Source organism: Providencia sp. PROV129 (assembly GCF_028482245.1).
In the GTDB taxonomy this organism is placed as follows: Bacteria; Pseudomonadota; Gammaproteobacteria; order Enterobacterales; family Enterobacteriaceae; genus Providencia; species Providencia vermicola.
Window position 1 is genome coordinate 1 of sequence record NZ_JAMPQD010000010.1, and the last position, 57671, is coordinate 57671.

Consider the following 57671-nt stretch of genomic DNA (forward strand, 5'->3'; position numbering starts at 1 on the left):
GTAGTAGAAGAATCTTGAAAAGTATCGACTTTGTGATTATCAACATCATCATGGATATGAGCTATATTTTTATTATCATATAGATTTTCATGTAAAATATTTTTTAATCCTTCATACCTCCCTGTTAAATCAATATCTTCATGAGCATTATCATAATTATTAAAATAATCATTGAAATGTTCTCTTGGATTGTTTCCCCTTACAGTTATTGTACCTAGGTGTGTCACATCATCCATAAACCAACTTCTTTATTAGTTATAAAAAACAGAACAAAGAAATTAGAATTTAATATTTTTATAGTCAACTAACCGTTATTATTAATAAATATTCGTTAGTTAAAATTAAAAACATATTATTTATAAAATGATTAATATTGATTTTAATAAATAATTGAATAAGAACATGTGACTGACTGTTTATATTCACAAAAACAAAAAAAGCCAACGTGTTTCCACATTGGCTTCTATACGCTTTGGTGATAAACAGCATACTAGAGATACTGTTTATCTATGCGATTAAAGAAAATTATTTTTTCTTTTTCGCTTTTGCGTTTGGTAAATCAGTAATGCTACCTTCGTAAATCTCTGCAGCCATACCAATTGATTCGTACAGTGTTGGGTGAGCATGGATAGTTAATGCTAAATCTTCAGCATCACAGCCCATTTCAATTGCTAGGCCGATTTCGCCCAGTAATTCACCACCGTTCACACCGACAACCGCACCACCGATAACACGGTTAGATTGCTTGTCGAAAATCAGCTTAGTCATACCTTCTGAGCAGTCAGATGCAATTGCACGACCTGACGCAGCCCATGGGAAAGTCGCAACTTCGTAGCTGATATTTTGTTCTTTCGCTTCTTTTTCAGTTAAACCAACCCATGCAACTTCTGGCTCAGTATAAGCGATTGATGGGATCACTTTCGGGTCAAAGTAATGTTTCAGACCAGAGATAACCTCTGCTGCAACGTGACCTTCGTGAACACCTTTGTGAGCCAACATTGGTTGACCAACGATATCACCGATAGCGAAAATGTGTGGAACGTTAGTGCGCATTTGTTTATCCACGTGGATAAAGCCGCGATCATCAACTTCAACGCCAGCTTTGCCTGCATCTAAATTTTTACCGTTAGGAACACGGCCGATAGCCACTAACACAGCATCATAACGTTGTGGTTCTGCGGAAGCTTTTTTACCTTCCATAGAAACGTAAATACCGTCTTCTTTCGCTTCAACTGCGGTAACTTTCGTTTCTAACAGCAGGTTGAATTTTTTGCTGATTTGTTTGGTGAATACTTTAACCACATCTTTGTCAGCCGCAGGGATGACTTGGTCAAACATTTCAACCACATCGATTTGAGAACCCAGTGCATGGTACACAGTTCCCATTTCTAAACCGATGATGCCACCGCCCATAACCAGAAGACGCTCTGGAACTTCTTTCAGTTCTAACGCATCGGTTGAATCCCAAATACGTGGGTCTTCATGAGGAATGAATGGTAATTGAATTGGACGTGAGCCCGCTGCAATGATTGCGTTATCGAAATTGATAGTCGTACTACCGTTTTCGCCTTCAACAACCAGCGTATTTGCACCCGTAAATTTACCCAGACCGTTAACGACGGTCACTTTACGACCTTTCGCCATCCCAGCTAGACCACCCGTCAGCTGATTAATGACTTTTTCTTTCCATAAGCGAACTTTAGAGATATCAGTTTTTGGCTCACCAAATACGATACCGTGCTCTGCTAATGCTTTCGCTTCTTCGATCACTTTTGCAACATGCAATAAAGCTTTTGAAGGGATACAACCCACGTTTAAACAAACACCACCAAGGGTTGAATAACGTTCAACTAAAACAGTTTCTAAACCTAAGTCAGCGCAACGGAAAGCCGCAGAATAACCTGCAGGGCCTGCACCAAGCACAACGACTTGGGCTTTAATTTCAGTACTCATCATGACCTCTTTTTGTTTTGTCCAGCGGTACTGCTGAATAAACGATCTTCCACTGGAAAAGTACACACCGAGAGCAGTTTACAGAATTGTTAACACCCTGAAAAGGCTCATTTCGTGATGTAACTCCCAACCTTTCGTAGCAGCAGCAAAAAATTCTGCCTCAGCCTAAATAAAACAGACCGGCCTATCAGCCGGTCTTATTATTTACATCACTAAACGGCGAATATCGCTCATTAATTGCCCTACTAGGGTGATGAAGCGTGCTCCATCAGCCCCATCGATGACACGGTGGTCAAAGGACAGTGACATAGGCAGGATCAGGCGAGGAACAAACTCGCTACCGTTCCAAACAGGTTTCATTGAAGAACGTGACAGCCCCATAATAGCCACTTCTGGTGCGTTCACGATTGGTGCAAAACCAGTTGTACCGATACCACCAAGGCTAGAGATGGTGAAACATCCGCCTTGCATATCAGCCGCAGTCAGTTTACCTGCACGCGCTTTCTTAGAAACTTCCATCAGTTCACGAGATAACTCTAAAATGCCTTTTTTGTTAACGTCTTTAAAGACAGGAACAACTAAGCCATTTGGTGTATCAACCGCGATACCGATATTGATATATTTTTTCAAGAACAGACGCTGTGCATCTTCAGAAATCGAGCTGTTAAAGCGCGGCATTTCTTCCAGAGCGCGGGCAACCGCTTTCATGACAAAAACTAATGGCGTGATTTTCACGTCCAGTTTTTTCTTCTCTGCTTCTTTATTCTGTTGCTTACGGAATTCTTCAACTTCAGTGGTATCCACTTCTTCCATCAGCGTAACATGTGGGATCATCACCCAGTTACGGCTCAGGTTTGCACCAGAGATTTTTTGGATACGACCCAGTTCGACTTCTTCAACTTCACCAAACTTGCTGTAATCTACTTTCGGCCATGGCAGCATACCTGGTAAACCACCACCTGCTGCAGCTGGAGACTCAGCACGTTTGACTGCATCTTTCACGTAAGCTTGAACGTCTTCACGCAGGATACGGCCTTTACGACCAGTGCCTTTTACTTTCGCTAAGTTAACACCGAACTCACGCGCTAAGCGGCGAATAACTGGTGTTGCGTGGATGTATGCGTCGTTCTCAACAAATTCATTTTTGCTATCAGCTGCTTTTGCAGCTGGAGCTGGAGCTGCTGCAGGTGCTGGTGCCGCTGCTTGAGCAACTGGTGCCGCAGCTGGCGCCGCACCGGCAACTTCAAAAGTCATGATCAGCGAGCCAGTTTTCACTTTGTCGCCTGTCGCAATCTTGATTTCTTTAACAGTACCAGCAAATGGTGCAGGAACTTCCATTGATGCTTTATCGCCTTCAACCGTAATGATTGATTGCTCAGCAGAAACGGTGTCGCCCACTTTAACCATTACTTCGGTAACTTCAACTTCATCACCGCCGATATCTGGCACGTTAACGTCTTTAATTGCAGAGGCTGCTGGAGCCGCTGGTGCTGCTTGTGCAACTGGAGCAGCGGCTGGCGCTGCGCCTGCGACTTCAAAGACCATGATCAGCGAACCAGTTTTCACTTTATCGCCTGTCGCAATCTTGATTTCTTTAACAGTTCCAGCAAATGGCGCTGGGACTTCCATTGACGCTTTATCGCCTTCAACAGTAATTAAAGATTGTTCTGCGGTCACGGTGTCACCCACTTTAACCATGATTTCAGTGACTTCGACTTCATCGCCACCGATATCTGGTACAGCAACGTCTTTTGACGCTGCTGCGCTTGGTGCTGCCGCAGGGGCTGCTGGCGCTTGTGCGGGAGCTGGTGCTGCTGCCCCCGCTTCTGCTTCAAAGACCATGATTAGCGAGCCAGTTTTTACTTTGTCGCCTGTCGCAATTTTAATTTCTTTTACCACACCCGCTTGTGGTGATGGGACTTCCATAGAAGCTTTATCACCTTCAACGGTAATGAGCGATTGCTCTGCTTCTACTTTGTCACCAACTTTAACCATCACTTCGGTGACTTCAACTTCATCAGCACCGATATCTGGCACTTGGATTTCAATAGACATTGATATTTACCTCTTATGCCAAACGTGGGTTAACTTTTTCTGGGTTAATGTTGTATTTTTTAATCGCTTCTTCAACGACTTTAACATCAACCTCACCACGTTTAGCTAATTCACCTAACGCTGCTACGATGACATAGCTGGTATCCACTTCGAAGTGGTGACGCAGGTTTTCACGACTGTCAGAACGACCAAAACCATCAGTACCCAGTACGCGGTAATCACTTGCAGGTACATAAGTACGAACTTGTTCAGCAAACAGTTTCATGTAGTCAGTTGATGCAACTGCTGGTGCGTCATTCATTACTTGTGCAATGTATGGAACGCGTGGTGTTGCAGATGGGTGCAGCATGTTCCAACGCTCACAATCTTGACCATCACGTGCCAATTCAGTGAATGAAGTTACACTGTAAACATCAGAACCAATGCCATACTCTACAGACAGAATATCTGCCGCTTCACGAACGTGGCGCATCATTGAACCTGAACCTAACAACTGCACTTTACCTTTGTTACCTTCAACAGAAGCCAGTTTGTAGATACCTTTACGGATACCTTCCTCTGCACCTTCTGGCATTGCAGGCATGTGGTAGTTTTCGTTCAGAGTCGTGATGTAGTAGTACACGTTCTCTTGTTTCTCACCGTACATGCGCTCTAAACCGTTTTGCATAATCACTGCAACTTCATAAGCGAATGCAGGGTCATAAGAAATACAGTTAGGAATAGTCAGTGATTGAATATGGCTGTGACCATCTTCGTGTTGTAAGCCTTCACCATTCAGCGTTGTACGACCTGAAGTACCACCAATCAGGAAGCCACGTGCTTGTTGGTCACCCGCTGCCCACATTAAGTCACCAATACGTTGGAAACCAAACATTGAGTAGTAGATATAGAATGGGATCATCGGCAAGTTGTTAGTACTGTAAGATGTTGCAGCCGCTAACCAAGAAGAACCTGCGCCCAACTCATTGATACCTTCTTGCAGGATTTGACCTTTCGAGTCTTCTTTATAGTAGGCAACCTGTTCTCTGTCTTGCGGTGTATATTGCTGACCTTTCGGGCTATAAATACCGATTTGACGGAACAGACCTTCCATACCAAATGTACGCGCTTCGTCAGCGATAATTGGCACTAAACGCTCTTTAATAGAGTTGTTTTTCAACATCACGTTCAATGCACGAACGAAAGCAATTGTGGTCGAAATTTCTTTTGATTGTTCTTCTAATAATTGGCTGAAATCTGCCAGTGCAGGGATTTCCAGTTTCTCATCAAAAGTTGAACGACGAGCAGGCAAATAACCACCCAGCGCTTGGCGACGCTCGTGCAGGTATTTGTACTCTTCGGAATCTTTTTCGAAAGTAATGTATGGCAGTTTTTCGATTTGCTCATCAGCCACTGGCACATTGAATTGATCACGGAAGTGGCGAACACCGTCCATGTTCATTTTCTTCACTTGGTGCGCAATGTTTTTACCTTCAGCTGTTTCGCCCATACCATAACCTTTAATGGTTTGCGCTAAAATAACAGTTGGTTTGCCTTTGGTTTCTTTTGCTTTCGCAAATGCAGCATAGACTTTCTTCGGATCGTGACCACCACGGTTCAATGCCCAAATTTCATCATCAGTCATATCTTTAACTAATGCTGCAGTTTCTGGGTAACGATTGAAGAAGTGTTCACGAACGTACGCGCCGTCGCGTGATTTAAAGGTCTGGTAGTCACCATCTAAAGTTTCGTTCATTAACTGAACAAGTTTGCCGCTCGTATCTTTACGCAGCAGCTCGTCCCAACGGTCACCCCACATAACTTTGATAACTTGCCAGCCAGCACCGTTAAAGATACCTTCTAATTCGTTAACAATTTTTCCGTTACCTGTTACTGGGCCATCTAGACGTTGCAGGTTACAGTTGATAACGAAAACTAAGTTATCTAGTTTATCGCGTGTTGCGATAGTAATCGCACCTTTAGATTCTGGCTCATCCATCTCACCATCACCTAAGAATGCATATACGCGCTGCGCAGATGTATCTTTCAGGCCACGGTTATCAAGGTATTTCAGGAACTTAGCTTGATAGATAGCATTGATTGGGCCCAGCCCCATTGATACTGTCGGGAATTGCCAGAAGTCAGGCATCAATTTAGGGTGCGGATATGAAGATAGGCCATTACCACCAATTTCTTGACGGAAGTTGTTCATTTGCTCTTCAGTTAAACGCCCTTCTAAGAAAGCACGTGCATAGATACCTGGAGAGATGTGACCTTGGAAGAATACTAAGTCTCCGCCATCATTATTGTTATGAGCACGGAAGAAGTGGTTGAAGCAGACTTCATACAAGGTTGCTGATGACTGGAAAGAAGCCATGTGGCCGCCCAGTTCTAAGTCTTTTTTAGACGCACGCAGAACAGTCATTACTGCGTTCCAGCGAATTGCAGAGCGAATACGGCGCTCTAAGTCCATGTTACCAGGGTATGCAGGCTCATCTTCAACAGCAATTGTGTTGATGTAATCAGAACGACCAGATGCACCAGCAGCAATACTTACGCCGCCTTTACGCGCTTCGCTTAATACCTGTTCGATAATAAACTGAGCACGATCAACACCTTCTTCACGGATGACCGATTCAATCGCCTGTAGCCAGTCGCGAGTTTCAATCGGATCCACGTCATTTTTTAACATATCTGACATGGTGTATTCCTTATCTGTTATCTATTTTATATGGTTATGTGGAGCCTATCTTCCCGCTATTTTCCCAATATTGCTAAAACAGCGGGAAGATAGGCCCTGATGTAGTTGCCGCTTTAACTCTCTTTTAGAGCATTCACAATAATATAGACGCAGCAGTCAGGATCTATATTACTAAGTTAAATCAGGGTGTTGCTGTAACCGCCGTAAAGAACGTTCTCTACGAGTTTGCTCTCGGCTAATATCCAATAGCAAATCTTCAATAAAAGACAGGTGACGGTGAGATGCTTCGCGCGCTTTTTCAGGTTCTCTTGCCATTATTGCAGCAAAAATTTGTGCTCTATGGGAGCTAACCGCGTTATACATCTCTTTACGGGTATACAAAAATTCAAAGTTTTGACGGATATTCTGTTCTAACATTGGGATCATGCAGCGCAATAAATGCAATAGAACCACGTTGTGAGCCGCTTCTGTCACAATGAGTTGGTATTGGAGTACCGCATCTGACTCGGCATCTAACTCGCCGCTTTTTTGCGCTGTTTCGATAAGTTCATAACTTTGACGAATACGGTCAAGATCTTCTTCAGTACCACGGAGTGCAGCATAATAGGCCGCAATACCTTCAAGGGCATGACGAGTTTCAAGAAGATCAAATTGAGATTCGGGATTACCTTCGAGTAACTGAGCTAAAGGATCACTAAAGCTTTGCCACATTTTCTTTTGTACGAAGGTGCCGCCGCCTTGACGACGAGATAGAAGCCCTTTCGCTTCTAATGTTTGAATTGCTTCACGCACTGATGGCCTAGATACGTCAAACTGTTTTGCGAGTTCACGTTCAGGGGGCAGCTTTTCGCCAGGGCGCAATGTCCCTTCGAAAATAAGATGTTCAAGCCGTTGCTCTATTACATCTGATAACTTTGGTTGGCGAATTTTACCGTAAGTCATAATCTGCCATATTCATAAGTGAGTAATTATTGATTACGTATTACCCAGTGTTAATTGGTAATACCAATTTGTTTATGGGCTAATAAAGTAACAAAGTATTCACTATCTGTCCATAAAGACCTTGCGCTAAATCATAAAATCCTGCAAATATTAACAATTTATTTTAAAATTTAGCATGTTTTGATAACTAAACAACCAATGTCGTGAGAGTATTTTTAACATAAAAAACATCATTTACCGATTAAAAATACAAACTGAATCGTAAAAGCAATCACTTTAATGAATAAAAATTCATTAAAAGCAAATTAAAAATCAAATAAAACCTTAGCTGCTCTATTATACTTAAACGTCTCACTTTTTTTGTTTCAAAAATGTTAAAATCACAACTGAACTTACACTTATCTTAAATTCTAACCGCATCTTCAACTCAAATTGGCCCGCTTTCTATAGAATAATATTGATGCTTTTAAAAATAATATGCCAATACTTCCACTTTATGAATGCTGATATAAATCACTTAATGAGAAATAAAAGAACTGTATGATGAAATTGAGCAATACAGTTCTTATATCAAACTTTGATAGCGTAATGATGCTCTAGGAATGGTTCTCAACAAAACGCATTGATAAGTCCATCGCTTGAATATGTTTAGTCAAAGCACCCACTGAAATAAAATCAATGCCAGTTTCTGCAAATTCTTTTATTGTTTTTAGTGTCACATTACCTGAGACTTCAAGCGCAGCCTTCCCTGCAGTTAGCACTACAGCCTCTTTCATCATTGTCGGTGTAAAGTTATCTAACATAATGATGTCTGCGCCTGCTTTTAGCGCTAGAAGTAACTCATCTAGGCTTTCCACTTCAATTTCAATAGGTACTTCAGGGTGTGCTTGTCTGGCAAGTTCAACCGCCATATCCACCGAACCTGCTGAAATAATATGATTTTCTTTAATTAAATAGGCATCTGACAATCCCAAACGATGGTTAAATCCCCCTCCCATAAGAACAGCATACTTCAATGCAGTTCTTAGGCCAGGAATCGTTTTGCGAGTATCAAGTAGCTTGGCACGAGTTCCTGCAATCTCTTTTACATATATCGCAGTTACTGTCGAAACCGAAGAGAGTGTTTGGATAAAATTCAGCGCAGTCCGCTCCCCTGTTAATAAAACTTGAGATGGTCCCTGCATTTCACATAACACTTGATTTGATGTGACGGTATCACCGTCTTTCACTTTCCAATCAATTTTAACTAGCCCGCCTAATTGAAGAAAGACTTCTTCTAACCATTGTTTACCGCAAAAGATACCGTTTTCCCGTGTAATAATACGGGCGGTTGCAATCGCGCTTTCACTAAGTAGCTGCCCTGTGATATCTCTTTTATAGTCAACAACCTGTCCAAGGTCTTCTTTTAATGCAACTGTCACCATAAAAGGGATATCAACTGCTAATCGCTCTAATAGAATGCCGCGTCTTTGCTGTTCATCATAACGCCGTATAGCCATTTCTTTCTCCAAAATATGCTCTCGTCTTATTGTATCTATGCTAATCTTTCCATCCAAAGATAACGAGCCCTGACAAAAAGAAAATAGAATACTATGGATAACGAGATGAAAATACATGATGGTTGGTTAAATAATGTGACTCATATCCCCTCACCGCATCATGATCAACGCCCTGATGGTGTTACTCCCTCTTTGCTCGTTATCCATAATATTAGCCTTCCTCCAGGTCAATTTGGTGGGCCTTATATTAATCAATTATTCACGGGGGTTTTGAATCCTCAAGAACATCCTTTTTTTGAGGAAATAAAACACCTTCGCGTTTCTGCTCATTGCTTAATTCGCCGTGATGGCTCAATTATTCAATATGTTCCTTTTCATTTACGTGCTTGGCATGCAGGGCAATCAAGCTACCAAGGAAAAGAAAAATGCAATGATTTTTCAATTGGCATTGAGCTAGAAGGCCCTGATTTTGAGCCGTTTACTGAATCACAGTACCAATCTCTCGCGACTTTAACCCAACAACTTATTACTCAATATCCATTGATTGCCCATAATATTACGGGTCATAGTGATATCGCCCCTTTACGTAAAACCGATCCTGGCCCATTTTTTGATTGGCAATATTATAGAAGCTTACTTTAAAATTAGTTTAATCATATATAGCAATGAAAATTAATTATTTTTTAATTGCTATATATTTATTATTCTTAATACATCCATTTTCCTTTAATTAAAGAAATTAAAAAAGGCCAATATTAAAATTAAATTATATTTTGCGAAGCCGATCGATAAAAAATGTAATAAACCATCAATTCATTTATTTATCTACAAAGCGTTTCGCAACATCATTTACAATGAATAAAATATAGGGAAAAATAGCTTTATGATAAAACCTCACTTAACAACAGAGGTTTTATCATGCGCCAACAAGGATTTTCACTTATCGAAATAATGGTTGTTATTGCAATAATATCTATACTTGGTGTTATTGCTATTCCTGGTTATCAAAGCTATATGCAAAAGGCTGCAATGACCGATGTCCTGCAAACCATTTTACCTTACAAAAATAGTATTGAAATATGCCACTTCAATTTCGGTAGTCTATCTCAATGTAATAGTGGCAACGATAATATTCCAAATAATATTTCAGGGAAACACATCAAAACCATTGATGTAAAATCAGGTATTGTGAAACTGAGTGGAGATAAAACATTATCAGATCTTAATATTACACTAACACCTGTTGTCACAGGTAATAACTCGCCATTTAAATGGAATGTTGCTTGCGAAATAAAAGACAATACAAATTTAAAATCTTTATGTGAAAAAACGTTTAGTTTTTAATTAGGGGTAATTATGAATATAACGAAAGATAACCAGTTTATATTTAAAGAACTAAAAAAACTATGTGATAAGCATTATATTATTATCGTGGATTATAACCATAAAAGATTATCTATAGCCACGGTTAAAAAACCTGATGATAATCTTATGGCAACTCTAAAGTTTATTGCTAGCGTTCCTGTTTGCTATGATATTTGGCCTAAAGAAAAGGTTGATCATTACTTCAATAGTGTAATACATCAAATCAAAGAGGAGGATATCCCTTACCAACCTAAAGAAGCAGAGACATTAAATATTACATCCCCTGCGGTTGATTTTGTTGAGAATTTACTTAAAACCGCAGTTCATAAACGCTCATCAGATATTCATCTTGAGCCATCCAAACAGGGGTTAAAGATTAGGATTCGTGTTGATGGGAAACTTTACTTTCTTCCTTCAGCACCCTACGAAATTAACAATGAAATCATTGCTCGGCTAAAAATACTTTCCAAAATGAATATTGCGGAAAAAAGACGTCCACAAGATGGACAAATGAATTGGTATTTTGATGGGCAAAATTACAGCATACGCCTTTCTAGTATTCCCACCTTATATGGTGAGAAACTCGTATTAAGAATTCTTAATACTCAATTAAAATATTCATTAGAGCACATAGGGATGTGCTCTTCCCTTCTTGACTCATTAAAAAGATACTTAAATCAGCCTCAGGGTCTAATCTTAGTGACAGGCCCTACAGGCAGTGGCAAAACAGTGACTTTATATAGTGCCCTGGAATTTTTAAATCAATCTTCTCGGAATATTTCAACAATAGAAGACCCAATTGAAATTCCTTTGCAAGGAATTAATCAAATACAGGTTCATGAAAAATCCGAACTTAGCTTTGCTTTTATTCTTAGAGCACTATTACGCCAAGATCCCGATATTATTATGATTGGTGAAATAAGGGATGAAGAAACCGCCCAAATTGCTACTCGTGCAGCGCAAACTGGCCATTTAGTTTTATCTACATTGCATACTAATTGTACTGTAAGCGCTATAGAACGTATGATCCAGCTTGGCGTAGAAAAAAAACAATTAATGTCTTGCTTAAAAATGGTGATAGCTCAAAGATTAGTACGTAAATTATGTCCTAAATGTAAAATACCTACACCATCAAAAACTCAGCTAAATAGAGTGTTAACGATTAATGAATGGAGGTCTAAGGGATGTGAGCACTGTTTTTCTGGCTTTATGGGAAGAACAGCTGTTTATGAGTACATTGACCAGCAAATAATTCAAGATTTACAGGAGCAACAAGGTCGTAATATTGTAAATTTTGAACGTCTTTTTCAAGCAGGTATCAAGCTCATTGAATCAGGGGAAACAACGTTACAAGAAATTTACGCCATTGTTGGCAACGAGGGGGCTTGAAATGTTCATTTATTCATATATTGCACTCAATGCTCACAACCAAATAATTGAAGATACCTTGTTAGCTAAAAGTAAAAAAAAAGCTTTTCTTATTATTACTGAAAATAACCTTATTCCATTGAAAATCAAAATTAAAGCGATTTTTAATTTAAATCACGCCTGTATTAACTATCGAATACATTTCTTTCATCAACTAGGTGCCTTAACATCATCTGGGATAACACTAATACAAAGCTTAAAAATACTTTCAGAAAATTGCCAGCTTCCTTTTTGGCGTCACTTTATTAAAAATTTGATCCTACATATCGAAAAAGGGGAGCTTTTTTCCGATTTTTTAAAGAATCATCCACAAATTTTTAGCAGTACAATTATTAGCCTTATCATTGTTGCAGAAAAGACAGGTAAATATGATGAAAATTTTAATACGATTAGCTTTATGTTAGAGCATAATGAAAAAATCTCTGCATTGTTCAAAAAAGCAATACGTTATCCGCTCACTCTCTGTCTATTTTCAGGTATGTTACTATGTATTATGTTTTTGTATGTCATTCCTCAATTTAAAGAAATTTACGATAGCTTTCAACAGGAGCTACCTCTATTAACACAAGCTATGCTTTACGTATCCGACTTTATAAAAGAACAATTCACATATTTTTTATCAGTTATTTTCGTTCTTCTAATATTTACACTAAAAATAAATAAGCATCAGCACTTACAACATTTTTTTTCACAACTGCCAGTATTCAAAAGTTTAATCTCCTATCATTATCTAAGCTTGTATTTTCTAACAGTATCATCCACATATAAAATCGGCCTTCCACTAATTGATTGTTTAAAATGTACAATACAAACAATCAATAATAAGCAATACAAAAAAGATTGTGAAAATCTTCTCTCCGCTGTTCTTAAAGGTGGGACACTTTCAAATGCAATGAAAGAGACTGTTTTATTCCCAAGTTTAGCAGTTCAATTAATCGCCGTTGCTGAAGAATCAGGTAAACTCTATTATTTTACAAGATACCTATTTAAGTTCTACTCCGAACAATACATGCTCCATATAGAGAGAAAAGTGAAAAACTTGGAACCTGTCCTTCTTGTATTTATTTCACTCTTAATTGGCATCATTATGCTAGCAATGTATCTTCCAATATTTAATCTAGGGAATGTTGTCACTGGATGATAGTTTTTTAATAATATCTATCTCATATTATTAAGATACTCTAACCATATAGAATCATGTTATATAAGTATTTTTAACTATATTCATTCAAGTTAATTTGAGTGAAGACAAACGGATAATTTCAGTGTAATCTATTTTTATTTTCTATAAGTGATCGAAAAATTTATGCCTTATATCGTTGCTTTAACAGGGGGAATTGGGAGTGGTAAGACGACCATTGCAAACAACTTTGCTAAATTTGGTGTCCCCATCGTCGATGCTGATGTAATAGCTCGCCAAGTTGTAGAGCCGAATACCCCTGCTTTTGACGCTATCAGGTCACACTTTGGTAAAGAGATTATTTCTTTAGATGGCACGCTAAATCGAGGCCTTTTAAGAGACATTATTTTCTCAAACACTAATGAAAAAAAATGGCTAAATACACTTCTTCACCCCTTAATTCAGCAAGAGACGCAAAAACAGCTCTACCAAGACAATTATCCTTATGTTTTATGGGTTGTTCCTTTATTAATCGAAAACAACATTTCTCATTTAGCAGATAGGGTATTAGTCGTTGATGTTACCCCTGAAGAACAAATTCAACGTACAATAAAAAGAGACAATATAAGTCTCGAGCAGGTCAAAAATATATTAAATGCACAAGTTAGCCGTGAAAAACGATTATCTTATGCTGATGACGTTATTACAAACCATACTAAAGACACCAGCATTCAAGACAAGGTAGCAAATCTTCACAATAAATATTTAACACTAGCAAAAATAAAACCATAGGAATTAAAATGGGCGAACTAGCAACTACAAATTTAATCACTTATGAATATCCAATGAATGAAAAGATCCGTTCTTGGTTGCGCCTTGAAACTCTTTTATCTCAAATTTATGAGCTCAGCAATATCACCTCCTACTCTTCTGGTATCGCATTTTTTCGTTCAGTCTCAGAACTTATTGAAATTCTAGATAGAGGCGAAGTCCGTTCAGATCTTATTAAAGAGCTTGAAAAACAACGCACTCGCTTATCAAATTGGGCTAGCGACCCTAATGCGGACAATCAACTAATTAGTTCATTACTCACTGATTTATCAGATAAAATATCTCACTTAATGTCTGCACCTCGCTTTGGTCACCATTTGCGAACAGATAAAATTATTAGCATGGTTCGCCAAAGACTAAGCATTCCCGGTGGCTGCTGTAGTTTTGATTTACCTACATTACAATTATGGTTAAATATTCCGAAAAATGAACGTGATAAAGCCATCAGTGGCTGGCTTCAAAGTCTCGATCCTTTAAATGATGCTTTAAAAACAGTTCTGTCATTAATTCGCCAATCAGGAACGTTTGAAACTAAAGAGTCATTTAATGGCTTTTATCAAGATAGTGTCGAAGGTAAAGAGCTACTGCGCATAAAATTGCCCGCAGAAAACTTTATTTACCCACAAATTTCAGGTCACAAAACACGCTTTGCTTTACGTTTCCTGCATATCGATAGCGAGAATGGTATACTTCCAGATGTAATTAGTTTTGAGTTATCCTGTTGCTAGCTAGAGATATATATTTATGAGCGAAATCATTGAAGTAAACTGCCCAACATGCAAAAAGATAGTTGTTTGGAATGAAAATAGCCCTTTCCGGCCATTTTGCAGTAAGCGTTGTCAACTTATTGACCTTGGTGAGTGGGCTAGTGAGGAAAAAAGAATTGCGAGTCAAGGGGATATCTCTGACAGCGATGACTGGAGTGAACAGCCAGATAAATAAGACGTTAAGTCGCGACACAGTAAATTAAGTGGAAAATATATCATTGTGTATTTTCCACTTAATATCAATATCAGTTATTAAGCTGATTCACTTCTCTGCGTTAATAAATCGACAATAATACGGTTTGCCGGTGGGAACTCATCAGCAATAAGGTCATGTTGACAAACCCAACGCGAATCTTGCCCTTCTTTACCGTACGGTTCATTTTCCCACGCAGTAACGATAAAAAAATAAAGCGTAATGAAACGGTCATCAAACTCATGATCAACGCGATGAAATAACTCGCTCTTAGTCACTACAATTCCGACTTCTTCTTCAAGCTCACGAATTAATGCCGCTTCAGGTGATTCATTAATCTCAAGTTTTCCACCTGGAAATTCCCAAAAGCCAGCCATATGCGTGCCTTCAGGCCGTTTAGTAATAAAAATTTGTTGCTGGGAATTACGAATAATTCCAGCCGCGATATGCAAATGTTTTTTTTCCATAATTTTTTCGTCAAAAAGGCGGGTTACCCCGCCTTTTTTATATTAATGAGTTAATAATAAATTAATTTAAGCGACCGTGACATTGCTTATATTTTTTACCTGAGCCGCAAGGACAAGGATCATTACGACCAATTTTGTGACCTTGAGTTGCTATTTTAGCCTCGGTTTCAGTCATTAAAGATTCAGCACCCGCTTCATGGCTTAATTGTTGCCTTTTCGCTAAACGCTCAGCTTCTTCACGACGCTGTTGCTCTAATGCTTCAACCTCTTCAGGTAAACGAACTTGTACCTTAGATAATGTGCTGATAACTTCATATTTCAAGGCTTCAAGCATATTAGCAAACATACTAAAGGATTCGCGTTTATATTCTTGTTTAGGGTCTTTTTGTGCATAACCACGTAAGTGAATGCCTTGGCGCAAGTAATCCATTGAAGCCAAGTGCTCTTTCCATAAGGTATCTAGTGTTTGTAACATGACACCTTTTTCAAAGTTACGCATCGCTTCTGCACCAACAATTTCCTCTTTACGCTCATAGATTTCAACCGCTTTTTGCATGATACGTTCACGTAAAGTTTCTTCATGCAATTCAGGTTCTTTATCCAGCCATTCTTTCATTGGCAGATCAAGATCAAAGTCATTAACTAAACGCTGATGCAAACCATCAATATCCCACATTTCCTCTAATGATTGAGGTGGAATATAGGCATCCATCGTGGTGGTAAAAACATCTTCGCGAATGCTGTCAACCGTTTCTTTAATATCACCACCGTCGAGCAATTCATTACGCTGAGTATAAATAGCACGACGTTGATCACTCGCAACATCATCATATTCAAGTAATTGTTTACGAATATCAAAGTTACGGCTTTCAACTTTACGCTGTGCGTTAGCAATCGCTTTAGTTACCCATGGGTGCTCAATCGCTTCTCCTGGTTTCATACCCAGTTTTTTCATCATGCCAGTCACACGATCAGAAGCGAAGATACGCATCAGAGCATCTTCCATCGATAAGTAAAAACGTGAAGAACCCGCATCCCCTTGACGACCTGCACGACCACGTAACTGGTTGTCGATACGACGTGATTCATGGCGCTCTGTACCAATGATATGTAAACCACCCGCAGCTAAAACCGCATCATGGCGCACTTTCCAATTCGCTTTGATTTCATCAATTTGCTCTTGCGTTGGCTCTTCTAACGCAGCAACTTCGGTCTGCCAGCTTCCCCCTAACATGATATCCGTACCACGGCCTGCCATGTTAGTTGCGATAGTTACAGCGCTCGCTTGACCCGCATTCGCAATGATATCCGCTTCCATTGCGTGGAATTTTGCATTCAGGACGTTATGGGCAATTTTGGCTTTTTTCAGTGCATTAGAAATTAATTCAGATTTTTCGATGGAAATTGTACCAACAAGAACAGGTTGCCCATTGGCGGTTCTTTCACGAATATCTTCAATAATGGCTGCAAATTTATCGGTTTCGTTCATATAAACGAGGTCAGGTAAATCTTTACGCACCATTGGACGGTTAGTTGGGATAACAATAGTGTCTAATTTATAAATTGAGCTAAATTCAAATGCTTCAGTATCCGCTGTACCCGTCATACCCGCCAGTTTTTCGTATAGACGGAAATAGTTCTGGAATGTAATCGACGCTAAGGTTTGGTTTTCATTTTGAATTTCAACACCTTCTTTTGCTTCAACCGCTTGGTGTAAGCCATCTGACCAGCGACGACCTTCCATTGTACGACCTGTATGTTCGTCAACAATAACGATTTGGCCATCTTTAACGATATAGTCAACATCTAAGGTGAACAATGCATGAGCACGTAAGCCTGCCATTACGTGGTGCATAAGCATAATGTTTGCTGGTGAATATAATGATTCGCCTTCATCCATTAAGCCTTCTTTTGCCAAAAGTTCTTCAATTAACACCAGACCGCGTTCGGTGATAGTGACTTGACGTGATTTCTCATCAACAGAGAAATGCCCTTCCCCTTGGAAAGTATCTGAATCTTCTTTTTCTTGGCGTTGCAGATGTGGAATTAACTTATCCACTTTTTGGTAAAGTTCTGAGCTATCTTCTGCAGGACCTGAAATGATCAGCGGTGTACGCGCTTCATCGATAAGGATTGAGTCGACCTCATCCACTAATGCATAGTGCAATTTACGTTGTACACGCTCTTCTGGGCTAAATGCCATGTTGTCACGTAAGTAGTCGAAACCAAATTCATTATTAGTACCATAAGTAATATCTGCAGCGTAGGCTTCGCGCTTCGCAGGCGGTGCCATACCTGGTAAGTTGATACCAACCGTTAAACCTAAGAATTCAAATAAAGGGCGGTTATTTTCCGCATCACGTTTTGCTAAGTAGTCGTTTACCGTCACAACATGGACGCCTTTGCCACTTAACGCATTAATATAAGCAGGTAATGTCGCGGTTAATGTTTTACCTTCACCTGTACGCATTTCTGCAATACAACGCTCGTTCAGTACCATCCCACCAATTAACTGCACATCAAAGTGACGCATACCAAAAACACGACGGCTGGCTTCACGCACGGTCGCAAATGCTTCTGGAATAATGCTTTCTAAGCTCTCGCCTTTAGTTAAGCGTTCACGAAATTCAACTGTTTTGGCTTTTAACTCATCGTCTGATAGCTTTTCAAAATCAGGTTCTAAGCGATTAATTTTTTCCACTTCTTTGCGCAGTCTACGCAGAGTACGATCATTACGGCTACCGAATACTTTGGTCAAAATTTTAGTTAACATACTTTTAATCTCATTAAATCAATAAGTTATTTTATTATTTCATAGATTTTAAGGCGCAGATTTTCTCAACATTGAGTTGATAAATCTATTAAGAGATCAAGCAGTTAATGGACCAGCACGAATGCCATGTACTTGTGCAACCCAAATAGCAGGCTGGTAGGTAACAAAATGAGGGTAAATATAATGACTGACTAGTACCGTACTTTCGTGTGTTTGAAGCGAACGCTCTGCCAACATGGCATAAAGCGTATCCAGCATCAATTGTGGTACAATAAGCTGTTCGGATTCTTCTTTTGTCGTCGCTACGTCATCATCTTCATTTGCAGAAAAAGCAAACGTGAGTTGGCGAATAACATTGCGCACCGCATGTTGCTGCCAATAATTAACCGAGTATGATGATGAAGAAGAAGAACGCTGAGAATTTTGCTGCGCAAATAAGTTATCAAATGCATTAACCGCTTGGTTTTGGCGGTTCGCAGGTGATGAGTTAACTTGCGTAAGCTGAGATTCGGAAAGAGCATTTAAAATTGTAGGCAAGCCGACACCCGTGGCAACCACACCTAATAATAGGTGGGACCAAAAGTATTTTCTACCAAGTTGTCGCCAAAAATTTAAAATGCCCATTAAACTCTTATATAATGAATAAATGACAATATTATTATCTGTACATTAGTTTTCATCATTGTTAGCCGGAGCCAAAAATGAGAGATAGTCATCCACAAGCACTTTTCGATGTTCTTGAGGGATCATTGGCAAATTCATCAAATACTTTACAAACTATTCAGCGAAATGCAAAAGCCATTATCAAGCTGAACCGCGCTGTAAAGGGCTTATTGCCGGCTGAAATTAAGCCAATGTGCCGTGTTGCAAACTACCGTAATAATATTATGGTCATTGAAGTGGCAAATGCCAGTTGGATGACCCGTCTTAATTATGAAAAATTAAACTTACTTTCCGCATTAAGAACTTCTATTCTACCATCATTATCGTCTATCGACATCAGAATCAATCCTGATTTAATGCGAAAAACCAAACAAAATAGCTCAGTAAATAACCGAACAGCTGCATCAACACAAAAAATGAACGAAAGGCAGATAAGTACACAAACAGCACAAGTATTATTAAAATTAGCGGAAAATAGCCCGAAAGGATTAAAAGAAAGGTTTGAGCGGCTGGCTGCACTAGCCGGAGAGAGTACTAGTGCAACCAACAGAAAGCGCTAACCCAGATTTGGGCTAGCCGCATAATAGTTATGCGTATACAGCTGAAGGCGCTTTGAATGCCACAGGCAATTCAGCTTCATCTTCAAAGGTGACCAGATCCCAAGCTGACTCTTTAGCAAGAACCGCTTGCAGAAGTTTGTTATTCAGTGCATGGCCAGATTTGAACGCAGTGAATGCGCCAATAATGTTGTGCCCACACATAAATAAGTCACCAATTGCATCCAACATTTTGTGACGAACGAATTCATCTTCAAAACGTAAGCCATCTTCATTGAGGACTTTATAGTCATCAACAACGATAGCACAGTCGAAACTACCGCCTAAGCATAAGCCTTGGGATTGCAGATATTCGATATCACGCATAAAACCAAAAGTACGTGCACGGCTGATTTGGCTCACGAATGATTCCGCTGAGAAATCAAGTGAATAGCGCTGAGTGCTGCTATCAATCGCCGGGTGTTGGAAATCGATAGTGAAATCCAGACTAAAACCATTGTAAGGTTTCATTTCTGCCCACTTATCGCCATCTTCAACACGCACAGTTTCTTTAATACGTAAAAATTTCTTCGCACAATTTAATTCTTCAATACCACCATCTAGCAGTAAGAAAACAAACGGTGCAGCACTGCCATCCATGATCGGGATTTCAGGCGCATTGACTTCAATAACAATGTTATCGATACCTAACCCTGCTAAAGCAGCATTCAAATGCTCAACAGTTGAAATACGTACGTTATCTTCATTGACTAAGCAAGTACATAACATCGTATCACGAACTGATTTCGCATCTGCCGGAAAATCAACCGGTGGATTAAGGTCAGTACGACGGTAGATGACCCCGGTGTTTGCCGGCGCTGGACGTAAAGTCAGCGTAACTTTTTTGCCGGTATGTAAACCAACACCAGTCGCTGTAATAATACGTTTTAATGTCCGTTGTTTGATCATCGTCTATTTCTCGCAATGTTATAAGTCCTACTGATCATCATACAAGATAATCAGTAGGAAATTTTAGCACAAAAAGCGGAGAATCCAATATAAATAAAATTAATCGGCTTGCTTACGCAAGAACGCAGGAATATCGAGATAATCTGGTTCTTTGTTTGTTTGCGTATTTTGGTCATTGACCGCTTTAGCCGCTGCTGGTTTCTCTTCGGTTAATGAAGACATGCTATTTTGCATTTGCTGATAGCGTTGTTCCATTGACGCCTGCTGTGACATTTTGTTGCTAACTAAGGTAATTTCAGGGCGTTTGTCCATACCAATACCTGTTGCAACAACTGTAACGCGCAGCTCTTCATGCATTTCTGGGTCGAGAGAAGTACCGATTACCACAGTCGCATTATCAGATGCGAATGCACGAATAGTGTTACCTACCGTTTCAAACTCATCCAAACGCAGGTCGAAACCAGCGGTGATGTTGACTAACACACCACGAGCGCCTGACAGGTCGATGTCTTCCAGTAATGGGCTAGAAATTGCCATTTCAGCAGCTTCTTCGGCTCTATCTTCACCGCGTGCCACACCAGACCCCATCATCGCGTAGCCCATTTCTGACATAACGGTACGCACGTCAGCAAAGTCCACGTTCATTAAACCTGGGCGAGTAATCAGCTCTGCAATACCTTGTACTGCGCCTTTAAGTACGTCGTTTGCCGCACCAAAAGCATCCAGTAATGAGATACCACGACCAAGAACTTTTAATAATTTGTCATTTGGGATGGTGATCAAGGAGTCAACGTGTTTTGATAACTCAGTGATACCCGCTTCTGCAAATGCCATACGCTTTTTGCCTTCAAAATTGAAAGGCTTAGTCACGACCGCAACTGTCAGAATACCCAATTCTTTCGCCACTTCGGCAACGACTGGCGCTGCACCTGTGCCTGTACCACCGCCCATACCTGCTGCGATGAAAACCATGTCAGCACCATCTAATGCATTACGTAGCGCTTCGCGATCTTCTTCCGCAGCATTGCGGCCGACTTCAGGGTTTGCACCTGCACCCAAACCTTTTGTAATACCCGTACCGATCTGGATAGTTTGTCCGACTGCGGTTTTACGCAGTGCTTGTGCGTCCGTGTTGACGGCGAAGAATTCGACGCCTTCAATACGTTCACGCACCATGTGTTCAACGGCATTACCGCCGCCGCCACCAACACCGATGACTTTAATCACCGCATCGTTAGTGAGCTCCATTGGTTCAAACATAATGTCTCTCCGTTTTGTGCTTACTACTTTTGAAGCTAATAATAGGCTTCTTTATTAAAATTAGAATTCTTTTTTCAACCAACTGGTGATTTTACTGAACCAACCTGTGACTGAGGCACGCTTTTCTGTCTCGGTATCATCGCCAAGATGGCTTTCTTTACCGTAATGCAGAAGCCCTACCGCGGTAGAATAATATGGCTCCTGCGCGTAATCTGTTAACCCCGTAATATTTAACGGCGTACCAATCCTTACTTGGGTGTGGAATACTTTTTGGGCACATTCAACTAAACCGTCAATCTGTGCAGCGCCGCCCGTTAAGACAATACCAGCCGCTAAATGGTGTTTGACACCTTGTTGACGTAACTGTTCCTGTAAATTTAAAATTTCTTCATTTACTAAGTTTAACAGCTCAGTATACCGCGGCTCGATGACTTCTGCTAAGGTTTGACGTTGTAAACTTCTTGGTGGTCGACCACCAACGCTCGGCACTTCAACCGTTTCATCTTTACTCACAATCGAACCGACAGCACAACCGTGGCGAACTTTAATCGCTTCTGCATCACTTGGTGGCGTACCGAAGGCATACGCGATATCGCTGGTAACCACATTCCCTGCGTAAGGAATCACTTTCGTGTGGCGTAACGCACCGCCAGTATAAACGGCCATATCCATAGTACCACCACCGATATCCACCACGCACACACCTAATTCACGTTCATCTTCAGTTAATACGCTATAACTTGCTGCGAGACCAGCAAAAATCAGCTGGTCAACTTTTAGTCCACAACGTTCAACCGCTTTAACAATATTTTTCGCCATATCATTATGGCAAGTAATTAAATGAACTTTTGCTTGCATGCGCACACCCGACAAACCTACTGGGTTTTTAATCCCTTCTTGGTAGTCGATCGCAAATTCTTGCGGGATTACGTGCAGAATTCGATGCTCATCACGCACACGCACTGATTTCGCCGTATGCACCACACTATCAACGTCTTCTTGTGTCACTTCTTCTTCAGAAACTGGCACCATACCAATTTCATTTTGGCAGCTAACGTGTTTACCTGAAAGCGCCAAATAGACAGAGGAAATTTGGCAATCTGCCATCAGTTCTGCTTGGTCGATAGCCCGTTGAACACATTTTACAACAGACTCTAAGTCGTTTACGCCGCCTTTATCCATTCCACGAGATGGGCAGCTTCCCACCCCGATAATATTAACCATACCATCGGGCAGAATTTCGCCAACAAGGGCTGATACCTTGGAAGTTCCAATTTCAAGGCCTACCACTAATTTTCTGTCCGTTGCTTTAATCATTTCTTCTGCCTAATTTGAGTTATTAGCAATATTTTTTATTGTAACCCCGGTGGTGCATCGACCAAAACTGGCGCCCAGCCCACCGCAGCACCACTGGTATAACGTAAGTCAACGTAGTCGACGCGTTTGTCCGTTGTTTGCTGCAAGAGCGGATAAAGTTCAAGGAACCGATTTAACCGCTCTGAAACATCTTTTTTACCCAGTTCGATTCGGGTGTCGTTATCCAAAATGATCTGCCATGCATGACGGGCTGTCATTGATAACGATTTAAGCTTTAACTTATTTGTCGCAAGCGTATTTTTAAAGTTAGCGAGCTCTTTTAGTACCTCTTTTTGGCTACCTTGTGGGCCATAAAGCAATACATAATCCCCTTTACCATTTTCGCTTGCTGGTAAGTTAAACACCCTACCTTCTACATCCACCATATTTTGATCGTTCCATCTGGCGAATGGTTGATACTCAACAATATGAATTTTTAATTCATCTGGCCATTGTTTACGCACAGTAACTTGACGTATCCATGGCATCATACTTATTTGGTTTTGGATAGCGTTGACATCGACAGTCATAAACGTACCCGGTTGCCCTAACGATAAAATCGCCTTTCTTACATCATCGTTCTTGGTGTAATGCCGCTCACCTGTTAAGACGAGCTTTGACATCGGTAGCCTGTCAGCATCTTTCATCCACGTCATCACCATCCAACCGCTCCAAATGATGGTGCCAACAACGATGAGAAAGAAAAATAACCCACCTAAAAATGCCCCATTACTTGGGCCTGAACGTGGGTCATCATCGTTGTGATTTTTATGATGCCTGACGTTTAACGCTGCTTGTGACATATCAACGAGCCAATTCTAAAATTCGCACAACTAACTGCGAAAAATCTAAACCTGCCTGACGCGCGGCCATTGGCACTAGGCTGTGGCTTGTCATACCTGGCGACGTGTTCACTTCCAACAAGTAAAACTGGCCGTCGCTATCTTGCATCACATCAACACGCCCCCAACCATCGCAACCGACCGCTAAATAGGCGTTCATCGCTAACTCAGCAAGCTCAGACTCACGTTGTGTACCTAAACCACTTGGGCAGAAATATTGAGTCTCATCAGACAAATATTTTGCTTCGTAGTCATAAAATATCCCCGGTGGCTGGATGCGAATCGACGGTAGAGTTTTATCACCTAACACCGCGATGGTGTATTCAGGGCCACTGAGCCATTTTTCAACTAATACGGTTTTGTCGAAACGAAACGCTAATTCAAGTGCTGCAGGTAGCGCATCTAAGTTGTCAACCTTGCTCATGCCGACACTCGAACCTTCTAAACTTGGTTTCACAATTAATGGCAAACCCAGTGCCTTAACTTTTGCGGTGATTTGTTCACTACTCATCTGCAAATGTTGCTGTTTAGTTAAGTATATATAAGGAGATACACTTAGTCCCGCACCTTGCCATAATTGTTTTGTTCTGAGTTTATCCATACTCAGTGCCGATGCCATTACGCCACTTCCCGTGTAAGGCAAACCAAGGTATTCAAGCATTCCTTGAATTGTACCATCTTCACCACCACGACCATGTAATGCGATGAAAACTTTATCAAAACCAGCATCTTTTAGTGTAATAACAGGGAAATCTTTAGTGTCAATAGGGTGCGCATCAACCCCGCCTTGGCGTAGCCCTGCCAGCACGGCATTTCCTGACTGAAGTGATACTTCACGCTCAGCTGATGTCCCACCAAATAGCACCGCAATTTTCTCTGCCATGTTTATTCCTCGACCATTGGCGGCTGTAATTTCGTTTCCGCGAGCGTTTTGGCTATTTTACCAATATTTCCTGCGCCTTGAACTAAAATTAAATCATTTTCATCAAGAGTTTGAGCTAAAAGATGAGAAATTTGTTCCGGTTCTGAAACATAAATCGGATCAATCTGACCACGACCTCGAATTGTGCGGCACAATGAGCGGCTATCAGCCCCTGCAACATGCTTTTCACCCGCTGAATAGACATCCAACATCAGCAATACATCCACTTGCCCTAATACATTGACGAAATCGTCGTACAAATCACGGGTACGAGTATAACGATGGGGTTGAAAAATCATCACAATGCGTTTATCTGGCCAACCTGCTCGTGCTGCTTTAATGGTGGCATCCACTTCTGTTGGGTGGTGACCATAGTCATCCACTAACATGACCTCACCTTCTTTGCCGTTGACATTGCGTAATGCAAAATTACCCAAGAAGTCAAAACGGCGCCCTGTACCTTGGAATTCCACCAATGCAGACAAAATGTGTAAGTCATCAATGCCTTCTTCCGTCGCAACCGCAACCGCAGCTGTGGCGTTTAATGCATTATGGCGACCTGGTGCGTTCAACACGACCGTCAATTCCGGCATATTTTCACGTGCAATAGTGAAAAATCCTTGATTGCCTTTTTGTTCGTATTTGGTGATGCGCACATCGGCGTCCTCACTAAAACCATAAGTGGTGATGTAGCGGCCAATTTTTGGTAGCAATGAACGAATAACAGGATCATCAATACACATCACTGCTCGGCCATAAAATGGCAAGTTATGCAGAAAATTAATGAAGGTGTCCGTTAAATTATCAAAGTTACCTTGGTAAGTATCCATGTGGTCAGCTTCGATATTGGTCACTACTGCGACTAATGGCTGCAAATGCAAGAACGATGCATCACTTTCGTCCGCTTCTGCAATCAGATAACGGCTACTCCCTAAGCGTGCATGTGTTCCCGCTGATTTCACTAACCCGCCGTTAACAAACGTAGGGTCTAAACCTGCTTGTGCATAAATGCCTGAAATCATCGCCGTCGTGGTCGTTTTACCATGTGTTCCCGCAACAGCGATACCGTGACGGTAACGCATTAATTCAGCCAACATTTCTGCACGACGAATAACTGGAATACGGAGTTCTTTCGCCGCTTGAATTTCAGGGTTTTCACTTGAAATCGCCGTTGAAACGACAACCACACTGGCATTCTCAACATTTTCTGGACGGTGATTAAAATAAATCGTTGCACCTAATTCAGTTAATTGTTGAGTCACAGCATTGGGTGCCAAGTCTGAACCACTAATTTCATAGCCTTCATTTGCCAACACTTCAGCGATACCACCCATGCCTGCACCGCCGATGCCGACAAAATGGATGTGCCTGACTCTTCTCATTTCTGGCACTGATGTTCTTAATTTCGCTAATTGTTGTGTATTCACTCTGTTTTCGCTTCTTTATAAAATCGGTATCAAATGTGACTAAAACTATTTAGCCACTTCGCAAATCACGGCTGCAACACGTTCAGTTGCATCACTAATTGCACAATCATGGGCTTTTTCAGCCATCGACAACAATTCTGCTCTATCCCACTGCTCAAGCAAGTTTGCTACCGCTTCAGCGGTAAATTGTGGTTGCTCTAAGATCTTCGCAGCGCCCGCTTTTTCCAGTGGTAATGCATTCCAATATTGTTGGCGGTCTTTGTGCTGAAAAGGAACAAAAATAGCAGGTAAACCTGCGGCTGCAACTTCACTGACGGTCAATGCGCCAGAACGGCATACAACAATATCTGCCCAAGCATAAGCTTGCGCCATATCGTCAATAAATTCAGTAACTTTATACTCAGAATTGCCTGAAACTTGCAGCTGTTCATTATACAACGCTTCAGTGGATTCCTTACTGCCTTTTCCCGCTTGGTGCCAGATATTTAACTGTTTGCCTACTTTTGCAGCAACTTGCGGCATCACTTGGTTTAAAATCCGTGCGCCTTGGCTACCACCGACAACTAACACGCGTATCGCGCCTTCTCGGCCTGCTAAGCGAACCGCTGGCGTAGGAAGTGCCAGTACATCTTCACGAACAGGGTTACCAACTACAGGCGCATCAGGGAAAGCCCCCGGAAACGCTTGCAAAACCCGTTTTGCGATGCGTGATAACCATTTGTTCGTCAAACCCGCGATGCCATTTTGCTCATGCAGAACAACCGGAACACCACACTGCCATGCCGCAATACCACCAGGCCCTGAAACATACCCACCCATGCCTAATACCGCATCGGGCTGATAACGCTTGATGATTGTTTTCGCTTGTCGTATCGCTTTATAAATACGCCATGGCGCGCCTAACTGTGCGGCAATACCTTTGCCTCTTAAACCTGAAATCTGAATAAACTCAATATCTATGCCATGTTTTGGCACTAAGGTCGCTTCCATTCTATCGGCAGTACCTAACCAGCGAATTTCCCAGCCCTGAGCCTGCAAATAATGCGCCACAGCGAGCCCTGGAAAGACATGCCCTCCTGTTCCACCTGCCATGACGAGTAATTTTTTGGGCTGACTCATTTGGTACTCCTTACAAACGCCTGCGCTTTTTCTAGGCGTGTTTCAAAATCAATTCGCAGTAATACCGCTATCGCTGCGGCCATCACTAATAAACTGGAACCACCATAACTAATTAGGGGTAACGTTAACCCTTTCGTTGGCAGCATACCTGAGGCTGCACCAACGTTAACCAAAGCTTGGAAAGTAAACCAAATACCAATAGAGCAGGCCATATAGCCGCCAAATAATTGGTTAGACATCAACGCACGACGCCCAATCATCATCGCCCTAAATGCCAACATGAACACCATTAACAGGACTAATACAACTCCGACATACCCCAATTCTTCCGCTAACACGGAGAAAATAAAGTCAGTATGCGCTTCAGGGAGGTATTCCAGTTTTTGAACTGAATTTCCTAACCCTTGGCCTAACATTTCACCACGACCAAATGCCATTAATGACTGTGTTAACTGGTAGCCACTACCAAATGGGTCATCCCATGGGTTTAAAAACGAGGTCACACGGCGCAAACGGTAAGGCTCAAACCAGATCAGCGCTAATACCCCCACCGCACAGATGGCAATACCGATAATAAACGGTGCCAGCCTTGCGCCCGCTAAAAACAGTAAGCCTAATGTTGTGACGACTAATACAATGACTGTACCTAAGTCAGGCTGTAAAAGCAGTAATGATGCCATCACAATCAAAATACACATCGGTTTGATAAACCCGAGAAAGCGAGTACGGACTTCTTCTGACTTGCGTACTAAGTAGCTTGAAACATAGCAAAATAGGGTGAATTTCGAAATTTCAGCTGGCTGAATTTTCACTAACCCGACGTCAATCCAACGAGATGCCCCGTTAACCGAACTCCCTGCCACTAATACCACGACTAACATACCCAATGAGCCCATCAAAAATAGGAAATTATACTTTTCCCAAAAAGCCATCGGGATGCGCATGACCGCTAATGATAAGGCGAAAGCAATAACGAGATAGACCATGTCGCGTTTTGCAAAGTAAAACGGGTCTTCCGTCAAACGCTGCCCTACTGGCATCGACGCAGAGGTCACCATAATAAAGCCAATAGCCGCTAAACCGAATGCCAACCAGACCAATGTACGATCGTACAACGTTGAGCCTGAAATCACGCCATTTTTTTCACCAATGACCCAATTTTTTAAACGCATTGCACCCGGTATGGTCATTACCCAAGCTCCTTCGCTAATTGAGCAAAAATAGCGCCACGCTGCTCAAAGTTTTTAAACTGATCTAAACTGGCGCAAGCTGGCGATAATAACACCATATCCCCTGCTTTTAATTGCGGTGCAATTTGACGTAAGCTTTGCTCCATCGTGTCAGTTAATACTGATTTTTCAGGGGCTAAAGCGGCTAATGATTTACCATCACGACCAAAGCAATATAAATGGTAGTTATCCGCGGCAATATATTGTTTTAACGATGAAAAATCAGCCGACTTACCATCACCACCTAACAATAAATAGACTGAGCCGTCAACATGCAACCCATTCAATGCGGCTTCAGTACTGCCCACATTAGTAGCTTTGGAGTCATTAATCCAACGTACTCCGTTGTTAAATAATACCAATTCAAAACGATGTGCTAACCCAGCGTAGGTTTTCAACACCTCAATACAAGCAGGGCGCGGAATATTTACCGCATCCGCAAGGGCTAACGCAGCCAGTGCGTTCAAATAGTTATGCTGGCCCGTCAAGCGCATCTCATTCACGTCTAACAATGTTTTACCGTTGACCACCAACGCACGATTTTTCGTGTCAAAGCAATACTTGCCACTGTTCACCCCAAAACCAATACATTCATCAGCGGATTGGTTTTCAGGCAGCGTTAACGCATCTTGCATATTCACGATACAGTTCTGTGCACCATGATAAATTTTTAATTTCGCACTGCGGTATTGTGATAAGCCCAGCGGATATCTGTCCATATGGTCTTCGCTGATATTCAGTACCGTTGCTGCTGCCGCTTTTAGGCTTGATGTGGTTTCGAGTTGGAAACTGGATAGCTCTAGAACGTACAATGCATGGCCTGAATTGAGTAAAGACAGCGCTGGCGTGCCAATATTGCCACCCACACCGACAGAAATCCCTGCCGCGCTCGCCATCTCCCCGACTAATGAGGTAACAGTGCTTTTCCCATTTGACCCTGTAATCGCCACAATTGGCGCATCCGCTTCACGACAAAACAGCTCGATATCACCGACGATTTCAATACCGTTTTGCGCAGCTTCCTGCAATTGTGGTGTCGCTAATGCAATCCCTGGACTTGCAACAATCAAATCGGCTTCTTGAAGCCATGCGTTGTTCAAACTTCCGCTATGGCACTGCACATTTTCAGGCAGTTTATCCACACCCGGAGGTGTTGCACGGGTATCCATCACGCGTGGCACAGCACCACGCTCAATGAAAAATTGAACGCACGATAGACCTGTGACGCCCAGACCTATAATGACAACGTTCTTACCCTGATAATCAACCATATTAACGCACCTTCAACGTTGCTAGCCCAATCAGCACTAGCATCAAGGAAATAATCCAGAAGCGCACGATAACACGAGGTTCTGGCCAGCCTTTCAATTCATAATGGTGGTGAATTGGTGCCATGCGGAAGATCCGTTGACCACGTAATTTAAACGAACCGACCTGTAAAATAACGGATAAGGTTTCAACCACAAACACCCCACCCATAATCACTAATAGGAATTCTTGGCGCAGTAAAACGGCGATTGTACCTAATGCACCACCGAGCGCCAGTGAGCCTACATCCCCCATAAAAACTTGTGCTGGGTATGTGTTAAACCAAAGAAAACCTAAACCTGCCCCAACAATAGCCGTGCAAACAATCACCAACTCACCTGCGTGTGGTAAGAATGGAATATGCAAGTAGCCCGCAAAATTGACGTTACCTGTCGCCCATGCCACTAATGCAAAACCAGCTGCAACAAATACCGTTGGCATGATGGCTAAGCCATCAAGGCCATCCGTTAAATTTACCGCATTACTGGTACCGACAATCACAAAATAGGTCAGTAAAATGTATAACATGCCCAGTTGTGGCATCACATCTTTGAAGAATGGCACAACAAGTTGAGTGGCTGGCGTGTCTTTGCCTATCGTATACATAGAAAAAGCAACAACTAACGCGATAACGGACTGCCAAAAATATTTCCAACGAGCGATTAAGCCACGCGTGTCTTTTCTTACTACCTTGCGGTAATCATCCACAAAACCAACGATGCCGTAGCCGATTAACACCAGCAATACACACCAAACATAAGGGTTATCTAAGCGCGCCCACAGTAAAACTGACACTGTAATTGAAAACAGGATCAACAGACCGCCCATAGTTGGCGTGCCACGCTTACTGAAGTGTGACTCAGGGCCTTCGCTACGCACGACTTGCCCAATCTGCATTTTTTGCAGATAAGCAATCAGGTGCGGCCCCATCCATAACGCAATCGCAAGTGCAGTCAGCAAACCGACAATGGCTCTGAACGTCAGATATGAAAAGACGTTCAAGACAGAAAACTTGTGGACCAACATTTCGGCAAGCCAGACTAACATTCGAAGCACTCCTTCAATGCATTCACCACATCTTCCATCGCGGAGCTGCGTGAACCTTTAACTAAAATGGAAACAACATCATTCTGCTGTGCTAGCGGAATTAGTCGGGTTAATAAATCGCTTTTTACCGTAAAGTGCTCACCACACTCACTAAATTCGCTGATCAACTTACTGAGTTGACCAACGCTGAATACTTTATCTAAACCAGCCTGTTTAGCCGCAACGCCAACACGTTGGTGGCACTCTTCTGCGTAATCGCCAAGCTCGCCCATATCACCGACAACTAAAATGCGGTAACCTGGCATTTTTTCCAGTACGTGAATAGCGGCAATCATGGAGCCATCATTGGCATTGTAGGTGTCGTCCAACACCACTTTGTGTTCTGCTAAGCGAACAGGAAACAAACGGCCTGGCACGGCTTTGGTATTTGCTAAGCCATTCTTGATATCTTCAAGGCTTGCCCCAACCGAAATGGCTAATGCACTCGCCGCTAATACGTTGGCAATATTGTGGACGCCTGGTAGTGGTAACGTAATATCAACGCATCCAACTGGCGTATGTAACACAAAATCTGTTGTTAGCTGTTTGATTTGAATATCTGTTGGGTAAAAATCAGCTTTAGGCTGTTGTGTTAATGAGTAATACCACACCGTTTGGCGTGGTTGGAACTGCCATTTATCACTGTAGCTATCCAAATTGACAATTGCCGTCCCTTCTTCTGGGATACCTTGGTAAATTTCACCTTTGGCTTTTGCCACGCCTTCTGGCGAACCAAACCCGGCTAAGTGCGCACCAAATAAATTGTTTACTAATGCCGTTTCTGGCTTAACAATATTAGTGGTGTAAGCAATCTCATTTGGGTGGTTAGCCCCCATTTCAATCACAGCAAAATCGTACTCTGGCGTTAAGCGAAACAGCGTTAACGGCACGCCGATATCGTTATTTAAGTTACCTGCGGTATATAAGGTTTTGCCTCGCTCAGCCAAGATAGATGCCGTCATTTCTTTCACGGACGTTTTGCCCGATGAACCTGTTAAACCAACAATGCGAGCACTCACTTGCTGGCGAACCCAGGCAGCCAGTTGCCCCATTGCAATACGGGTATCATCAACAACCACTTGTGGGCAATTTACGGCCAGTTGGCGATCGACTAATAAGGCTTTTGCACCGCCTTCCACCACTTGCTCAGCAAAATCATGAGCATCAAAACGCTCCCCTTTAAGGGCAATAAACAAACCGTTCTCACCAATTTTACGGCTGTCTGTGCTAACGCTTTCAAGCACAAATTCGCAGTTAGATGCAAACTCAATCCGCCCTGAAGTGATTTTTGTGAGTTGCGTGAGAGTTAATGGGATCATGCTATCACCCCCAATAACCGTGCCACCGTTAAGCGATCTGAATAATCTAACTTACGATTACCTATAATTTGGTAATCTTCATGCCCCTTCCCTGCAAGGACAATCACATCATCGGGTGAAGCTTGCAAAATAGCATTAGTTACTGCTTCTGGACGCCCTGGTATCGCTAGAGCACGGCTTGAATCCAGTAAGCCCGCCATAATATCGTTGATAATATCCATTGGGTCTTCACTGCGAGGATTATCGTCAGTGATAATGATTTTATCTGCCCACTCTTCTGCCACAGCACCCATAAGTGGGCGCTTACCTTTATCGCGATCTCCACCGCAACCAAACACACACCAAAGCTGCCCTTTACAATGTAAACGAGCTGCTGCAAGCGCTTTTTCTAATGCGTCAGGTGTATGAGCGTAATCAACAACCACGGTCGGTTTGTTTGGTGCACTAAAAACTTCCATTCGACCACAAACAGGGGAAAGGGAAGATGTGGATGCTAATAACGAGTCAAGTGGGTAGCCCATCATTAACAATGTCGCCATCGCAACTAATAAGTTACTGACGTTGAACGCCCCCATTAATGGACTTTCAAATGCGCCGTTACCCCATGCGGAATCAAAATGAATAGTCGCGCCTTTATCGTGGTATTCCACTTCAGTAGCTTTTAACCAAGGCCCTTGCCAGTTGGCTGGAATACGATTTTCCATCGTTACCGCACATGCTTGTGGTAGGCGTTGTAACCATTTCAGCCCAACGTCATCATCTGCATTAATAATTTGATTTTTAGTTTGATGCGTCGAGAAAAGTAACCATTTTGCCGCTTCATAATTTTCCATATCACCATGGTAATCAAGGTGATCACGGCTTAGGTTGGTGAACACTGCGGCAGCGAATTGCAATGCAGCGACACGCCCTTGTACTAAACCGTGGGAGGACACTTCCATCGCAGTCAATGTGGCTTTTTTATTTAATAGCTGCGTGAGTTCTAACTGAATATCTACCGCAGAGCCTGTCGTATTCTCCGTTGGTGAAACCTGCCCTAATAAACCATTTCCAACAGTTCCCATCACAGCGCTTGTCTCGCCAAGACCTTGCGCCCACTGTGCAATCAGTTGGGTTGTTGTTGTTTTACCATTTGTTCCCGTCACGCCGACTAATTTCATTTTGGCAGAAGGCTGGTCATAAAACTCACCTGCCAGTGCAGATAAACGATTGTTTAAGTCATTGAGATAAATCACTGGCACACCATGAACAAAGCGAATTTCGCCTTCTTCAGCTTCACCTTGTGCCTCTGCAATCACAGCACCAACCCCTTGTGCAATCGCTTGAGGAATATAATGCCTACCATCCGACTGATGGCCTTTTATCGCAATAAACAGATCGCCCGCGGCAGCCTTTCGACTGTCTAGCGTCATCTCACGTAGTGAGATAGGAGTTGTGCTTACACCAAATGGCGCAAGAAGATCACAAAGATTACGATCTGCCACTTTTAACCTCTTTTTGACTGTTCACAATTTCATTTTTATCATCAGGTTGTAACGCATCTGGCTCAATATTCATCAGTCGTAAGACTCCGCCCATAATCGAACCAAACACAGGAGCAGAAACTGCCCCTCCGTAGTACTTACCACCGCTTGGCTCGTTGATTAATACAACAAGCGCATAACGTGGATTACTTGCAGGGGCTACACCCGCTGCATAAGCGAGATATTTTTCAACATATCGCCCTTCAGGACCGACTTTTTTCGCGGTACCTGTTTTAATTGCAATACGGTAACCTTTAATCGCGGCACGAGCACCACCACCACCAGGCAGAGCTACACTTTCCATCATATGCACCACCGTACGCATAATTGGCTCAGGGAAAACACGAGTTCCTGGTACTGGTGGGTCAACTTTTGTGATAGATAGCGGCCTATAGATACCAAAACTACCAATTGTTGCGTAGGCTCGCGCTAATTGTAACGGTGTTACCATTTGCCCATAGCCAAAAGAAAAGGTGGCCCTATCTAAATCAGACCACCGTGTTTTTTTACTTGGAAAGATGCCACTACTTTCCCCGACTAACCCCAGATTAGTCGGCTTGCCAAACCCAAAGCGGCTATACACATCCACCAGCTCTGTGGCAGGCATCGCTAACGCCAGTTTAGAAACACCCACGTTACTCGACTTCTGTAAAATTCCAGTAATCGTTAATTCCGCATAGCGCGCAACGTCTTTAATTTCATGTCCACTAATACGATATGGATAAGTATTAATGACTGAATTTTCTTTAATAATTTTGTTGTGTAATGCGCTCATTACCACCATTGGTTTTACTGTTGAACCTGGTTCAAAAATATCGGTAATTGCGCGATTACGCATGGCATCCATTGCTGTGCCAGCAAGGTTATTTGGGTTATACGATGGGCTATTGGCCATCGCCAATATTTCCCCAGTGTGTACATCCACTAAAATCGCCACACCTGATTCCGCTTTATTTTCTTGCACGCCGCGAGTCAGTTCACGGTAAACAATTGATTGAATGCGTTCATCGATACTTAATGTCAGGTTATGCGCCGCTTGGCTATCGACTGATGAAATCGTTTCGATCACGCGACCATTTCTATCTTTACGAACGGTGCGCTCTCCTGGAGCGCCTTTTAACCAGCGGTCAAAACTTTTTTCAACACCTTCAATACCTTCACCATCAATGTTTGTCACACCTAACAAGTGTGCTGTCACAGGGCCTGAAGGGTAATAACGGCGAGATTCTTTGCGCAGGTAGATACCTGGGATTTTTAATTTTTTAACGTAGTCACCGATAGATGGGTTAACTTGGCGCGCTAAATACACAAAACGGCCACGTGGATTGGCCGATATTTTCTTGGTAATTTGCTCGAGTGGAATTTCGAGTGCGTCTGCAAGCGCTTTCCAGTGCTCATCATTGCTAATTCCACCTTTCTCAAACACTTCTTTTGGATCTGCCCAAATTGCATTAACTGGCACGCTGACCGCGAGCTGCCGACCTTCACGATCACTAATCATACCCCGAGCAGTTGCCACTTCTTGAACACGCAAAGAGCGCATATCCCCTTCTTTAACCAGTTTTTCAGGGGCAATAATTTGCAGGTAAGCCACGCGCGTTAATAACCCTGCTAGCGCTAAGACAATACACCCGCACAGCAAAATAAAGCGCCAGCGGACAAAGCTGGTACTTTCTTCTTGTTTCTTATTTTTTGCTGTTTTTGGTGCTTTCATTGGGAACCTTTTTTATTGTTGAGAAACAATAATTTTTTCTTGTGATGGCTCAACTTGAACCATCTGTAATTTATCAACGGACAAACGCTCAATACGGCTATGGCTCGCTAATGCGTTTTCCTCGAGGATCAGATTGCGCCATTCAATATCCAACGAATCTTTTTCTTCGTACAATTTGTCTTTAGCTGCGGTTAATAAGCGAGTTTCATGTGCCGTTGTAACCACAAACACGGCGCTAATAATAATCGCAGCCAATAAAATCAAAGGAACGATGCCGTAGCGAAATAAATCACGTCCAATTACGCGTGCTAGGCTGTGCCTTTCAGGAACCATTATTGCGTCGCCTTTTCTGCAAAACGCAGCACAGAGCTTCGTGCGCGTGGGTTTTCGTCAATTTCATTATCTGAAGGCTTCATTTTGCCTAAGTCACGTAACTGCGCGCTACCTAATGCTTTAATTTGCGTTTCTGTCAGTGGGATCCCAGCAGGCACACTTGGCCCTTTACTGTTTTTACGGATAAATTGTTTAACTAACCTGTCTTCCAAAGAGTGAAAACTGATCACTGATAAACGCCCTTCTGGTGCTAAAACCCTCATCGCACCGTTTAGTGCCTGCTCAATCTCTTCCAGTTCACTATTGATGTAGATACGAATAGCCTGAAAACTGCGAGTTGCAGGATGTTTATGTCGGTCTTTCATCGGGCTGACTTTTGAAATTAATTCAGCCAGATGGCGTGTTCGTGTTAATGGCTCTTCTTCGGGGTTATGATTGCGTTCCACAATCGCCCTAGCGATACGCTTCGAAAAACGCTCCTCGCCAAAGGTTTTCAGCACCCATGCAATGTCATCAGCCTCTGCGTTCATTAACCATTGCTGTGCCGATTGCCCTTTGGTTGGGTCCATGCGCATATCCAATGGCCCGTCTCGCATAAATGAAAACCCTCTTTCTGGGTCATCCAATTGCGGTGAAGACACGCCTAAATCCAATAAAACACCATCAATTTGCCCTGTTAACCCTTCTTCTTCCACATATTGTGCAATGTCAGAGAACGGGCCATGCTTAATCATAAAACGTGGATCATCAATGGCTTCGGCGGCTTTAATTGCCTCTGGGTCACGGTCAATGGCGATTAAACGCCCATGCTCACCCAATTGACTTAAAATTAAGCGAGAGTGCCCACCTCGACCAAAAGTGCCATCGATATAAATACCATTTGGCTTAATATTCAAGCCATTAACGGCTTCATCCAATAATACGGTTACGTGCTTAAATTGCTGTTGCGTCATTGTTATAGTGACAAATCCTGTAAGCGGGCTGAGAGTGGTTCAGTGGTGAGACGCTCCGCAGCGATATCATTTTCCACTTGTTTGTACCAAGTTTGCTCATCCCAAAGTTCAAATTTATTAATCTGGCCAACCAACATGACCTCTTTGGTTAGCCCTGCGTGTTGGCGCAATGTATTGGCTAACAAAAGACGTCCTGCATTATCCATCTGGCATTCGCTAGCATGACCCAGTAAAAGCCGTTGTACACGTCGTTCTGCTTCGTTCATGGTAGATAAACGAGACAGCTTTTCTTCAATGATTTCCCATTCAGGCAAGGTATAAAGCAGCAGGCACGGCTGGTGAAGGTCAATGGTACAGACCATTTGCCCTTTCGCTTCCTCGGTCAGCATTCCTCGATAACGAGTAGGCACGGTTAGCCGCCCTTTGCTGTCGAGATTAACCAGTGTTGCCCCACGAAACATACCCGATTAAACCCCTTTTATTTCCTAGCTACCCACTTTACCCCACAATTCTCCACATATAAAGTTTACGAATGGTATGAAAATCTTGTCAAGCCAGTCACACCTGGCTTTAGGTTTATTTACAGAACAATTCAGAAAATAGAAGGACGGGTAAAATCTTACTTGGAAAGAAAATAAGAAATAACAAATTGATATAATTAGCTTATTTTATAAATTTCGCACAAAATAGCAAAGTGGCTGTTTATTGTTGAAAAATTACACAAACGACGCTAAATCCAATCTCTATCTCATTTTTAATCAGTGTATTTCGTACCAATTCTTTACTTTTAATCTGTTCGTAAAACAGTGTTGATGCACTGTAAAGATAAAAACGCCTCTCCAGTAAAATAAAACCGTTATATTTCATTGAACTAAACAACTGTTTTAATAAACAGTATTAAAATTACAAAAGAAGTAACCAACCCAATGCAAACCTATGCAAAAACCTTTTTTATTTTTGTTTTTATCGCATTTAGCTTTTGTTACAAAATAAATAAATAATCGACTAGGATAATTCCTAAAGTTAAATATTTACTTATTTTTAGCCTATAAAAAAAGGGCGCCTACATTGTAGGGGCCCTTATATTACTCATAATCGTGATCAACATCACTCATTATTGAATGGCTTTACACTGATCGCCTAAAGTTGCGGCTATTTTTTATTGCTTACGACCTAAACTTCCACGACGACATAAGTCACGACGAATTCGAGTGATACCTGCATCGGGTTTTTGCTTTTCATCGAGGCTAGCTAATACTAGTTCTAAGATACGCTCTGCAATATCACGGTGGCGCTGAGCAAGTGATAGCACAGGGCAACCGAGGAAATCCAATAATTCGTTATCCCCAAAAGTCGCAATAACCATATGCTCAGGCAAACGGCCACTACGTTTAAGAGCCACATCCAGTACACCTTGGAGTAAGGAAAAGGATGTTGTAAATAACGCATCTGGCATCTCATTACCGCTGTCGAGCCAATTCGCAAATACTTCTGCGGCAGCATCTCGCTCGTAGCTATTTGCATACAAATAGTCAACTTCACGTTCACGCGTATCGCCATTCCATGCTTTACGGAAACCTTGTTCACGTAAATAGCTGACAGACAGTTCAGGTAATGCCCCTAAGTACAATACCGATTCAGCTTTGAATTTACGCAATTCAGCTGAAATCATAAAAGCATCTTCTTGGTCATCCCCTACAACACTAATAAAGTGCTCTTTTTCAAGCGCCCTATCCAGTGCAATGATAGGAAGTGAACGGTTCGCCCAGCGCTGATAAAAAGGGTGCTCTGGTGGAAGTGCAGTCGACACAATAATAGCATCAACTTGGCGCTGCAAAAGGTGCTCAACACAACGGATTTCGTTGTCAGGTTGATCTTCAGAACACGCGATTAGCAGTTGGTAGCCACGTTGACGTGCCTGTCTTTCTAGATAATTTGCTATACGTGTATAGCTGGTATTTTCCAGATCAGGGATCACTAACCCAATGGAACGGGTGCGCCCTGCACGTAACCCCGCAGCAACTGCATTTGGATGGTAATTGTGCTCTCTGACGACTGCCATCACTTTTTCAACAGTTTTATCGCTGACTCGATACTGCTTGGCCTTGCCGTTGATCACATAACTAGCCGTTGTGCGGGAAACACCCGCTAGACGGGCTATCTCATCCAGTTTCACGTTAACCTCTTTTTAATTTCGGGAGCAGCCTCGAGTCATTCGAGGCCTTATATCCGAGTATTCTACCTTTGGAAGATAAATTTTTCACCGCATAATTTTGTCACCACGCGAAACACCGACAATACCCGAGCGTACAACTTCAACAATTTCAGCAACACCACGTACTGATTCGATGAAAGCATCCAGTTTATCGCTTGTTCCTGCGAGCTGAACGGTATAAAGCGTTGGTGTAACATCAACGATTTGCCCACGGAAAATATCTGCACAGCGTTTCACTTCATCACGCCCATAACCAGACGCTTGAAGCTTCACTAACATGATCTCACGTTCGATATGTGCTGAAGCCGTCAGCTCACTCACACGCAGAACATCCACCAGCTTGTGCAATTGTTTCTCAATTTGCTCAAGAACTTTCGCATCACCTTTGGTTTGGATAGTCATTCGTGACAATGTTGGGTCATCAGTGGGTGCAACCGTCAAACTTTCAATATTATAACCACGTTGAGAAAACAGACCTATGACACGGGACAAAGCACCTGATTCATTTTCTAATAAAACGGATAAAATACGACGCATAATCAGGTCCTCTCTGTTTTACTCAACCACATTTCGTCCATTGCTCCACCACGGATCTGCATTGGATAAACGTGTTCGGTTTCATCAATATTGATATCAACAAATACTAAGCGTTGGTTTTCATTCACTTCCACAAGCGCTTGCTTGAGTTTTTCTTCCAGTTCATCAGGAGAAGCAATTGAAATTCCAACATGGCCATATGCCTGCGCTAATTTAATAAAATCAGGGAGCGATTGCATATAAGATTGTGAATGGCGGCCTTGATAAATCATATCCTGCCACTGTTTCACCATCCCTAAAAAGCCATTATTGAGGTTCAGAACTAACACAGGCAAGCCATATTGCAATGCCGTTGATAACTCTTGGATATTCATCTGGATGCTGCCATCACCCGTCACACAAACCACTGTTGAGTTTGGATGGGCTAACTTCACCCCTAATGCAGCAGGTAAGCCAAAGCCCATCGTGCCGAGACCACCTGAATTTATCCAATGTCTTGGTTTATCAAAAGGATAATACAATGCGGCAAACATTTGATGCTGACCAACATCAGATGTCACATATGCCTCACCATTTGTTAAACGGTAAATCATTTCAATGGCTTGCTGTGGTTTGACTTTTGTTTGATTGGTTTCATAACGTAGACACTGTTTTTTGCGCCACTCTTCAATGTCTTTCCACCAATCTTTTAATGCATTTTCATCTTGTTTTGCAACAGCTTGATCTAATTGCCCTAACATTTGTTTTAAGGTTGATTTCGCATCACCAACAATCGGAATATCTGCATTTACCGTTTTTGAAATTGAAGTTGGGTCAACGTCAATTTGGATCACAGTCGCATTCGGACAATATTTTTCTAAATTGTTCGTAGTGCGGTCATCAAACCGCACGCCAACAGCAAAAATGACATCTGAATTATGCATGACTTTATTTGCTTCATAAGTCCCATGCATACCTAACATCCCTACGGATTGCTTATGAGTTTCAGGAAATGCCCCTAAGCCCATCAACGTGGATACAACAGGCAATTTTAATGACTCTGCTAATTCAATGATTTCCGCTGAGCAATTGGCGTTAATCGCACCGCCACCAATATAGAAGACGGGTTTTTTCGCAGCGACTAATTTAGAAAGTGCTTTTTTGATCTGCCCTTTGTGCCCTTGCAGTGTAGGGTTATACGAGCGTAAAGAAACAGATTCAGGATAATGATAAGGAAACTTAAGTGCAGGGTTTACCGTATCTTTCGGAAAATCGATAACGACAGGTCCAGGGCGACCACTCGCCGCAATGTAGAAGGCTTTTTTAATCGTCTCAGGAATTTCTTCAGCACTTTTAATTAAGAAACTGTGTTTCACTATCGGGCGAGATATTCCTACCATGTCACATTCTTGGAATGCATCATTACCGATTAAAGAGCTAGCAACCTGCCCTGATAGCACCACCATCGGCACAGAGTCCATATAAGCAGTTGCTATGCCAGTAATCGCATTAGTTGCCCCGGGGCCTGAAGTGACGAGAACTACACCAACATCCCCTGTTGAGCGAGCATAGCCATCGGCCATATGCACTGCGGCTTGTTCATGACGCACCAGAATATGTTCCACACCACCAACGGTATGAAGCGCATCATAAATATCTAATACTGCACCGCCTGGATATCCAAACACGTGCTTTACTCCTTGGTCAATCAATGATTTGACGACCATTTCAGCTCCCGACAACTTCTCCATGAGTTTGCCCCCAGACATTATTTGCAAGTTAAGAGGTATTAATTACCCCTTTATTTTTATCGTTTAAACAGGTTAATGCGTGCTATTAACATATCTCTCTGGCTGAAACGAAGCAAACATCATTTCAGCACAAAAATAGCGAGTATTTCACATCATCTTAAACATTTATCGTTCACAGAGGGAATAACTGCATATGGAAAAAATGGAAGAAATATTGACTATTTTCCAACCAACTAACGACGTGAAATATTTTGTACTGCAGGCAGTAATGAATAAGAAAAAAGAACATGGATGAAATGAATATATAGAAATCAGGCTCACCTACCGACATAGATAAGCCTGATAATAAAACGCTTAATTACTCTTGATACATAGATTCAATTTCTAATTGATAGCGTTCAGAAATAATCTTACGGCGCAATTTCAACGTTGGCGTTAATTCCCCTTTTTCCATTGAAAACGTAGTGGGCAACAAGGTAAAACGCTTAACCTGATGAAAATTCTCTATATTTTTTTGCAGATCTTTTAAGCGAGCTTCAAAAAGTGCCACAATATTAGAATCTTTCAGCAACTCAAGGCGATCACGATATTTTAAGTTAATCGAATGCGCGTACTCTTCTAGGCTGTCATAACAAGGAACTATCAATGCAGAAACAAACTTACGTGCATCGGCAATGACGGCAATATGCTCAATAAATTTGTCTTGGCCTAATACCCCTTCAATCATTTGAGGTGCAATATACTTGCCGTTAGACGTTTTCATTAAGTCTTTGAGCCTATCCGTAATATATAAATTACCTTGCTCGTCAATTTTCCCTGCATCACCTGTTTTTAACCAACCGTCGGAGGTAAACGTGTCTAAGGTTTCATTTGGGCGATTGTAGTAACCTTTCATCACGACAGGGCCCTTGACTTGGATCTCATCATCTTTACCGATACGCACTTCAACCGAAGATAATGGTGTACCAATCGAACCTAGTGGATATTTACCTTCTTCCCAACATGAAACCGTCGCGCATGTTTCTGACATACCATAGCCGTATTTAATATCCACGCCTGCGGATAAGAAAAAGGCAATAACATCGTCATCTAAACGCGCTCCTGCGGCGGGCATAAAACGAATGCGCCCCCCTAACCCCTCGCGTATTTTACTTAAAACCAATTTATCTGCTAATGGGAAGATAGCCTGATTGATTAATGATGGTGTGCCGCCTTTTGACAACGCTTTAATGCGACGTTTACCAAGGGAAATTGCCATCTTAAATAGCATTTTACGTGCCCACGACGCTTTCGATACCTTACTTTGCACCGCACTGTAAACTTTTTCATAGAAACGCGGCACTGCACACATCACCGTTGGTTTGACATCAGCTAGCGCTTCTCGCACTAAATTGGTGTCCGTTAAATAGACGTTAAGTGCCCCCACGTGTATGACATAGAAGCTCCAAGCGCGCTCAAACACATGAGATAACGGTAAAAAGCTTAACGAAATATCATCGGCGGTGAGTTGTAATCGTTCATCGTGCAGATACAGTTGGGCAGCCATATTGTAATAATCCAACATAACGCCTTTTGGCTCACCTGTAGTGCCTGATGTATAGATAATCGTAAATAAATCACTGAGGTTATGGGCTGAAATTCGGGCATCCAGCTCCATTTGGTATTCAGGTTGTGCTTGTGCCATAAAAGTCGACAAGTGTAAGGTTGCCACTGAGTTATCAATCAACTCAACACTCTCGTCCATGACGACAATCATTTTTAATTGCGGGCAAAGCGCAGGCAATTGGCACGCAATGTCATATTGCATTTGTTCACCGACAAACAACACTTTAATGTTGGCATCGTTGATAATATAAGCGGCTTGTTCAACACTGCTGGTCGCATAAAGCGGAACCGTCACTGCTCTAATCTGAAGTGACGCTAAGTCAATCAGTGACCAATTCATGCTGTTATGGGCAAATAACCCAATATGTTCCTGTGTTGAAACTTCTAAGGCCAAGAGGTGGCGAGAAATCGCAGAGATGCGCTCCCCCACTTCATTCCATGTTAATGAGCTTTGTTGCCCATTATTCCATTGACTGAAAGCTATCCGGCTCGCTGATTCGTGTGCGTTAATTCTGCTACGTAAGCGATTGACTAAATGGTATGGATATAGATTTTCAGTAATCAAAGTTAATTCCCTATCGGTCATTATTGATATAAGTCACTCGGTATCTTCACAAGAACTTAACCGTTTCATTATTTCAGCTTACAAGTGTTAGCTGAATATCGGCAGTGTATCGACTAATAACGTAGGAGGAAAGTTTTTGTATGTAAATTTTCTGCAAATGTTATGTTTGCCGCAAAACTCATCATAGTATTCTCTAGAATGAGTGAATTAACTTGTCTTGGAGCCAAGAATCCTATAGTTCAAGGCTCCATTCAGAGTATTTACCTTAAGCCGCGACAGCTTGGTCCAAGAGTTCCGCAATCATTTGGCTGAATTGCGATTTCATCCATTGGTGGCCTTTATCCCTTGCCGTTGATTCATGCCATGTCAGATAACAAGGACGAGACTGACTTTCTAAAAGCAACGGCAAAGTACGTAATTTCAGTTGCCCTGTATAATGTTCAACTAACCATTTAGGCGCAATTGCAACTAAATCGGTTTGTGCAACGATATTTAATACACTACTGAGGTCAGTGCCTTGATAACTAATAGTATGGGACAATTCAGTATTGTAATAATAAGGTTTGCTGAATGAACCAATATTGTCCATTGACATAATTGCGTGTCGTTCATTCATTAAATCATACTCTTTAATAGAATTAACAATTCGTGGATGGTTATTCGCTGTAACTAATACCAGTTCATCATTAAATAAAATCTGATGTTGATATTCGGGTTTTTCGAATTGGTTATATCCAATAAAGAAATCTATTTCTTGATATTTTAACTGATGTGCAATGTTATTATCCAAAAATGAATGAATAAACACATTAATATTAGGTGAGGCCATTTTAAATTTTGCAACAATCATAGCAGCCAGGCGAATATCTAAAGGTGAACAAATCGATAAATTAAATATACGGTCGCTATCTTGTGGATCAAAACCTGCGCCAGGTAATTCATTATGCACTAATTGCAACGCTTGTCTTACAGGCCCAAAAAGCTGTTTTGCCCGCGATGTAGGCTGGATACCACGGCCATAACGAACAAATAGTTCATCGTTAAACATTGACTTTAAACGTGAAACCGCATTACTCACCGCGGGTTGAGACATCCCCAAAACTTGTGCTGCTTTCGTGACATTTTGCATCTGCATAACGACATCAAAAACGGTTAATAAATTTAAATCAACATTACGTAGGTGAATATCGCTGCTTTCTTTTTTACCTGTTGAAATCGTATCAAAATCAGTCATTTTTTACTCCACTAAATATATTTATCATTTTTCATTAACGAAAAGACAAATTCACCTTAAAAATACCGACGAATATATAAACTCGTTAAATATTATTTCTGAAACAACTTATAGATAGTAAGCTATTTCGCTTTCCCTGCATTTATTAAAACGACGTTTCTATTACTTTACTCATTAATTATAATTCACAGAATAGATATCATTATAAAACGCAAACATTCACCAAGGTAATGAGTGATATTTTTGTATTAGAATCACGATTACTCTCAGTAAAAATAATAAAACAATTTCCCGAAGAAATCATAATAAATCGCATTTGGATTCTGTAATTATTCTTATTATCAGATTAATTTTTACTTATTCATTTATTAGACAACTAAGTTAATCAATAGCTATTGATTTTAGTAATTAATTTTATGTGTTTTATCTTTTTTACAAATCATTAAACCCAAAAAAAGCCAACAATAATTTAAAAAACAATAAGTTATATAAATCAAAGACACCGATAAAATTCATTGAAAGAATTTTACCCTAAGTTTAGACTCAAAAAATAGGCAAAAACATCATAGAAATTAGCGAAAATAGTCACATACCCTAATTCAAGGGCTTAATTCACAATTAGTAAAAAACAGTCAGAAATCCATGATTGACATTAACTTTAAGATCACGTATCAATAAATACAGTTTAATTTAGATATTGATGAGAGACAGTTTAAAATGACATTTTCTATTCGCCTACTAAGCCTACTACTACTCGCATTAAATTTGCGCGGTATGCTTATGGACGGAAAATAGAAAGGCACTGTCCACAAACATTAAGAACCCGCGCAACCCGCGGGTTTTTTTATGCCTGCGGCTTTGGAAGAACATAAAACTCAATTTATTAAAACAAAATTCGATATGAGGAACACAATATGAGCAACCAAGTCATTATTTTCGATACCACATTACGTGATGGTGAGCAGGCGTTACAAGCAAGTTTGTCCGTAAAAGAGAAATTACAAATCGCATTCGCATTAGAACGCTTAGGCGTTGATATTATTGAAGCTGGTTTCCCTGTGTCATCACCAGGCGATTTCGAATCAGTTCAAACTATTGCTCGTGAAATTAAAAATAGCCGTATCTGCGCATTGGCTCGTTGTGTTGAAAATGATATCGATGTTGCGGCAGAATCCTTAAAAGTGGCTGAAGCCTTCCGTATCCATATCTTCTTAGCCACCTCCAATTTACATATGGAGAAAAAATTAAATAAGTCGTTTGATGGTGTGATGGATATGGCAATCAACTCTATCAAACGTGCAAGACGCTACACGGATGATGTTGAATTTTCTTGTGAAGATGCAGGACGTACAGACCCTGACAATTTGTGCCGTATTGTTGAAACGGCTATTAATGCAGGTGCAACCACCATTAACATTCCTGATACCGTAGGCTATACAACACCTTATCAATTTGGCGGTATCATTACCGATTTGTATAACCGTGTTCCAAATATTGATAAAGCCATTATTTCAGTTCACTGCCACGATGACTTAGGCATGTCCGTCGCAAACTCTATTAGCGCCGTTCAAGCGGGAGCTCGTCAAGTAGAAGGGACTATTAATGGATTAGGCGAACGCGCTGGAAATACAGCATTAGAAGAAGTCATTATGGCCATTAAATTGCGCGAGCAAATGTTAAATGTCCACACCAATATTAATCACAAAGAAATTTATCGCACTAGCCAATTAGTTAGCCAATTATGCAACACCCCAATCCCAGCCAATAAAGCAGTAGTTGGTAGCAATGCGTTTTCCCACTCCTCAGGTATTCACCAAGATGGCGTATTAAAAAACCGCGAAACTTACGAAATCATGACGCCTGAGTCAATTGGTTTAAAAGCAGAGAAATTAAATTTAACCTCTCGTTCTGGCCGCGCTGCCGTGAAACACCGTATGGAAGAAATGGGCTATCACGAAGGCAAAGACTTCAAATTGGATGAGTTGTACACCGCGTTTTTGAACTTAGCCGATAAAAAAGGTCAAGTGTTTGATTATGACTTAGAAGCCTTGGCTTTCTTTACTAAGCAACAAGATGAAACCGACCACTTTGTGATGGATTATTTCAGTACACAGTCTGGTTCAAGCATTGTGGCAACCGCAACTGTCAAAATGCAGTGTGGCGATGAAGTGAAATCTGAAGCTGCAACAGGCAATGGTCCTGTAGATGCTATCTACCAAGCCTTTAGCAACATCACCAATTACCCAATGAAATTAGTTTCTTATCAGTTATCTGCAAAAGGTCATGGTGAAAACGCATTAGGCCAAGTGGATATCGTGGTGGAATGCCATAACCGTAAGTTCCACGGCATGGGATTAGCGACAGATATCGTTGAATCCTCAGCAAAAGCGATGGTTCACGTCTTAAACAGCATTTGGCGTTCTGAACAAGTCGAAATCGAAAAACAAAAAATAAACCAAGAATTACAATCAAACACAAAGGAAGCAGTGTAACCATGTCTAGTTATCAAATTGCCGTATTACCGGGAGATGGTATCGGTCCAGAAGTAATGGCACAAGCGCATAAAGTCTTGGATGCAGTGAGCAAACGCTTTGCTATTACGATTAACACTAAAGAATATGATGTCGGTGGTGCGGCCATCGATAATCATGGCGAGCCACTGCCACAAGCGACGGTAAAAGGTTGTGAAGAAGCTGATGCGGTGTTGTTTGGCTCAGTTGGCGGCCCAAAATGGGAACATTTGCCACCCGATAGCCAACCAGAACGAGGGGCATTATTACCATTACGTAAGCATTTCAAATTATTCAGCAACCTGCGTCCAGCGCGCTTATACCAGGCCTTAGAGGCATTTTGCCCGTTACGTGCAGATATCGCTGCACAAGGCTTTGATATTCTGTGCGTTCGTGAATTAACAGGTGGTATTTACTTTGGCCAGCCGAAAGGCCGCAAAGGCGAAGGTAGTGAAGAATATGCGTTTGATACCGAAGTGTATCATCGTTACGAAATCGAGCGTATTGCACGTATCGCGTTTGAATCTGCGCGTAAACGTACACATAAAGTGACGTCAATCGATAAAGCAAACGTCTTGCAAAGCTCTGTATTATGGCGTGAGGTTGTCAACCAAATCGCCAAAGAATACCCAGATGTAGAAGTTAATCATATGTATATCGATAACGCTACGATGCAAATGATTAAAGCACCATCGCAGTTTGATGTAGTTTTATGTTCTAACTTATTTGGCGACATTATCTCTGATGAGTGTGCAATGATCACAGGCTCAATGGGCATGTTGCCATCGGCGAGCTTAAATGCAGACGGTTTTGGTTTATATGAACCTGCAGGCGGTTCAGCACCTGATATCGCGGGTAAAAACATTGCAAACCCAATTGCCCAAATTTTATCTGCCTCAATGTTATTACGCTTTAGCTTAAACCAAGCCGATGCTGCTGATGCAATAGAGCGCGCAGTTAACAAAGCATTAGAAGATGGCCACAGAACATCCGATTTAGCGGGTGCGGGCAAATCAATCAGTACCAGTGAAATGGGCGATGTTATTGCTCGTTATATTGCACAAGGGGTTTAATCATGGCCAAAACTTTATATCAAAAATTATATGATGCTCACGTGGTACGTGAAGTCGAAGACGAAATCCCTTTGATTTATATCGACCGTCACTTGGTACACGAAGTCACTTCTCCACAAGCATTTGATGGGTTAAGAACCAAAAACCGTCCATTGCATCAACCAAGTAAAACGTTTGCTACGATGGATCATAACGTATCCACCCAAACCAAAGACATCAATGCTTGCGGTGATATGGCGCGTATTCAAATGCAAGAACTGATGAAAAACTGCAAAGAGTTTGGTGTCACCCTGTATGATTTGAACCACCCATACCAAGGGATAGTTCATGTAATGGGGCCAGAACAAGGGATCACCTTACCAGGTATGACGATTGTGTGTGGGGACTCACACACCGCAACCCATGGCGCTTTCGGTGCATTAGCGTTTGGTATCGGTACGTCAGAAGTTGAGCATGTTATGGCGACCCAGACACTGAAACAAGCTCGTGCAAAAACCATGAAAATTGAAGTGGTCGGCAAGGCGCCTGCAGGCATTACAGCAAAAGATATCGTTTTGGCGATCATTGGTACAACAGGCAGCGCAGGTGGTACAGGCTATATTGTTGAATTTTGTGGTGAAGCCATTGAAAACCTGAGTATGGAAGGTCGCATGACGGTTTGTAATATGGCCATCGAATTGGGTGCAAAAGCAGGTATTATCGCACCAGATGCGACAACATTTGATTACATGAAAGGCCGTCAGTTTGCACCAAAAGGCCAGCAATGGGATGACGCCGTTGCTTATTGGAAGACCTTAAAAACGGATGATGATGCTAAATTTGATAAAGTCATCACCATTCAAGCTAGCAGTATTGCACCACAAGTGACTTGGGGAACCAATCCAGGGCAAGTGATTGCAATCAACCAACCGATCCCTGCACCAGAGTCTTTTGCGGATCCTGTTGAGCGCGCATCTGCTGAAAAAGCGTTAGCTTATATGGGGTTACAATCAGGTATTAAGTTATCTGATGTCAAGATCGATAAAGTGTTTATCGGTTCATGTACTAACTCACGTATTGAAGATTTACGTGCAGCCGCAGCAATTGCTAAAGGCAAAAAAGTGGCTGATGGCGTACAAGCTATTGTGGTTCCAGGATCGGGGCCTGTAAAAGCCCAAGCAGAACAAGAAGGTTTGGATAAAATTTTTATTGATGCAGGCTTTGAATGGCGGTTACCTGGCTGCTCCATGTGCTTAGCCATGAACAATGACCGCTTAAACCCAGGTGAACGTTGCGCGTCCACCAGTAACCGTAACTTTGAAGGTCGCCAAGGCCGAGCAGGTCGCACCCATTTAGTCAGCCCTGCAATGGCAGCTGCGGCGGCGATTAATGGTCATTTCGCTGATGTTCGCGATATTCAGATTTAAAGGAGAGAAAAATGGATAAGTTAATCACCCATGTGGGCATTGTTGCTCCTTTAGACGCCGCGAATGTGGACACTGACGCGATTATTCCAAAGCAATTTTTACAAAAAGTCACCCGCACAGGTTTTGGTCAACATTTATTTAATGACTGGCGTTTTTTAGATGAGAATGGTCAGCAGCCTAACCCTGATTTTGTACTGAATAAACCTGTTTTCAAAGGGGCGAGTATTTTGTTAGCCCGCGAAAACTTTGGCTGCGGATCGTCTCGTGAACACGCCCCATGGGCACTGACGGATTTTGGTATCCAAGTGGTTATTGCACCAAGCTTTGCAGATATTTTTTACGGCAACTCATTCAATAACCAACTGTTGCCAATCAAATTAAGCGAGCAAGAAGTGGATGAGATGTTTAACTACGTCAACAGCCACGAAGGTTGCCAGTTTACCGTTGATTTAGAAGCACAAACGGTCACTGCAGGGGATAAAACCTATCATTTTGATATTGATAGTTTCCGCCGTCATTGCATGATGAATGGGTTAGATAGCATTGGTTTGACATTGCAACATGTCGACCAAATAAAGAATTATGAGCAACAAATCCCAACCTTTATGAACTAAGATACTCGTCATATTTCACGTGGCAACGGCTTCACTACGCCTGCTTCGGTAGGCGTATTTCCCCTTTTATCTCACATTTATTCATATATAGCCGCTTTTCACCTCAAAAATGCGGAATTAACCCTTCTTAACAAATTTACGACTCCAAACGACTTCCCTATTAATTTCTTCCTGTATAATTAATAACAAAATAAATTTTTGCTTTTGCTTTTGCTTTTACTTTTGCTTTTAACTGACCGATTTTTTCTAAATAGTTTGAGGTGTGGCTAGGCGGCAAGCGAAGATAGCTTGGGGAGCATACACAAGTATGTGACCCAAGTAGCTGAGCGCAGTCAACAACGCCACAGCGCAAAATATGACGAAAAAATAAAAAAAAGCCGGCGAACCGGCTCGGTGATATATACACCATTACTCTAAATGGGGGAGTCGGCTTGCAATTGCACGCCAAACGAGCTACTTACTGCCACCTATTATCCGCAGATATTAGGAAATTAAAATTGATGCAATTTTTGCCGGAGTTCCTCTTTTATGTCTAATACACGCTTACAAACACAATTCGTTCGCCTCTGGCAACATTTTCAAGGGCACGATAGTGAAACCACGTTGCAGGATATTGCTGATATCTTGTTCTGTTCGCGCCGTCATGTACGAACGTTATTAAATAACATGCAAGGCCATGGTTGGTTAAGTTGGCAAGCGGAATCTGGTCGAGGCAAGCGTTCTACACTTATTTTCCATGTGAATGGGTTAGAACTCCAGCAAGCCCAAGCAGAACAACTGCTTAAAGAGGAAAGCATTGAAAAACTCGTGGCGTTAGTGGGTGATAAAGAAACTATCCGACAAATGGTGCTTTCCGAATTAGAGCGTAGCTATCGGCAAGGAAAAAATCTCTTACGCATTATTTATTACCGTGATTTCCCCAATTTATTGCCGGGAGCCCCCATGCGCCGCTCCGAAATTCATTTAATGAGCCAAATTTTTAATGGGTTAACCCATATAAATGAGGAAAAAGGGGAAGTAGAAGACGGGCTAGCCCACCACTGGCAGGACATCAGTGACACCCATTGGCGTTTCTATTTACGCCCTGCTATCTATTTCCATCATGGGCGGGAAATGCTTGCGGAAGATATTATTCACTCATTATTACGTTTAAAACAGTGCTGGCCGCTATTTTCCCATATTCAATCTGTGAGTTCACCACTGCCTTATGTCATTGATATTCAGTTAAATCAGCCTGATAAACAACTGCCTTGGTTGTTAGGTAGTCACCATGCGGCTATTTTACCTAAAGAATGGGAAAGCCTAGAAAACTTTAACCGCTACCCTATTGGCACTGGCCCCTACCAAGTTGATAAAAACCTGCCTCAAAAGCTGACCATTACCGCCTTTGACCGCTACTTTGGTTATCGCGCGCTCTTGGATGAGGTCACCATTTGGGTTGTACCTGAACTTTCAGAACAAATGGTGTGTACCACTCTAAAAATGGATGGTGATAAACACCATAATGATTCCTTAGAAAGCCGTATGGAAGAAGGTTGTTATTTTTTATTGATGGATCAACGCTCTGAGTTATCACAGCGGGAAGACGTTCGCAAATGGCTATGCAGCTTTCTCACGCCTGTCAACCTACTTGCTCATTGTGAACCTTTTTACCAGCGCCATTGGGCACCTGCTTATGGTTTATTGCTGCACTGGCATCACAGCAAAATGCTAACGTTATTTCCCAAACCTGACGACCTCACAGAGCTAACGGTCACATTTTACCATCACCACCACGAGTTCTATGCAATCAGCCAAATTATGAAGCGAGTGTTGCATAAACAAGGGGTCGAGTTAAAAATCAACATTGTTGACTATGATGACTGGTTTAACGGCAATTCCCAAAGTGATATTTGGCTAGCCACCGCCAATTTCTTTAAACCCCTTGAGTTTTCTATCTTTGCCACCTTGTATGAAATGCCACTATTACGTCAGTGCCTTGGTGATAGCCTCGATACGCAATTAAATCAATGGCGAAATAATACTTTTGATGTCGAAGCGTGGTGTGAAAGCTTAATTGACTCACAAATCTTTCATCCTATATTTCACCACTGGCTTGAGTTGCAAGGTCAACGCACTATGCGCGGCGTTAGGATGAATACCTTTGGTTGGTTTGATTTTAAATCCGCATGGTTTAAGCCTTCTGAGGATAACCTGTCTAATTTATGATAGTTATAAACAGCCAAAGTGAATAATAAGGATGTTATTCACTTTTTCTGTGGATATCCATGTGAACAACCCTATAGCAATCAGGGTATATCCCCAAATCAGGTTTTTATCAAAAATAATTAAAATCTAATAAACTTTGATAAATCAACGAAATAAAGCCCCAAAAAACACGTTATCCACTGGTTAATTTTTTCACTAAAAAGCTTAGGACTTTAACTGAGCAAATATCAAACAACGTCGTATTTATCCACAACTAATGTGTTTAACTTACTCTATTTTTGTGATGAACGTCATAAAACCCCATTCGTCAAGGCTGTAAATACACACAGTAATCACTGTTTTACACAGTTATCCAGAAAACCTGTGGATAACCTAGTGTATGATCCTGTGATTATCTTGGGATGAACATGAATAACCCGATAAACAAAATTTAATACCGTTGGATAAAAAGCATTAACTACATATATATCATGCAGTTAAAAATAGTCATGAAAAAGTGTTATACTCTCTTAGTTATGTGAATTATTTTTGACTGTTTTTTATACATTTAATTTTTAGAGCATTATGTCATTTACGCCACCACAACCACCAGATAACGAAGCTACCTTAATGAGTCGGGCTCAAGCGCTTGCCGGCTATACTTTAGGTGAACTCGCCCAAATTGCCAGTGTCCCTATCCCCCCCGATCTAAAACGTGATAAAGGCTGGGTAGGCATGCTACTTGAATATTATTTAGGGGCGAGTGCAGGTAGTAAGGCGGAGCAAGATTTTGCCCACATTGGCGTTGAGCTCAAAACTATCCCTATCGACCGCCATGGTGTTCCTCTCGAAACGACCTTTGTCTCCGTTGCCCCTTTAACAGGGAACAGCGGTTTAACATGGGAAAATAGCCATGTACGGCGTAAACTATCGCGTATACTGTGGTTTCCTATTGAAGGTGAACGCCAAATTCCCTTAGCGGAACGTCGGGTCGCTAACCCAGTAATTTGGAGCCCATCCCCGCTTGAGGAACAGTTACTACGGCAAGATTGGGAAGAATTAATGGATTTGATTGTGTTGGGAAAAGTCGAAACAATTACGGCACGCCATGGGCAAGTTCTACAAATCCGCCCAAAAGCGGCAAACAATAAGGCTCTGACAGAAGCCATTGGCGAGTTTGGCCAACCCATTATGACGCTTCCTCGCGGTTTCTACCTTAAAAAAGATTTTACCGCCCCACTGTTAGCTCGGCATTTTAATCTCACTTAATCAACAAGGTGTCGCCTGTACCAAAGCAGACGATAAACATTTATCCCTGTTTCATAATAAAAGGTACACAGATGTTTGAATGGATACTCGACCCCAATGCTTGGATGGCACTTGCCACTCTAACCATTTTGGAAATAGTTTTAGGTATCGATAATATTATTTTTTTGAGTATCGTAGTGAGTAAGCTCCCCGCTCACCAACAAAATAGTGCCCGGCGTACAGGGCTAATTGCAGCGATGGTCATGCGCCTTGCCTTATTAGCCTCAATTGCCTGGTTATCACGCCTCACAACCCCGTTATTCACCATTGCAGACCATGTCGTTTCCGCTCGAGATATCATTTTATGTGCAGGGGGAATTTTCCTGATATGGAAAGCCAGCCAAGAAATTTTTGAAACTATTGAAGGAGAGGATGAAAACAATCTTGCGCAGCGGCAAGTGCATTCATTTTGGGGCGCTATTGTACAAATTGCCCTGTTAGATATTATTTTTAGCCTCGATTCCGTTATCACCGCCGTTGGGCTTTCTGATCACCTGTTTATTATGATGGCCGCAGTGATTATTGCAGTGCTTATCATGATGTTAGCCGCAAAAAGTATTGGTGACTTTGTCGAACGCTACCCATCCGTTAAAATTCTCGCGCTCTCTTTTTTAATTTTAGTCGGCTTTACACTGATACTCGAAAGCGTACAAGTTCATGTTGCTAAAGGGTATATCTATTTTGCAATGTTCTTTTCCATGACCGTTCAAATGCTCAATATCCTGCGCAGCAAAAAATGGAAAATGAAACACAAAGTAGATTAACGCTCTGATTCAAGCGCTTGCTTTGCAGCTAAGATAGCCCCTTCAACTGCTTTCTTAGCTTGTGGGCTATTTTTCCAGCAACTTGAACCTGTAAGTGCAGCACCAGCAATTAAAATTTCATCATAAGATGCTTCACTAAGCTGAGCCAATGATGAAAACCCCATCTGTTCCAAACGGCTGATCACCATCGGGCCAACCCCTTTCACTGCCAATAAAACCTGCTTTTCTGACGCCGAAAATGCCATGAACACCTCTTTTCGTTAATTATTCAGCTAATATTTTGCAATTTACCTCTTTAATACTTTAAAATTGCAACCATAACAATGCCAGTTTGAATAATTATTAACTGAACTATCTTATCACCCAATCTTTCTTTGCCTGTTTTAGGAATTTACCATGTACAATGTGCCGTTGATTAACCCACGCCAACACTTCATGACGCTCTCTGATGGCCGTCAACTTTGCTGGTTTGAATCAGGGCCCAAAACAGGTTTTCCTGTGATTTTTTGTACTGGTGCAGGAATGAGTGGCAACCTTGGCTTTGGCTTAGATTTGCTGGAAAAATACAACATTCGCTTAATTGTGCCAGAACGTGCTGGCCTCGGTGATTCCACTTTTCACGCCAAAAAATCATTAAAAAGCTTTGCATTCGATATTCAAGCACTACTTGATAACCTAGCAATTAACCAATTTTCGGTACTGGGTTTTTCCCAAGGTGGTGTTTTCGCGATGGCGGTTGCCCATTATTGCCAGCCTGTTTCCCTTTCGATTGTGTCTGGGCAAGACCAATTCGAATACCCTGCGACTCGCGCTAAATTAACCGCTGACGTAGTGAATATGCAGGAACAAGCACTGAATACACCTGAGAACTTATCCGACTGGTTACAGAAAAATGTCACTGGCGAATGGTTACTAGCGTTTATCCTCAATTGCAGTGCAGAAATCGACCAACAGTTATACAATGAAGCACATTTTTTAGAGGCCTATACCGATTGTATACGCCGTGCTTTTTCTCAAGGCAATCAAGGCTATGTGCAGGATTTATTGCTTTCCCTGCAGAACTGGGAGTTCACCCCTGAAGACATCACCTGCCCAACCTCATTATGGTATGGTGAATTGGATATGAGCACCGTGCATTCCCCTGATTTTGGCGATGTTTTGGCCGACCGTTTTTTCAACTGTAGCCATCATTTATACACACAAGAAGGCGGTTCCTTGCTTTGGACACAAGCCGACGCTATTTTAACTGACCTGCAAAACCACGCCGCATAACATAAAAAGCCGCGGTGAATAATTCACAGCGGCTATCATTGCCATCTTAATATTACTACCTTCTATTAACGGTAAACGATCCCGCCATCCGTCAGGATAGATTGTCCTGTAATATAGTCAGAGTCATCGCTTGCTAAGAACGCCACTAAGCCCGCGACATCATCAGGAGTTTGAGCACGGCCTAATGCGATACCTTCAACATATTTTTTGTAAGTCTCACCTTTTGGCGCGCCTGTAATTTCAGCAAAGCGCTCATCGATTTCCACCCACATGTCTGTCCCAACAATACCTGGGCAATATGCATTTACAGTAATACCTGAACTTGCGTACTCTTTCGCCGCCGCTTGTGTTAAAGCACGCACCGCAAATTTGGTTGCTGAATATACACCTAACATAGCGAAACCGTCATGGCCTGCAATAGAAGAGGCATTAATGATTTTCCCTTTGTGCTTACGCTCTTGGAATTTCTCACTGGCAGCTTGAATACCCCACATAGTGCCATCTACATTGATTTTGAAGATTAAATCCATATCTTCTTGGCGAACATCAGCGATTGGCTTAACTTGCGCAATCCCTGCGTTGTTGATCATCACATCAAAACCACCTAGCTCAGCTTCTGCATGAGCAACCGCTGCAAACACTTGGTCACGCTGGCTAATATCCGCAGCAAACGTCGTGACTTTACGACCTAATGCTTCAATTTCTTTAGCCACATCTTGCAGTTTGTCTTTTTTCAAATCAACCAGTGCAATGTCCGCACCTTCTTTTGCTAAACGCAGTGCAATACCACGACCAATTCCCTGTGCCGCTCCGGTCACTAAAATAACTTTGTTATTTAAAGCCATACTGTTCTCCTACTTATTCATAGCCAAAATGACTAGTCCACCATGACTTATAAGTTAACAATAATAACAATAAGTTACAAAGAAATGATTTTAATCTACCATTTGGAACTTATAAAAAACATTTCACTATCTGATAGAGCTATTTATTTTACTCACCAACGAAAAGTACACAAATTCGTAAATTAGCAGGTATTCGTTAATAAAAATCATTCTCAAACAAGTGAGCAAAAAGTGCGAAACTCCACTATTTAATACACGATTGTTGAATATACCAACATAAAAAAGCCACCAATTTGGTGGCTTCATGATAGCTAACTATATCGCTATAAGCGGATAATTATTTTTTAGACGCTTGAATATGCAGCATTTCTAAAGCAATCGATGCCGCGGCTAATGCGGTGATTTCAGATTGGTCATAAGCGGGAGCCACTTCCACTAAATCCATCCCAACGATATTTAATGGCTGTAAACCACGCAGTAATTTCAGTGCACGGTCTGACGTTAAACCGCCAACGACTGGTGTGCCTGTGCCTGGTGCAAACGCAGGGTCAAGGCAGTCAATGTCAAAGGTTAGGTACACTGGCATGTCACCCACGATCTCTTTAATTTGCGCTACCATCTCGTCCACACCGCGGTCATTCACTTGCCCTGCATCGAGTACAGTGAAACCGTTGTCGCTATCGTGCTCAGTACGGATACCAATTTGCACTGAACGCGTTGGGTCAATCAAACCTTCTTTTGGTGCATGATAGAACATGGTGCCATGGTCATATTGACTACCATTGCCGTAAGTGTCAGTGTGAGCATCAAAATGCACTAGAGCCATTTTGCCGAAGTGTTTTGCATGTGCACGTAACAATGGCAGCGTGACAAAGTGGTCACCTCCAAAGGTTAAGCAACGTTTGCCTGACTCTAACAGTTTTTCAGTATGTGCTTGCAGTTTATCGCACATGTCTTGTGCATCACCAAAAGCAAACACGACATCGCCGCAATCTACCACGTTTAAACGTTCTGTCAGTTTGAAGTTCCACGGCCAACGATGGCTTTCCCATGCTAGGTTCGTAGATACTTGACGGATTGCCGCAGGCCCATGACGGCTACCTGCACGGCCAGAGGTTGCCATATCAAATGGCACACCTGTAATAACCCACTCAGCGTCTGAGCTATATGGTTG

Annotated in this window: 49 protein-coding genes (1 of these 49 running past the window's edge); 16 read left to right on the forward strand and 33 right to left on the reverse strand. The window is 41.9% G+C overall.

Features of this window, described 5'->3' with window-relative positions; genetic code table 11:
- From PSF27_RS06795 to nadC, 6 genes are all read right to left on the reverse strand, one after another.
- A partial coding sequence (locus PSF27_RS06795) for a hypothetical protein (protein WP_272681154.1) occupies window positions 1-236 on the reverse strand: 236 nt, incomplete at its 3' end.
- A 289-nt stretch (window positions 237-525) separates the two neighbouring features.
- Window positions 526-1953, reverse strand: a complete 1428-nt coding sequence (gene lpdA / locus PSF27_RS06800; RefSeq protein ID WP_206082677.1) for a dihydrolipoyl dehydrogenase — start codon at window positions 1951-1953, stop codon at window positions 526-528.
- 204 nt (window positions 1954-2157) lie between these two features.
- Window positions 2158-4008, reverse strand: a complete 1851-nt coding sequence (gene aceF, locus PSF27_RS06805) for a pyruvate dehydrogenase complex dihydrolipoyllysine-residue acetyltransferase (RefSeq protein ID WP_206082678.1) — start codon at window positions 4006-4008, stop codon at window positions 2158-2160.
- A 13-nt stretch (window positions 4009-4021) separates the two neighbouring features.
- Entirely contained in the window at window positions 4022-6688 is a 2667-nt protein-coding gene (gene aceE, locus PSF27_RS06810) for a pyruvate dehydrogenase (acetyl-transferring), homodimeric type (protein ID WP_272681155.1), read from the reverse strand.
- A gap of 171 nt (window positions 6689-6859) precedes the next feature.
- Window positions 6860-7630 carry a pyruvate dehydrogenase complex transcriptional repressor PdhR gene (pdhR, locus tag PSF27_RS06815; RefSeq protein WP_206082680.1) on the reverse strand — a complete coding sequence of 257 codons (771 nt, stop codon included), beginning with the start codon at window positions 7628-7630 and terminating at the stop codon, window positions 6860-6862.
- Between the two features lie 596 nt (window positions 7631-8226).
- A complete protein-coding gene (nadC, locus tag PSF27_RS06820) occupies window positions 8227-9129 on the reverse strand; it encodes a carboxylating nicotinate-nucleotide diphosphorylase (protein ID WP_206082681.1) in 903 nt (300 codons plus the stop codon).
- Between the two features lie 105 nt (window positions 9130-9234).
- Between nadC and ampD the strand changes: the two genes are divergently transcribed.
- The 7 genes from ampD (at window position 9235) to yacG (ending at window position 14815) form a co-directional block, all read left to right on the forward strand.
- Window positions 9235-9771 (forward strand): 1,6-anhydro-N-acetylmuramyl-L-alanine amidase AmpD, encoded by a 537-nt coding sequence (ampD, locus tag PSF27_RS06825; protein ID WP_272681156.1) that lies wholly within the window; start codon window positions 9235-9237, stop codon window positions 9769-9771.
- 276 nt (window positions 9772-10047) lie between these two features.
- Window positions 10048-10473, forward strand: a complete 426-nt coding sequence (ppdD, locus tag PSF27_RS06830; protein ID WP_206082683.1) for a prepilin peptidase-dependent pilin — start codon at window positions 10048-10050, stop codon at window positions 10471-10473.
- Window positions 10474-10485: 12 nt separating this feature from the next.
- A complete protein-coding gene (locus PSF27_RS06835) occupies window positions 10486-11883 on the forward strand; it encodes an ATPase, T2SS/T4P/T4SS family (protein WP_206082684.1) in 1398 nt (465 codons plus the stop codon).
- A gap of 1 nt (window position 11884) precedes the next feature.
- Window positions 11885-13063, forward strand: a complete 1179-nt coding sequence (locus tag PSF27_RS06840; protein WP_272681157.1) for a type II secretion system F family protein — start codon at window positions 11885-11887, stop codon at window positions 13061-13063.
- A gap of 165 nt (window positions 13064-13228) precedes the next feature.
- A complete protein-coding gene (gene coaE / locus PSF27_RS06845; protein ID WP_206082686.1) occupies window positions 13229-13834 on the forward strand; it encodes a dephospho-CoA kinase in 606 nt (201 codons plus the stop codon).
- An 8-nt stretch (window positions 13835-13842) separates the two neighbouring features.
- A complete protein-coding gene (zapD, locus tag PSF27_RS06850) occupies window positions 13843-14601 on the forward strand; it encodes a cell division protein ZapD (protein WP_272681158.1) in 759 nt (252 codons plus the stop codon).
- A 16-nt stretch (window positions 14602-14617) separates the two neighbouring features.
- Window positions 14618-14815, forward strand: a complete 198-nt coding sequence (gene yacG / locus PSF27_RS06855) for a DNA gyrase inhibitor YacG (protein ID WP_004262008.1) — start codon at window positions 14618-14620, stop codon at window positions 14813-14815.
- A gap of 77 nt (window positions 14816-14892) precedes the next feature.
- Here yacG and mutT read toward each other — a convergent pair whose 3' ends face one another.
- From mutT to secM, 3 genes are all read right to left on the reverse strand, one after another.
- Window positions 14893-15300 (reverse strand): 8-oxo-dGTP diphosphatase MutT, encoded by a 408-nt coding sequence (mutT, locus tag PSF27_RS06860; RefSeq protein WP_109912937.1) that lies wholly within the window; start codon window positions 15298-15300, stop codon window positions 14893-14895.
- A gap of 61 nt (window positions 15301-15361) precedes the next feature.
- Window positions 15362-18073 carry a preprotein translocase subunit SecA gene (gene secA / locus PSF27_RS06865; protein ID WP_272681159.1) on the reverse strand — a complete coding sequence of 904 codons (2712 nt, stop codon included), beginning with the start codon at window positions 18071-18073 and terminating at the stop codon, window positions 15362-15364.
- 96 nt (window positions 18074-18169) lie between these two features.
- On the reverse strand, window positions 18170-18697 hold the full coding sequence (gene secM, locus PSF27_RS06870) for a secA translation cis-regulator SecM (protein ID WP_272539113.1): 528 nt from the start codon (window positions 18695-18697) through the stop codon (window positions 18170-18172).
- A 77-nt stretch (window positions 18698-18774) separates the two neighbouring features.
- On the opposite strand from secM, the gene PSF27_RS06875 reads away from it, so the two are divergent.
- Window positions 18775-19296, forward strand: coding sequence for a DUF721 domain-containing protein (locus PSF27_RS06875; RefSeq protein ID WP_272539112.1), 522 nt, complete (start codon window positions 18775-18777; stop codon window positions 19294-19296).
- Window positions 19297-19323: 27 nt separating this feature from the next.
- On the opposite strand, the gene lpxC is transcribed toward PSF27_RS06875, so the two are convergent.
- The 21 genes from lpxC to leuO form a co-directional block, all read right to left on the reverse strand.
- Window positions 19324-20241 carry a UDP-3-O-acyl-N-acetylglucosamine deacetylase gene (gene lpxC / locus PSF27_RS06880; protein WP_272681160.1) on the reverse strand — a complete coding sequence of 306 codons (918 nt, stop codon included), beginning with the start codon at window positions 20239-20241 and terminating at the stop codon, window positions 19324-19326.
- 99 nt (window positions 20242-20340) lie between these two features.
- The gene (gene ftsZ / locus PSF27_RS06885) at window positions 20341-21501 is read right to left on the reverse strand and encodes a cell division protein FtsZ (RefSeq protein ID WP_206082694.1); all 1161 of its coding nucleotides are present in this window, start codon (window positions 21499-21501) and stop codon (window positions 20341-20343) included.
- A 60-nt stretch (window positions 21502-21561) separates the two neighbouring features.
- The gene (gene ftsA, locus PSF27_RS06890; RefSeq protein ID WP_206082695.1) at window positions 21562-22818 is read right to left on the reverse strand and encodes a cell division protein FtsA; all 1257 of its coding nucleotides are present in this window, start codon (window positions 22816-22818) and stop codon (window positions 21562-21564) included.
- A gap of 35 nt (window positions 22819-22853) precedes the next feature.
- Complete coding sequence (gene ftsQ / locus PSF27_RS06895; protein ID WP_272681161.1) at window positions 22854-23660, reverse strand: cell division protein FtsQ; 807 nt, start codon at window positions 23658-23660, stop codon at window positions 22854-22856.
- A 1-nt stretch (window position 23661) separates the two neighbouring features.
- Window positions 23662-24582, reverse strand: a complete 921-nt coding sequence (locus PSF27_RS06900) for a D-alanine--D-alanine ligase (protein ID WP_272681162.1) — start codon at window positions 24580-24582, stop codon at window positions 23662-23664.
- Between the two features lie 2 nt (window positions 24583-24584).
- Window positions 24585-26048 carry a UDP-N-acetylmuramate--L-alanine ligase gene (murC, locus tag PSF27_RS06905; RefSeq protein WP_225819189.1) on the reverse strand — a complete coding sequence of 488 codons (1464 nt, stop codon included), beginning with the start codon at window positions 26046-26048 and terminating at the stop codon, window positions 24585-24587.
- Between the two features lie 45 nt (window positions 26049-26093).
- Window positions 26094-27167, reverse strand: a complete 1074-nt coding sequence (gene murG / locus PSF27_RS06910) for an undecaprenyldiphospho-muramoylpentapeptide beta-N-acetylglucosaminyltransferase (protein WP_206082699.1) — start codon at window positions 27165-27167, stop codon at window positions 26094-26096.
- Window positions 27164-28357, reverse strand: a complete 1194-nt coding sequence (ftsW, locus tag PSF27_RS06915; protein ID WP_272681163.1) for a cell division protein FtsW — start codon at window positions 28355-28357, stop codon at window positions 27164-27166. The genes murG and ftsW overlap by 4 nt, the downstream gene beginning before the upstream one ends.
- Window positions 28357-29667: a UDP-N-acetylmuramoyl-L-alanine--D-glutamate ligase gene (gene murD, locus PSF27_RS06920; RefSeq protein ID WP_272681164.1), complete on the reverse strand. Its 1311-nt coding sequence runs from the start codon at window positions 29665-29667 to the stop codon at window positions 28357-28359. Before murD ends, ftsW begins: the two co-directional genes overlap by 1 nt.
- A gap of 1 nt (window position 29668) precedes the next feature.
- The gene (mraY, locus tag PSF27_RS06925; RefSeq protein WP_206082702.1) at window positions 29669-30751 is read right to left on the reverse strand and encodes a phospho-N-acetylmuramoyl-pentapeptide-transferase; all 1083 of its coding nucleotides are present in this window, start codon (window positions 30749-30751) and stop codon (window positions 29669-29671) included.
- The gene (gene murF, locus PSF27_RS06930; RefSeq protein ID WP_272681165.1) at window positions 30745-32109 is read right to left on the reverse strand and encodes a UDP-N-acetylmuramoyl-tripeptide--D-alanyl-D-alanine ligase; all 1365 of its coding nucleotides are present in this window, start codon (window positions 32107-32109) and stop codon (window positions 30745-30747) included. The genes mraY and murF overlap by 7 nt, the downstream gene beginning before the upstream one ends.
- On the reverse strand, window positions 32106-33593 hold the full coding sequence (murE, locus tag PSF27_RS06935) for a UDP-N-acetylmuramoyl-L-alanyl-D-glutamate--2,6-diaminopimelate ligase (RefSeq protein ID WP_272681166.1): 1488 nt from the start codon (window positions 33591-33593) through the stop codon (window positions 32106-32108). The genes murF and murE overlap by 4 nt, the downstream gene beginning before the upstream one ends.
- Window positions 33580-35346, reverse strand: coding sequence for a peptidoglycan glycosyltransferase FtsI (ftsI, locus tag PSF27_RS06940; protein WP_206082705.1), 1767 nt, complete (start codon window positions 35344-35346; stop codon window positions 33580-33582). The genes murE and ftsI overlap by 14 nt, the downstream gene beginning before the upstream one ends.
- A gap of 12 nt (window positions 35347-35358) precedes the next feature.
- Window positions 35359-35679, reverse strand: a complete 321-nt coding sequence (gene ftsL, locus PSF27_RS06945) for a cell division protein FtsL (protein ID WP_206082706.1) — start codon at window positions 35677-35679, stop codon at window positions 35359-35361.
- A complete protein-coding gene (gene rsmH, locus PSF27_RS06950) occupies window positions 35679-36632 on the reverse strand; it encodes a 16S rRNA (cytosine(1402)-N(4))-methyltransferase RsmH (protein ID WP_206082707.1) in 954 nt (317 codons plus the stop codon). Before rsmH ends, ftsL begins: the two co-directional genes overlap by 1 nt.
- 2 nt (window positions 36633-36634) lie before the next feature.
- Window positions 36635-37093: a division/cell wall cluster transcriptional repressor MraZ gene (gene mraZ / locus PSF27_RS06955; RefSeq protein WP_206082708.1), complete on the reverse strand. Its 459-nt coding sequence runs from the start codon at window positions 37091-37093 to the stop codon at window positions 36635-36637.
- Between the two features lie 698 nt (window positions 37094-37791).
- The gene (cra, locus tag PSF27_RS06960) at window positions 37792-38808 is read right to left on the reverse strand and encodes a catabolite repressor/activator (protein WP_272681167.1); all 1017 of its coding nucleotides are present in this window, start codon (window positions 38806-38808) and stop codon (window positions 37792-37794) included.
- Between the two features lie 84 nt (window positions 38809-38892).
- Entirely contained in the window at window positions 38893-39384 is a 492-nt protein-coding gene (ilvN, locus tag PSF27_RS06965) for an acetolactate synthase small subunit (RefSeq protein ID WP_206082710.1), read from the reverse strand.
- A 2-nt stretch (window positions 39385-39386) separates the two neighbouring features.
- Entirely contained in the window at window positions 39387-41114 is a 1728-nt protein-coding gene (gene ilvI, locus PSF27_RS06970; protein ID WP_206082711.1) for an acetolactate synthase 3 large subunit, read from the reverse strand.
- Window positions 41115-41472: 358 nt separating this feature from the next.
- Complete coding sequence (locus tag PSF27_RS06975) at window positions 41473-43305, reverse strand: AMP-dependent synthetase/ligase (protein ID WP_272681168.1); 1833 nt, start codon at window positions 43303-43305, stop codon at window positions 41473-41475.
- A 244-nt stretch (window positions 43306-43549) separates the two neighbouring features.
- Complete coding sequence (leuO, locus tag PSF27_RS06980; RefSeq protein WP_272681169.1) at window positions 43550-44518, reverse strand: transcriptional regulator LeuO; 969 nt, start codon at window positions 44516-44518, stop codon at window positions 43550-43552.
- A 914-nt stretch (window positions 44519-45432) separates the two neighbouring features.
- Between leuO and leuA the strand changes: the two genes are divergently transcribed.
- The 7 genes from leuA (at window position 45433) to PSF27_RS07015 (ending at window position 54380) form a co-directional block, all read left to right on the forward strand.
- Entirely contained in the window at window positions 45433-47010 is a 1578-nt protein-coding gene (gene leuA, locus PSF27_RS06985) for a 2-isopropylmalate synthase (RefSeq protein WP_206082714.1), read from the forward strand.
- Window positions 47011-47012: 2 nt separating this feature from the next.
- Window positions 47013-48101 carry a 3-isopropylmalate dehydrogenase gene (leuB, locus tag PSF27_RS06990; protein WP_272681170.1) on the forward strand — a complete coding sequence of 363 codons (1089 nt, stop codon included), beginning with the start codon at window positions 47013-47015 and terminating at the stop codon, window positions 48099-48101.
- A gap of 2 nt (window positions 48102-48103) precedes the next feature.
- Window positions 48104-49507, forward strand: coding sequence for a 3-isopropylmalate dehydratase large subunit (leuC, locus tag PSF27_RS06995; RefSeq protein ID WP_272539108.1), 1404 nt, complete (start codon window positions 48104-48106; stop codon window positions 49505-49507).
- Between the two features lie 11 nt (window positions 49508-49518).
- Complete coding sequence (gene leuD, locus PSF27_RS07000) at window positions 49519-50121, forward strand: 3-isopropylmalate dehydratase small subunit (RefSeq protein WP_206082717.1); 603 nt, start codon at window positions 49519-49521, stop codon at window positions 50119-50121.
- A gap of 528 nt (window positions 50122-50649) precedes the next feature.
- Entirely contained in the window at window positions 50650-52329 is a 1680-nt protein-coding gene (sgrR, locus tag PSF27_RS07005; RefSeq protein ID WP_272681171.1) for an HTH-type transcriptional regulator SgrR, read from the forward strand.
- A 564-nt stretch (window positions 52330-52893) separates the two neighbouring features.
- Entirely contained in the window at window positions 52894-53577 is a 684-nt protein-coding gene (gene mutH / locus PSF27_RS07010) for a DNA mismatch repair endonuclease MutH (RefSeq protein WP_206082719.1), read from the forward strand.
- Between the two features lie 71 nt (window positions 53578-53648).
- The gene (locus PSF27_RS07015; protein WP_272681172.1) at window positions 53649-54380 is read left to right on the forward strand and encodes a TerC family protein; all 732 of its coding nucleotides are present in this window, start codon (window positions 53649-53651) and stop codon (window positions 54378-54380) included.
- On the opposite strand, the gene PSF27_RS07020 is transcribed toward PSF27_RS07015, so the two are convergent.
- On the reverse strand, window positions 54377-54625 hold the full coding sequence (locus PSF27_RS07020; protein WP_272681173.1) for a helix-hairpin-helix domain-containing protein: 249 nt from the start codon (window positions 54623-54625) through the stop codon (window positions 54377-54379). The two genes, PSF27_RS07015 and PSF27_RS07020, sit on opposite strands and share 4 nt — an antisense overlap.
- Window positions 54626-54776: 151 nt before the next feature.
- Here PSF27_RS07020 and PSF27_RS07025 point away from each other — a divergent pair, with 151 nt between their 5' ends.
- Entirely contained in the window at window positions 54777-55652 is an 876-nt protein-coding gene (locus tag PSF27_RS07025) for an alpha/beta fold hydrolase (protein WP_206082722.1), read from the forward strand.
- A 65-nt stretch (window positions 55653-55717) separates the two neighbouring features.
- Here PSF27_RS07025 and PSF27_RS07030 read toward each other — a convergent pair whose 3' ends face one another.
- Together PSF27_RS07030 and speB are read right to left on the reverse strand one after the other, a co-directional pair.
- A complete protein-coding gene (locus tag PSF27_RS07030) occupies window positions 55718-56497 on the reverse strand; it encodes an acetoin reductase (protein WP_102137372.1) in 780 nt (259 codons plus the stop codon).
- A gap of 337 nt (window positions 56498-56834) precedes the next feature.
- Window positions 56835-57671 carry the 3' portion of an agmatinase gene (gene speB, locus PSF27_RS07035; RefSeq protein ID WP_272681174.1) on the reverse strand. It continues 84 nt past the right edge of the window, so the window shows 837 of its 921 coding nt (coding positions 85-921); its start codon lies off the right edge, out of view; its stop codon occupies window positions 56835-56837.

Coding starts and splice junctions, on each gene's coding strand:
- yacG (WP_004262008.1), top strand. CDS start 14,618: ATGAGCGAAATCATTGAAGTAAACTGCCCAACATGCAAAAAGATAGTT.
- PSF27_RS06875 (WP_272539112.1), top strand. CDS start 18,775: ATGAGAGATAGTCATCCACAAGCACTTTTCGATGTTCTTGAGGGATCA.
- ilvN (WP_206082710.1), bottom strand. CDS start 39,384: ATGCGTCGTATTTTATCCGTTTTATTAGAAAATGAATCAGGTGCTTTG.
- lpxC (WP_272681160.1), bottom strand. CDS start 20,241: ATGATCAAACAACGGACATTAAAACGTATTATTACAGCGACTGGTGTT.
- secA (WP_272681159.1), bottom strand. CDS start 18,073: ATGTTAACTAAAATTTTGACCAAAGTATTCGGTAGCCGTAATGATCGT.
- rsmH (WP_206082707.1), bottom strand. CDS start 36,632: ATGACGCAACAGCAATTTAAGCACGTAACCGTATTATTGGATGAAGCC.
- PSF27_RS07025 (WP_206082722.1), top strand. CDS start 54,777: ATGTACAATGTGCCGTTGATTAACCCACGCCAACACTTCATGACGCTC.
- ftsI (WP_206082705.1), bottom strand. CDS start 35,346: ATGAAAGCACCAAAAACAGCAAAAAATAAGAAACAAGAAGAAAGTACC.
- ftsW (WP_272681163.1), bottom strand. CDS start 28,357: ATGACCATACCGGGTGCAATGCGTTTAAAAAATTGGGTCATTGGTGAA.
- ftsL (WP_206082706.1), bottom strand. CDS start 35,679: ATGGTTCCTGAAAGGCACAGCCTAGCACGCGTAATTGGACGTGATTTA.
- zapD (WP_272681158.1), top strand. CDS start 13,843: ATGGGCGAACTAGCAACTACAAATTTAATCACTTATGAATATCCAATG.
- murD (WP_272681164.1), bottom strand. CDS start 29,667: ATGGTTGATTATCAGGGTAAGAACGTTGTCATTATAGGTCTGGGCGTC.
- PSF27_RS06975 (WP_272681168.1), bottom strand. CDS start 43,305: ATGACCGATAGGGAATTAACTTTGATTACTGAAAATCTATATCCATAC.
- nadC (WP_206082681.1), bottom strand. CDS start 9,129: ATGGCTATACGGCGTTATGATGAACAGCAAAGACGCGGCATTCTATTA.
- pdhR (WP_206082680.1), bottom strand. CDS start 7,630: ATGACTTACGGTAAAATTCGCCAACCAAAGTTATCAGATGTAATAGAG.
- mraZ (WP_206082708.1), bottom strand. CDS start 37,093: ATGTTTCGTGGGGCAACACTGGTTAATCTCGACAGCAAAGGGCGGCTA.
- ftsA (WP_206082695.1), bottom strand. CDS start 22,818: ATGATTAAAGCAACGGACAGAAAATTAGTGGTAGGCCTTGAAATTGGA.
- aceF (WP_206082678.1), bottom strand. CDS start 4,008: ATGTCTATTGAAATCCAAGTGCCAGATATCGGTGCTGATGAAGTTGAA.
- ftsZ (WP_206082694.1), bottom strand. CDS start 21,501: ATGTTTGAACCAATGGAGCTCACTAACGATGCGGTGATTAAAGTCATC.
- coaE (WP_206082686.1), top strand. CDS start 13,229: ATGCCTTATATCGTTGCTTTAACAGGGGGAATTGGGAGTGGTAAGACG.
- mutH (WP_206082719.1), top strand. CDS start 52,894: ATGTCATTTACGCCACCACAACCACCAGATAACGAAGCTACCTTAATG.
- PSF27_RS06900 (WP_272681162.1), bottom strand. CDS start 24,582: ATGGCAGAGAAAATTGCGGTGCTATTTGGTGGGACATCAGCTGAGCGT.
- PSF27_RS07020 (WP_272681173.1), bottom strand. CDS start 54,625: ATGGCATTTTCGGCGTCAGAAAAGCAGGTTTTATTGGCAGTGAAAGGG.
- mraY (WP_206082702.1), bottom strand. CDS start 30,751: ATGTTAGTCTGGCTTGCCGAAATGTTGGTCCACAAGTTTTCTGTCTTG.
- PSF27_RS06840 (WP_272681157.1), top strand. CDS start 11,885: ATGTTCATTTATTCATATATTGCACTCAATGCTCACAACCAAATAATT.
- aceE (WP_272681155.1), bottom strand. CDS start 6,688: ATGTCAGATATGTTAAAAAATGACGTGGATCCGATTGAAACTCGCGAC.
- leuD (WP_206082717.1), top strand. CDS start 49,519: ATGGATAAGTTAATCACCCATGTGGGCATTGTTGCTCCTTTAGACGCC.
- sgrR (WP_272681171.1), top strand. CDS start 50,650: ATGTCTAATACACGCTTACAAACACAATTCGTTCGCCTCTGGCAACAT.
- leuO (WP_272681169.1), bottom strand. CDS start 44,518: ATGACTGATTTTGATACGATTTCAACAGGTAAAAAAGAAAGCAGCGAT.
- PSF27_RS07015 (WP_272681172.1), top strand. CDS start 53,649: ATGTTTGAATGGATACTCGACCCCAATGCTTGGATGGCACTTGCCACT.
- ilvI (WP_206082711.1), bottom strand. CDS start 41,114: ATGGAGAAGTTGTCGGGAGCTGAAATGGTCGTCAAATCATTGATTGAC.
- PSF27_RS07030 (WP_102137372.1), bottom strand. CDS start 56,497: ATGGCTTTAAATAACAAAGTTATTTTAGTGACCGGAGCGGCACAGGGA.
- PSF27_RS06835 (WP_206082684.1), top strand. CDS start 10,486: ATGAATATAACGAAAGATAACCAGTTTATATTTAAAGAACTAAAAAAA.
- ftsQ (WP_272681161.1), bottom strand. CDS start 23,660: ATGTCACAAGCAGCGTTAAACGTCAGGCATCATAAAAATCACAACGAT.
- ppdD (WP_206082683.1), top strand. CDS start 10,048: ATGCGCCAACAAGGATTTTCACTTATCGAAATAATGGTTGTTATTGCA.
- leuA (WP_206082714.1), top strand. CDS start 45,433: ATGAGCAACCAAGTCATTATTTTCGATACCACATTACGTGATGGTGAG.
- ampD (WP_272681156.1), top strand. CDS start 9,235: ATGAAAATACATGATGGTTGGTTAAATAATGTGACTCATATCCCCTCA.
- murG (WP_206082699.1), bottom strand. CDS start 27,167: ATGAGTCAGCCCAAAAAATTACTCGTCATGGCAGGTGGAACAGGAGGG.
- mutT (WP_109912937.1), bottom strand. CDS start 15,300: ATGGAAAAAAAACATTTGCATATCGCGGCTGGAATTATTCGTAATTCC.
- leuC (WP_272539108.1), top strand. CDS start 48,104: ATGGCCAAAACTTTATATCAAAAATTATATGATGCTCACGTGGTACGT.
- murF (WP_272681165.1), bottom strand. CDS start 32,109: ATGATCCCATTAACTCTCACGCAACTCACAAAAATCACTTCAGGGCGG.
- secM (WP_272539113.1), bottom strand. CDS start 18,697: ATGGGCATTTTAAATTTTTGGCGACAACTTGGTAGAAAATACTTTTGG.
- leuB (WP_272681170.1), top strand. CDS start 47,013: ATGTCTAGTTATCAAATTGCCGTATTACCGGGAGATGGTATCGGTCCA.
- lpdA (WP_206082677.1), bottom strand. CDS start 1,953: ATGAGTACTGAAATTAAAGCCCAAGTCGTTGTGCTTGGTGCAGGCCCT.